General features: G+C 35.0%; 54 protein-coding genes (1 of these 54 running past the window's edge). 28 read left to right on the top strand and 26 right to left on the bottom strand.

The annotated features are described in order from the left end of the window. The 3 genes from BBI01_RS21360 to ruvX all read right to left on the bottom strand — a co-directional run. Window positions 1-63, bottom strand: partial view of a DUF5606 family protein gene (locus tag BBI01_RS21360; RefSeq protein WP_065396657.1) — the start only. Its footprint begins 498 nt before the window's first position; the window shows 63 of its 561 coding nt (coding positions 1-63); its start codon is at window positions 61-63; its stop codon lies off the left edge, out of view. 77 nt (window positions 64-140) lie between these two features. Then, window positions 141-713 carry a peptide deformylase gene (gene def, locus BBI01_RS21365; RefSeq protein ID WP_065396658.1) on the bottom strand — a complete coding sequence of 191 codons (573 nt, stop codon included), beginning with the start codon at window positions 711-713 and terminating at the stop codon, window positions 141-143. Then, the gene (ruvX, locus tag BBI01_RS21370; RefSeq protein WP_065396659.1) at window positions 710-1,126 is read right to left on the bottom strand and encodes a Holliday junction resolvase RuvX; all 417 of its coding nucleotides are present in this window, start codon (window positions 1,124-1,126) and stop codon (window positions 710-712) included. The genes def and ruvX overlap by 4 nt, the downstream gene beginning before the upstream one ends. 115 nt (window positions 1,127-1,241) lie before the next feature. On the opposite strand from ruvX, the gene BBI01_RS21375 reads away from it, so the two are divergent. Together BBI01_RS21375 and BBI01_RS21380 are read left to right on the top strand one after the other, a co-directional pair. Next, on the top strand, window positions 1,242-1,718 hold the full coding sequence (locus tag BBI01_RS21375) for a SixA phosphatase family protein (protein ID WP_065396660.1): 477 nt from the start codon (window positions 1,242-1,244) through the stop codon (window positions 1,716-1,718). Then, window positions 1,699-2,583 (top strand): archaemetzincin, encoded by an 885-nt coding sequence (locus tag BBI01_RS21380; protein ID WP_065396661.1) that lies wholly within the window; start codon window positions 1,699-1,701, stop codon window positions 2,581-2,583. Before BBI01_RS21375 ends, BBI01_RS21380 begins: the two co-directional genes overlap by 20 nt. A gap of 269 nt (window positions 2,584-2,852) precedes the next feature. Here the strand turns inward: BBI01_RS21380 and BBI01_RS21385 are convergent, their stop codons facing one another. Then, complete coding sequence (locus BBI01_RS21385) at window positions 2,853-4,397, bottom strand: serine hydrolase (protein ID WP_065396662.1); 1,545 nt, start codon at window positions 4,395-4,397, stop codon at window positions 2,853-2,855. 96 nt (window positions 4,398-4,493) lie between these two features. On the opposite strand from BBI01_RS21385, the gene BBI01_RS21390 reads away from it, so the two are divergent. The 5 genes from BBI01_RS21390 to BBI01_RS21410 all read left to right on the top strand — a co-directional run bounded on the left by BBI01_RS21390 (window position 4,494) and on the right by BBI01_RS21410 (window position 7,500). Beyond that, window positions 4,494-4,958, top strand: coding sequence for a hypothetical protein (locus BBI01_RS21390; RefSeq protein WP_065396663.1), 465 nt, complete (start codon window positions 4,494-4,496; stop codon window positions 4,956-4,958). A gap of 129 nt (window positions 4,959-5,087) precedes the next feature. Further along, window positions 5,088-5,585: a metallophosphoesterase family protein gene (locus BBI01_RS21395; RefSeq protein WP_065396714.1), complete on the top strand. Its 498-nt coding sequence runs from the start codon at window positions 5,088-5,090 to the stop codon at window positions 5,583-5,585. A 45-nt stretch (window positions 5,586-5,630) separates the two neighbouring features. After that, on the top strand, window positions 5,631-6,125 hold the full coding sequence (locus BBI01_RS21400) for a DUF8465 domain-containing protein (RefSeq protein WP_065396664.1): 495 nt from the start codon (window positions 5,631-5,633) through the stop codon (window positions 6,123-6,125). A gap of 18 nt (window positions 6,126-6,143) precedes the next feature. Further along, entirely contained in the window at window positions 6,144-6,860 is a 717-nt protein-coding gene (locus BBI01_RS21405) for a DUF3822 family protein (RefSeq protein ID WP_065396665.1), read from the top strand. A 67-nt stretch (window positions 6,861-6,927) separates the two neighbouring features. Further along, the gene (locus BBI01_RS21410; RefSeq protein WP_065396666.1) at window positions 6,928-7,500 is read left to right on the top strand and encodes an RsmD family RNA methyltransferase; all 573 of its coding nucleotides are present in this window, start codon (window positions 6,928-6,930) and stop codon (window positions 7,498-7,500) included. On the opposite strand, the gene BBI01_RS21415 is transcribed toward BBI01_RS21410, so the two are convergent. Then, window positions 7,497-7,844, bottom strand: coding sequence for a winged helix-turn-helix transcriptional regulator (locus BBI01_RS21415; protein ID WP_065396667.1), 348 nt, complete (start codon window positions 7,842-7,844; stop codon window positions 7,497-7,499). The genes BBI01_RS21410 and BBI01_RS21415 overlap by 4 nt on opposite strands. A gap of 84 nt (window positions 7,845-7,928) precedes the next feature. On the opposite strand from BBI01_RS21415, the gene BBI01_RS21420 reads away from it, so the two are divergent. After that, complete coding sequence (locus tag BBI01_RS21420; protein ID WP_065396668.1) at window positions 7,929-8,528, top strand: nitroreductase family protein; 600 nt, start codon at window positions 7,929-7,931, stop codon at window positions 8,526-8,528. Between the two features lie 183 nt (window positions 8,529-8,711). Here BBI01_RS21420 and murI read toward each other — a convergent pair whose 3' ends face one another. The 5 genes from murI to BBI01_RS21445 form a co-directional block, all read right to left on the bottom strand. Next, a complete protein-coding gene (gene murI, locus BBI01_RS21425; protein WP_065396669.1) occupies window positions 8,712-9,542 on the bottom strand; it encodes a glutamate racemase in 831 nt (276 codons plus the stop codon). Window positions 9,543-9,669: 127 nt separating this feature from the next. Beyond that, a complete protein-coding gene (gene hemW / locus BBI01_RS21430; protein ID WP_083190186.1) occupies window positions 9,670-10,794 on the bottom strand; it encodes a radical SAM family heme chaperone HemW in 1,125 nt (374 codons plus the stop codon). 51 nt (window positions 10,795-10,845) lie between these two features. Then, entirely contained in the window at window positions 10,846-11,796 is a 951-nt protein-coding gene (locus BBI01_RS21435) for a PorP/SprF family type IX secretion system membrane protein (RefSeq protein ID WP_065396671.1), read from the bottom strand. Between the two features lie 51 nt (window positions 11,797-11,847). Then, window positions 11,848-12,921 carry an RluA family pseudouridine synthase gene (locus BBI01_RS21440; RefSeq protein ID WP_185114370.1) on the bottom strand — a complete coding sequence of 358 codons (1,074 nt, stop codon included), beginning with the start codon at window positions 12,919-12,921 and terminating at the stop codon, window positions 11,848-11,850. A 72-nt stretch (window positions 12,922-12,993) separates the two neighbouring features. Further along, window positions 12,994-14,088: a PASTA domain-containing protein gene (locus tag BBI01_RS21445; RefSeq protein ID WP_065396672.1), complete on the bottom strand. Its 1,095-nt coding sequence runs from the start codon at window positions 14,086-14,088 to the stop codon at window positions 12,994-12,996. Window positions 14,089-14,244: 156 nt separating this feature from the next. On the opposite strand from BBI01_RS21445, the gene BBI01_RS21450 reads away from it, so the two are divergent. From BBI01_RS21450 to BBI01_RS21460, 3 genes are all read left to right on the top strand, one after another. After that, window positions 14,245-15,234, top strand: a complete 990-nt coding sequence (locus BBI01_RS21450) for a D-alanine--D-alanine ligase (RefSeq protein ID WP_065396716.1) — start codon at window positions 14,245-14,247, stop codon at window positions 15,232-15,234. Between the two features lie 62 nt (window positions 15,235-15,296). Then, window positions 15,297-15,761 carry a pantetheine-phosphate adenylyltransferase gene (gene coaD, locus BBI01_RS21455; RefSeq protein WP_047098871.1) on the top strand — a complete coding sequence of 155 codons (465 nt, stop codon included), beginning with the start codon at window positions 15,297-15,299 and terminating at the stop codon, window positions 15,759-15,761. Window positions 15,762-15,915: 154 nt separating this feature from the next. After that, window positions 15,916-16,548 carry a trimeric intracellular cation channel family protein gene (locus tag BBI01_RS21460; RefSeq protein WP_065396673.1) on the top strand — a complete coding sequence of 211 codons (633 nt, stop codon included), beginning with the start codon at window positions 15,916-15,918 and terminating at the stop codon, window positions 16,546-16,548. 69 nt (window positions 16,549-16,617) lie between these two features. Here BBI01_RS21460 and BBI01_RS21465 read toward each other — a convergent pair whose 3' ends face one another. Together BBI01_RS21465 and BBI01_RS21470 are read right to left on the bottom strand one after the other, a co-directional pair. Beyond that, complete coding sequence (locus BBI01_RS21465; protein WP_065396674.1) at window positions 16,618-17,187, bottom strand: hypothetical protein; 570 nt, start codon at window positions 17,185-17,187, stop codon at window positions 16,618-16,620. A 149-nt stretch (window positions 17,188-17,336) separates the two neighbouring features. Beyond that, entirely contained in the window at window positions 17,337-17,834 is a 498-nt protein-coding gene (locus BBI01_RS21470) for a dihydrofolate reductase (protein ID WP_065396675.1), read from the bottom strand. Window positions 17,835-17,909: 75 nt separating this feature from the next. Here BBI01_RS21470 and BBI01_RS21475 point away from each other — a divergent pair, with 75 nt between their 5' ends. The 5 genes from BBI01_RS21475 to BBI01_RS21495 all read left to right on the top strand — a co-directional run bounded on the left by BBI01_RS21475 (window position 17,910) and on the right by BBI01_RS21495 (window position 22,358). Continuing rightward, a complete protein-coding gene (locus tag BBI01_RS21475) occupies window positions 17,910-18,515 on the top strand; it encodes a LemA family protein (protein ID WP_065396676.1) in 606 nt (201 codons plus the stop codon). Window positions 18,516-18,517: 2 nt separating this feature from the next. Continuing rightward, window positions 18,518-18,946, top strand: a complete 429-nt coding sequence (locus BBI01_RS21480; RefSeq protein ID WP_185114371.1) for a TPM domain-containing protein — start codon at window positions 18,518-18,520, stop codon at window positions 18,944-18,946. Beyond that, a complete protein-coding gene (locus BBI01_RS21485) occupies window positions 18,927-19,748 on the top strand; it encodes a TPM domain-containing protein (RefSeq protein ID WP_065396678.1) in 822 nt (273 codons plus the stop codon). The genes BBI01_RS21480 and BBI01_RS21485 overlap by 20 nt, the downstream gene beginning before the upstream one ends. 198 nt (window positions 19,749-19,946) lie before the next feature. Further along, the gene (locus tag BBI01_RS21490) at window positions 19,947-20,468 is read left to right on the top strand and encodes an NAD(P)H-dependent oxidoreductase (RefSeq protein ID WP_065396679.1); all 522 of its coding nucleotides are present in this window, start codon (window positions 19,947-19,949) and stop codon (window positions 20,466-20,468) included. Window positions 20,469-20,471: 3 nt separating this feature from the next. Next, window positions 20,472-22,358 (top strand): monovalent cation:proton antiporter-2 (CPA2) family protein, encoded by a 1,887-nt coding sequence (locus tag BBI01_RS21495; protein WP_065396680.1) that lies wholly within the window; start codon window positions 20,472-20,474, stop codon window positions 22,356-22,358. A 1-nt stretch (window position 22,359) separates the two neighbouring features. Here the strand turns inward: BBI01_RS21495 and BBI01_RS21500 are convergent, their stop codons facing one another. Continuing rightward, window positions 22,360-23,175 (bottom strand): GIN domain-containing protein, encoded by an 816-nt coding sequence (locus BBI01_RS21500; RefSeq protein WP_065396681.1) that lies wholly within the window; start codon window positions 23,173-23,175, stop codon window positions 22,360-22,362. Window positions 23,176-23,406: 231 nt separating this feature from the next. Between BBI01_RS21500 and BBI01_RS21505 the strand changes: the two genes are divergently transcribed. The 3 genes from BBI01_RS21505 (at window position 23,407) to BBI01_RS21515 (ending at window position 26,681) form a co-directional block, all read left to right on the top strand. Further along, window positions 23,407-25,548: a M3 family metallopeptidase gene (locus tag BBI01_RS21505; RefSeq protein WP_065396682.1), complete on the top strand. Its 2,142-nt coding sequence runs from the start codon at window positions 23,407-23,409 to the stop codon at window positions 25,546-25,548. Between the two features lie 157 nt (window positions 25,549-25,705). Then, window positions 25,706-26,083 (top strand): YchJ family protein, encoded by a 378-nt coding sequence (locus BBI01_RS21510; RefSeq protein ID WP_065396683.1) that lies wholly within the window; start codon window positions 25,706-25,708, stop codon window positions 26,081-26,083. Window positions 26,084-26,087: 4 nt separating this feature from the next. Then, on the top strand, window positions 26,088-26,681 hold the full coding sequence (locus tag BBI01_RS21515; protein ID WP_065396684.1) for a hypothetical protein: 594 nt from the start codon (window positions 26,088-26,090) through the stop codon (window positions 26,679-26,681). A 134-nt stretch (window positions 26,682-26,815) separates the two neighbouring features. Here the strand turns inward: BBI01_RS21515 and BBI01_RS21520 are convergent, their stop codons facing one another. Then, window positions 26,816-27,316 (bottom strand): FKBP-type peptidyl-prolyl cis-trans isomerase, encoded by a 501-nt coding sequence (locus tag BBI01_RS21520; protein WP_065396717.1) that lies wholly within the window; start codon window positions 27,314-27,316, stop codon window positions 26,816-26,818. Between the two features lie 213 nt (window positions 27,317-27,529). Next, window positions 27,530-27,781: a VF530 family protein gene (locus BBI01_RS21525; protein ID WP_065396685.1), complete on the bottom strand. Its 252-nt coding sequence runs from the start codon at window positions 27,779-27,781 to the stop codon at window positions 27,530-27,532. Window positions 27,782-27,900: 119 nt separating this feature from the next. Between BBI01_RS21525 and BBI01_RS22965 the strand changes: the two genes are divergently transcribed. The 3 genes from BBI01_RS22965 to BBI01_RS21535 are packed head-to-tail and all read left to right on the top strand — an operon-like array spanning window position 27,901 to window position 32,355. Continuing rightward, the gene (locus tag BBI01_RS22965; RefSeq protein ID WP_165602286.1) at window positions 27,901-28,059 is read left to right on the top strand and encodes a hypothetical protein; all 159 of its coding nucleotides are present in this window, start codon (window positions 27,901-27,903) and stop codon (window positions 28,057-28,059) included. Between the two features lie 51 nt (window positions 28,060-28,110). Continuing rightward, the gene (locus tag BBI01_RS21530) at window positions 28,111-29,316 is read left to right on the top strand and encodes a metallophosphoesterase family protein (RefSeq protein WP_065396686.1); all 1,206 of its coding nucleotides are present in this window, start codon (window positions 28,111-28,113) and stop codon (window positions 29,314-29,316) included. Window positions 29,317-29,319: 3 nt separating this feature from the next. Next, entirely contained in the window at window positions 29,320-32,355 is a 3,036-nt protein-coding gene (locus tag BBI01_RS21535; protein WP_065396687.1) for an AAA family ATPase, read from the top strand. A gap of 218 nt (window positions 32,356-32,573) precedes the next feature. Here BBI01_RS21535 and BBI01_RS23130 read toward each other — a convergent pair whose 3' ends face one another. From BBI01_RS23130 to BBI01_RS21545, 3 genes are all read right to left on the bottom strand, one after another. Next, window positions 32,574-33,017 carry an LLM class flavin-dependent oxidoreductase gene (locus tag BBI01_RS23130; protein WP_228394050.1) on the bottom strand — a complete coding sequence of 148 codons (444 nt, stop codon included), beginning with the start codon at window positions 33,015-33,017 and terminating at the stop codon, window positions 32,574-32,576. Next, window positions 32,971-33,600: an LLM class flavin-dependent oxidoreductase gene (locus BBI01_RS23135; RefSeq protein WP_228394051.1), complete on the bottom strand. Its 630-nt coding sequence runs from the start codon at window positions 33,598-33,600 to the stop codon at window positions 32,971-32,973. Before BBI01_RS23135 ends, BBI01_RS23130 begins: the two co-directional genes overlap by 47 nt. 252 nt (window positions 33,601-33,852) lie before the next feature. After that, on the bottom strand, window positions 33,853-35,988 hold the full coding sequence (locus tag BBI01_RS21545) for a S9 family peptidase (RefSeq protein WP_065396688.1): 2,136 nt from the start codon (window positions 35,986-35,988) through the stop codon (window positions 33,853-33,855). Between the two features lie 344 nt (window positions 35,989-36,332). On the opposite strand from BBI01_RS21545, the gene BBI01_RS21550 reads away from it, so the two are divergent. After that, a complete protein-coding gene (locus BBI01_RS21550; protein WP_065396689.1) occupies window positions 36,333-36,845 on the top strand; it encodes a YceI family protein in 513 nt (170 codons plus the stop codon). Window positions 36,846-36,928: 83 nt separating this feature from the next. Beyond that, on the top strand, window positions 36,929-37,756 hold the full coding sequence (ygiD, locus tag BBI01_RS21555; RefSeq protein WP_065396690.1) for a 4,5-DOPA-extradiol-dioxygenase: 828 nt from the start codon (window positions 36,929-36,931) through the stop codon (window positions 37,754-37,756). 94 nt (window positions 37,757-37,850) lie between these two features. On the opposite strand, the gene BBI01_RS21560 is transcribed toward ygiD, so the two are convergent. From BBI01_RS21560 to hutH, 3 genes are all read right to left on the bottom strand, one after another. Next, on the bottom strand, window positions 37,851-39,326 hold the full coding sequence (locus BBI01_RS21560) for a S8 family peptidase (RefSeq protein WP_065396691.1): 1,476 nt from the start codon (window positions 39,324-39,326) through the stop codon (window positions 37,851-37,853). Between the two features lie 134 nt (window positions 39,327-39,460). Then, entirely contained in the window at window positions 39,461-39,910 is a 450-nt protein-coding gene (locus BBI01_RS21565) for a GNAT family N-acetyltransferase (protein WP_065396692.1), read from the bottom strand. Between the two features lie 70 nt (window positions 39,911-39,980). Beyond that, window positions 39,981-41,468 (bottom strand): histidine ammonia-lyase, encoded by a 1,488-nt coding sequence (gene hutH, locus BBI01_RS21570; RefSeq protein WP_065396693.1) that lies wholly within the window; start codon window positions 41,466-41,468, stop codon window positions 39,981-39,983. A gap of 130 nt (window positions 41,469-41,598) precedes the next feature. Here hutH and BBI01_RS21575 point away from each other — a divergent pair, with 130 nt between their 5' ends. Together BBI01_RS21575 and uvrC are read left to right on the top strand one after the other, a co-directional pair. Beyond that, entirely contained in the window at window positions 41,599-42,360 is a 762-nt protein-coding gene (locus BBI01_RS21575) for a hypothetical protein (RefSeq protein ID WP_065396694.1), read from the top strand. 85 nt (window positions 42,361-42,445) lie between these two features. Further along, on the top strand, window positions 42,446-44,242 hold the full coding sequence (gene uvrC / locus BBI01_RS21580) for an excinuclease ABC subunit UvrC (protein ID WP_065396695.1): 1,797 nt from the start codon (window positions 42,446-42,448) through the stop codon (window positions 44,240-44,242). A 426-nt stretch (window positions 44,243-44,668) separates the two neighbouring features. Here the strand turns inward: uvrC and BBI01_RS21585 are convergent, their stop codons facing one another. Genes BBI01_RS21585 through BBI01_RS21595 form a run of 3 tightly spaced genes read right to left on the bottom strand, consistent with a single transcriptional unit; the run spans window position 44,669 to window position 47,418 of the window. After that, window positions 44,669-45,433 carry a hypothetical protein gene (locus BBI01_RS21585; protein WP_065396718.1) on the bottom strand — a complete coding sequence of 255 codons (765 nt, stop codon included), beginning with the start codon at window positions 45,431-45,433 and terminating at the stop codon, window positions 44,669-44,671. Window positions 45,434-45,443: 10 nt separating this feature from the next. Continuing rightward, window positions 45,444-46,526 carry a putative type IX sorting system protein PorV2 gene (locus tag BBI01_RS21590; RefSeq protein WP_065396696.1) on the bottom strand — a complete coding sequence of 361 codons (1,083 nt, stop codon included), beginning with the start codon at window positions 46,524-46,526 and terminating at the stop codon, window positions 45,444-45,446. 16 nt (window positions 46,527-46,542) lie between these two features. Then, window positions 46,543-47,418 (bottom strand): DMT family transporter, encoded by an 876-nt coding sequence (locus BBI01_RS21595; protein ID WP_065396697.1) that lies wholly within the window; start codon window positions 47,416-47,418, stop codon window positions 46,543-46,545. Between the two features lie 195 nt (window positions 47,419-47,613). On the opposite strand from BBI01_RS21595, the gene BBI01_RS21600 reads away from it, so the two are divergent. Beyond that, window positions 47,614-48,135, top strand: a complete 522-nt coding sequence (locus BBI01_RS21600; RefSeq protein ID WP_065396698.1) for a GNAT family N-acetyltransferase — start codon at window positions 47,614-47,616, stop codon at window positions 48,133-48,135. 274 nt (window positions 48,136-48,409) lie between these two features. Beyond that, on the top strand, window positions 48,410-50,038 hold the full coding sequence (locus BBI01_RS21605; protein ID WP_065396699.1) for an acyl-CoA carboxylase subunit beta: 1,629 nt from the start codon (window positions 48,410-48,412) through the stop codon (window positions 50,036-50,038). 83 nt (window positions 50,039-50,121) lie between these two features. Here BBI01_RS21605 and BBI01_RS21610 read toward each other — a convergent pair whose 3' ends face one another. Together BBI01_RS21610 and BBI01_RS21615 are read right to left on the bottom strand one after the other, a co-directional pair. After that, window positions 50,122-51,561, bottom strand: a complete 1,440-nt coding sequence (locus BBI01_RS21610; RefSeq protein ID WP_065396700.1) for an AAA family ATPase — start codon at window positions 51,559-51,561, stop codon at window positions 50,122-50,124. A 60-nt stretch (window positions 51,562-51,621) separates the two neighbouring features. Then, window positions 51,622-52,740 carry a vWA domain-containing protein gene (locus tag BBI01_RS21615; protein WP_065396701.1) on the bottom strand — a complete coding sequence of 373 codons (1,119 nt, stop codon included), beginning with the start codon at window positions 52,738-52,740 and terminating at the stop codon, window positions 51,622-51,624. Window positions 52,741-53,598: the final 858 nt, after the last annotated feature.

Here is a 53,598-nt window from a genome sequence, read left to right on the forward strand (position 1 = left end):
TTGAGAAACTAATTTGTAAAGTCCTGGTTTTCCAGAAATTGAAATTATTTTTTCTAACAGCATAATTTTATTTTTTGTAATTTCTGCAATCGGCTCGTGGCTTATTGCGTTTTATTATTCTTTTTTAATCCTTATTTAAATTATTTTGGAAATCTCATTTTGTAACCAATGCTTACATCACCCTGAGTGATTTTCGTAAGTTTTCCTTTTACCAGCTTTTTCTTCAAAGCACTTAAGTGATCAGTGAAAAGTACTCCTTCAATGTGATCATATTCATGCTGAATTACGCGGGCTCTAATATCGGAAAAAGTTTCTGTATGTTTCACAAAATTTTCGTCATAATATTCAATAACGATTGTACCCTTTCTTTTCACGTCTTCTCTTACATCCGGAATAGAGAGGCAACCTTCATTGAACTTCCATTCTTCGCCGGATTCTTCTAAAATTCTGGCGTTGATGAATACTTTTTTGAACTCTGCAAGCTCATCTTTAATGTCTTCATAATCCTCATCTTCTGCAAGAGGAGTCACATCTATTACAAACAGACGGATATCCAAACCGATCTGAGGCGCTGCAAGACCTATTCCGTTCGCGCTGTACATCGTTTCGAACATGTTATCTATCAGTTCCTGTAATTCGGGATAGTCTTTTTCTATATCTTTCCCTACTTTTCTCAAAACAGGATCTCCAAAAGCTCTTATTGGTAATATCATCTTAATCTTTGTTCTAAAAAATTCTGCAATATGATCGTTGCACTTACTTTATCTATTAATCCTTTTTCCTGTCTTTTCTTCTTATTTTTCCCACTTTGGGAAATAAAGAATGAAGCCATTTTGGAAGTAAATCTTTCATCAAAACGATGGACAGTAATATCTGAAAATTCTTTTTTAAACTCTTCAATAAACTTTAAAATATCAGTTTCCACCTCTGAAATATTTCCTTTCAGGTCTATGGGAAGCCCAATCACTACTTCATCTACCTTATTTTCGTTGAAATATTTTTTCAAAAATTCCATCAAGTTACGGTTCTCTACAGTCTCCAATCCACTGGCGATGATCTGCATATCGTCTGTTGCAGCGATACCACAACGTGCTTTTCCGTAGTCTATTGCAAGGATTTGTCCCATAAGTCTGCAAATTTAGTAAAATTTACTGATTTTATTCATAACGCAGTTTTTTTCTCCAAATCATGTTTTATTCCATTATTTTTTTTATAATTTTAATCTTCCAAAAAACAAATATATGAAGAGACTCATCCTCGTAAGACATGCAAAAAGCGACTGGCCGGAAGAAACGGAGGACTTTGACAGACCCTTGGCAGACAAAGGACTGGAGGATGCTATGAACATGTCCAGATTCCTGAAAAATAATAATATTTCCATTGATCATTTTGTATCAAGCCCGGCAGTACGTGCTTTGAATACCTGTAAAATTTTTAATCAGACCTATCAGCTGAACTGCTCTACTGATGAAAAACTTTATAATCCTTCGGAAAGCAATTTTGAATCTGTAATCTATGACCTGGATGATAATTTGAGCTCAGTTGCTCTTTTCTCTCATAATAATGGAATTTCCAATTTTGCTAATTCTATTTCTGAGGATATTTTTCATTTTCCGACGTGTGGTGTAGCCGGTTTTGAAGTAGACTGCAATTCCTGGGCTGAATTTGACGGAGCCAGAAAAAAACTCCTTTTCTTTTATGAGCCAGGGAAAATCTAGTTTCACTACAATTATATTTTATGCTATAATTTTTACTTTCTTTTCATGTCAGAAAAAGGAAAGAACTTATTTTGAAACGATTGCACTCAATGATGTAAAACTATCCAATCCAAAACCAGGAAGCTGGAGGTATGATCATGATGAAAAATTCCAAAAGTTTGAGGACTTTCAAAAGGTAAAGAAAATAAAACCTGAAACAGGAAAAAATATAATTTACCTTCAACCCATAGGAGAGTTTAGCAATCTTCAGAAAAACGAGATCAAACTTACACAGGAATATTTAAAAATATATTTCCAGTTAGAAACGAAAATTTTACCAACGTTATCTAATAGTATTTTTCCTAAATCTATAAGAAGGATAAAAGATGAGCATGAGCAAATATTGGCTGGATATGTATTGGACAGTATTCTGATGAAAAGAAAGCCAAAAGATGCTGTCGTATTAATGGGAATTACAGAAAAAGATTTATTTCCAAGACCAGAATGGAACTATGTGTTCGGACTTGCCTCTTATGAGAATGGCGTGGGTGTAACATCTATATACCGATTTTCAAATGGTAGCTTAACTGAATCCAATTTTAATAAAAGCCTTATCAGATTAATGAAAATAGGTTCTCATGAAATTGGGCATATGTTTGGAATCAGTCATTGCCTTAATGCCAACTGCGTAATGAATGGAACCAATACCCTTCAGGAAACAGACTTTCATTATGCAAGAGCATGCTCACTCTGCCAAAGAAAACTGAATTCAAGTATTCCTTATGATAATAAAAAACGTTTACTTGAACTAAAAAGTTTTTTTGAAAAACATCACCTCAATTCTGAAATTTCACGTGCTGAACAGGATCTTAACCTCGTTCAGTAAACCAAATTTTATTTTACAAACCCATATTCCCCTCCTTCGGAGGGGTGGCAAAAAATATATTTTTTGACGGGGTGGTTCACTTCAGTTTCGGCTAAAGCCAATTGATTATAATTTTTATTTGATAACGGGCTAAATCCCGTTCCTATTGATACAATTTATATATAATTTTTTGCCATAAAATTTCTCATCATCTGTGAACATCACAAAAAAAGAACGGACTTGTGTCCGTTCTTCATAAAGTATATTTTGTTATTCCAATTTTTGCATTTTTATTTCCTTCTCAGATCCAGATCATCAAAATCAAAACTGAAATCCGTAACATCTGAAATTGCTTTCAACCTTGCAGATTGAGCTTTTCCGTTCTCATCAAAATCGAAGATAATGTAAGCATCGGCATCATAACTTCTGTCGTCCCACTTAATGATGAATGAATTATTAGAATAAGGAAGCAATTCTCCTTTTAATCTCGGTGAATTTTTACATGAAATTCTGTAAGTATTTCCCTGTTGTGCTATATCAACATCTCCAAACCAGGTATCATTGTAGGTTCCAGTAAACTGTTCAGCTTTTGGCTGAAGCCCTTTCTCTTTCTTAAATGTTTCAGATTTTGTAAATGCTTCTTTCTTTTGTTTATCATAGTCAGCATTTATTTTAGTCATTCTGTCTCCATATGTTTTCAGCCAGTTTCTATCTGCTACTCCAAGATAAGAATCTTTAACTGTATTCGTAATGGTATTGAATGCTGCTCCTGACTGTTGATTCGTTAATACCACAATCCCCAATTTAAGATCAGGAATTAAAGTAAACTGAGTAACAGTTCCTATTAATCCTCCTGTATGCTGTACTTGTTTATGTCCTTTTACATCGCTAAGGAACCAGCCTAGACCATATCCGTAGAAACTTGTATCATATGGATTTTTTGCCGCAACTCTATCCGGAATCTGCAAGCTCCAAAGCTGTTGAACATTCTTATCTGAAACTAATTTTTTGCCGTCTTTGGTTGTAAAATTATTCAACAGACATTCTGCCCAGGTTGTCATATCTTTGATATTACTCATTATTCCGCCCGCTGCATTGGCTGTTTCGTTCCAGTCGTGAGGTACAGCAATTGCTTTTCCGTCTACCGGAGCATGAGCATCAATTTTATTGGCTGCATTTTTAGCTCTGTTGTAGCTTCCAAAACTCGATGTCATTCCTACAGGCTTCATAATTTTCTGTTCGATAAATTCAGCCCAAGTCAAACCGGAAATTCTGTGGATAACTTCTCCGGCAACGATAAACATAATATTATTATAATCTAAAGTCGTTCTGAAAGGGTTTTCCGGTTTCAGATACCTTACATTGTGAACAATATCATTAACACTTAAGTTTCCGCCTTCAGGAAAAAACATAAGATCTCCTTGTCCTAATCCTAGCCCTGCCCTATGTGTAATAAGGTCCTTTACCGTTACATTTTGGGAAACATAGGGATCATACATCTGGAATTCAGGAATATATTTTGAAACTTTATCATCCCAGTTCAACTTTCCTTCATCTGCAAGAATTGCCAATGCCACACACGTAAACCCTTTTGAATTGGAAGCAATTCCCACAAGCGTATTATCATCCATTGCCTGTTTTGTAGTAAGAGAACGTACTCCAAAGCCTTTAGAATAGGTTACTTTACCATCTTTTACAATTCCTACTGACATTCCGGGAACATCAAAAGTTTTCAGAGTATTTTGGATCAATTCATCCAGTTTTTTTTCTTCAACCTGAGCATTTGCTATTCCTACGGTTAAAAGAAACATGAAAAAAGAAAGTTTCTGCTTCATTACTTTTTAATTTTCCCAAATTTAGTAAATATTGATGATCTTAATTTTGCCAATCGTAAAAGTTTACCTACATTTCCTGTCAATCGTTTATTTTCTATGAAAAAACCTATGTATGCCGTCCTGTTCTCTATTTTTTCAATCGGTTTTGTTAAAAGCCAGGACAGAACGTCTAATCCTCTTCTTCTACAAAACTGGAAACTTAATAAACTAGACACTTATATTTACACGTATGAAGTACAGGATTCGTTTGATACAAAAACTCCAGGTATAAAATTTAATAAAAACGGTAAAGTTACAGGCAATCTAAGCAAAGCCACCAGTGGATATGACATTAAAACTGATTTGCCTAGCAAAACACCCAAACCCGAACGTTATCTTGGCAGCTGGAAAAAAGTTTCAGATTCTACAATTGCAATTTCATTCTCGTCAAATACAAGTATGACCGGGACTTTTATTATTTCAAAACTGAACAGTCATGAACTGAAATTAAAGAAAGTTTTCAGTGCAGATATTGAAAAAAAACTTGATTCTATACGCAGAACGAAAGATATTTCTTACTAATTTTTTTAAAGACTTCTTCAACTTCCTTAATTGTCAAAAAATATTTTTTGTCAAAGCTTCGCTATATTTGCAATCTGAAAAGTGGCAATAAAGATTATTACCAATCAACCCAATATTACTGAAACGCTCATGACAAAAATTCTTCTCCTTTCTGATTCTCATTCTTATATTGATGAAAGAATCCTGGAATATGCTTCTCAGGCTGATGAAATCTGGCATTGTGGAGACTTTGGAAGTGTAGATGTGATTGAACAGCTTGAAAAGATTAAACCTTTAAAAGGAGTTTACGGAAATATTGATAATGCAAAAATACGTGCTGAGTTTCCGGAGGTCAACCGTTTTATTTGTGAAAACCTTGAAGTGTTGATGATTCACATCGGAGGATATCCAGGAAAATATACACCTTTAACGAAAAAGGAAATTGCTGAAAAATCTCCGAAGTTATTTATTTCCGGACATTCTCATATTTTAAAGGCTATGTATGATGAAAAAAACAGTCTGTTACACCTAAACCCCGGAGCTTGTGGAAAGCAGGGATGGCATAAAGTGAGAACGATGATGCGTTTTGTAGTGGATGGCGAGGAAATAAAGGATCTTGAGGTAATAGAATTGGGACCGAGAGTATAAATAAAGCAATATGACTGATCAATAAAAAGCATTCGTTAAAAAAATATGAAAATTGGGGATACAGTTTCTGTAGTAGATGAAGATTTAAGCGGAGTGGTAACTTCCGTGAAAGGAAATATTGTGGTTTTTAAGGACGAATACGGATTTACTCATCAATATCCGAAAGAAAAGCTGGTTCCCAAGAATGTTGATTTCTACGAAAACATAAGAATAGAAAGAAAAGCCGAGCCTAAAAAGATCATTTCAAAAAAACATCAGAAAAATCATTTGGTTTTGGATCTTCATTTTCATAATTTGGTAAAGAATCCTAATGACTATGATAGCTTTGAAAGATTATTTATTCAAAAGGAAAAACTGATTGAAGTCATTGAGTTCTGCCGAAAGAATAATCTGAAAAGGCTGGAGATCGTTCACGGAATTGGTGATGGTACGCTTCAGAGAATGGTTAGGGATGTATTGGAAAGCCAGGTCAATATTGATTTTTATAATAAGGAAATACTTCACCATCAATCGGGTGCGGTAATGGTAGAATTTCACTAAATTTGCAGGAACAGAAATATGAACGTACTTAATTTACTTTTTACCAAAGACGGATTGATCTATCAGATTGTTAAAAACAAAAGCATTCTGGAAGAGAAATCTTATTTTGTGACTGAAGAAACACCCGCTAACCTAATTGAGGAACAGCTGGATGAAGTTCTTATCAAGCAACGCTTTGATGAAATTCAGGTGATCTCCGCACTGAATCATTTTACCCTGATGCCAGAAGGTTTTTCTGAGCATGATGCCGGATTTGACTTAATTTCTTTCAATGCTCCGGCTGATAGAGAGAAAGAGGAACTGATGTTATCCATCAACAAAAAATTTAATATTCAGTTTTATTATACTTTCCCAAAAAACTATTACAAGAAGATCAAGGAACTTGCTATCCCGGTACATTTTAATTTTTCCGGAGAAAAGTTTCTGAGCTCTCTCAATAATAAAAATAATAAGGAAATTCACATTAACCTTTATCATAATCAATGTGAGTTTTTTGCCATAGACAACAAAAAGATTATTCTTTACAACAACCTGGATGTGAATTCTGAAGTTGATTTCCTTTACTTTGTGATGTTTACACTGAGCAAGATCGGTTTTGGAATCAATGAAACAAGTTTCTATGCTTATGGAGAAACTACAGAGAATGAAACATTCATTTCCGAACTTCAAAAGTTTGTAAAGAATCTAAAAATTGTTTTTGACAATATTCCTAATAAGAATTTTATACTTAATTAGATTGTAGGCTACAGCTTATCTTAATGATCTGCTTCCTATAATCTAGTCCCTAAACCCTAACAAAAATATGTTCAGAATAATATCCGGCAAATGGAAAGCCAAAAAAATTGCCGCTCCCAAAAACTTTGATGTAAGACCTACAACGGATTTTGCCAAGGAAGCTTTATTCAGTATTTTGGAAAACAAATACGATATGCAATCCATTTCAGTATTGGATCTTTTTGCAGGAATCGGTTCTATTACTTTGGAGTTTGCTTCCAGAGGATGTCAGAATATAACTTCTGTAGAGATGAATCCAAAACATACTGCTTTCATCAATTCTACAGCATCCGAATTGGATATGGCTCTTCAGATCAATGTACAGAGAGGCGATGTATTTGATTGGCTTAAAAAGTTCAGAAACAAAAAATCCTTTGAGATTGTTTTTTCTGATGCTCCTTTTGAAATGGAAGAAAAGAAATATTACGAGCTAATTTCCTTAGTTTTAAATAACAAATACTTAAAGGAAAATGGAGTTCTTATTGTAGAACATCAAAGCCGTATGAAACTTGAGCATCCAAATTTAGTAGACACCAGAAAATACGGAAACGTAAGTTTCAGTTTTTTTGAACCCAATAAAGAAGATAATCAGGAACTTTAGTTCTTGATTATTTTTTTTGAATTTGCAGGAGCTGCAATTCCCCACTGGGTAATAGCTTCCAATACCGGGAGCAATGTTTTTCCAAAATCCGTTAAAGTATATTCTACCATCAAAGGAGGTTTTTCTGTATATACTTTTCTGTCTATAATATTATCTTCTTCCAGTTGTTTAAGCTGAAGACTCAATGTCCTTTCCGTAATTGTAGGAATAACTTTCCTCAATTCATTATATCTTTTTGCACCATTGATAAGATGGTGCAAAATTACTGCCTTCCATTTTCCTCCTATGAACCTCATGGTTACACTTGTGCAGCATGGGTAAGATTTGTTGTCTATGATATACATTTTTATACTATCCTTTTTTACCGTTATTGCAAAGTTAACAAACTTAAATTAATTTTGTAACTATAAAAATGATAGTATAAAATTATGAACTTTTTAGACAAAATGAAAACAAGGTATACTGTGAAAAAGTATAACCCACAAGGAAACATCAATGAAGAACAAATTTCTCAACTGAAAGAAATTCTGAACCTTAGTCCTTCTTCCATCAATAGCCAACCATGGAATTTTATCTTTGTAAATCGTGGTGAACTGAAGGATCAGCTCGCAGAAGTTTCTTTCATCAATAAAGAGAAAGTATTGGATTGCAGCCATCTCATTATATTCCAAGTTCTTAAAAATCCTGAAGATTTTGAAAAACAAATTGAAGAAAACTTACCGGAAGGCGCTGTTAATTATTACAAAACAAGAGTAAAACCTAAAGGTAATGAGTCTGTAAAATCATGGCTTGGACATCAGGTGTATTTATCACTGGGAGTACTTCTTTCTGCTTGTGCTGACATGGGCATAGATTCTACTCCTATGGAAGGAATAGAGCCGGAACAATATGATGAAATCCTGAAAAATGACAAGTATGAAACGTTATTTGCTGTAGCAATCGGAGAGAAATTAGATTCTGATGCTAATCAACCGAAATTCAACCCAAAATCAAGATTGAAAGCTGAGAAAGTAATCTTGGAAGTATAGTTTTTTAAACACAAATTGCACGAATTCTCTCACAAATAGTCACAAATATCTATGAGATCTGTGGAAAATAAAAACTTATACCTTCTGCATAATTTGCGTGTTGATGTTTTTGAGATTGTTTAGCTTCACTCGCAATGACAAAGGAAAGAAAAAAGTCTGCCTCGATTCGAAGCAGACTTTTATTTATAATACTTTAAGTTCTAAATCTATGGTTTTACCGAAAAACTTCTTAGAGATCTTCTCAAAGTTTTTGGTAAGATCGGAAAGATAGAAATGGTAATTCGGTTTTGAATTATTGTCATTCAGAAGGTTATATTTATCCAGAATAATCTTCAGATGGTTGGCAACAATATTAGGAGAATCTATAACACGAACTCTGTTTCCATAGTACTGCTTAATTTCATCAATTAACAGCGGATAATGGGTACATCCCAAAATCAATGTTTCAATATTTTTAAGTTTATTATTACTCAAATAATTGTAAATAATAGCATGTGTTATCGGATGGTTCTTAAATCCTTCTTCAATGGCTGGAACCAGTAAAGGAGTTGCTAATTCATCCACTTTAATCCATTTATTATGCTTTCGGATGCTTTTTTTATAAAGTCCGGAATTCACTGTAGCTTTCGTAGCGATCACTCCAACATTATTATGGATTTCGTAGGAAACCTTTTCTGCCACAGGGTTGATCACGTCAATAACAGGAACTCTTCCCGCAACAGATTGCATCACTTCATTTAAAGCATTTGCAGTAGCGGTATTACAGGCAATTACAATCGCTTTACAGTTCTGCTCCAGCAGGAAATTCGTGATTTTTGTAGAATATTCTATAATCGCGTCTTTTGATTTTTCGCCATATGGAAGGTGCTTTGTATCTCCAAAATAAATCAGGTCTTCATTGGGAAGAAGTCTTTTAATCTCTTTGGCAACAGTAAGTCCTCCTACCCCACTATCAAAAATACCGATAGGCTGGCTGGGTGAAAGATGCGAATAATCTTGTTTTTTAGTTTTCAAATGAACTGAAATTTTATACAAAATTAATGAATTTACGTTGTATTTACATTGTATTATATTATTTAATACAACATTCTTAAAACTACTACAAAGTACTTACGTTAAGTTATAATATATAATATGAGAATTAAACTAAAAATAAATCAGAAGCAATTCCGTCCGCCATGAACCAATGTTTTTCAGGAATTTTTAAATGATCATTTTCAACAATCAGAATTCCGTCTGCAATTTTCTGTTTCGTTTCATTATTAAAATGCTCAAGAAATCTGTCATTAAATTTCTCTTTCAAACTTTTCATGCCTACTCCCCAAATCGTTCTTAAGCCAATCATAATCATTTCATTAAATTGGTCTTCCGGAGAAAGAATTTCTTCTTCTTTGGCTAAAAGCTTTTCATTAAGCTTTTTAATGTACTGCTGATTATTGGCAACATTCCAGCTTCTCACATCCAATCCGTTATAGGAATGTGCAGATGGACCTATTCCAAGATATTCCTGATACTTCCAATAAGCGGAATTGTGTCTGGAATAGAAACCAGGTTTGGCAAAATTTGAAACTTCATAATGCTCAAAACCATTATCTTTTAAGAAGTCTGATAAATAATAAAATTCTCTGTTCTGCTCCTCTTCTCTCGGACTTTTCACTTTTCCTTTTGAAATCCAGTTTTCTAAAGCTGTTTTAGGCTCAACCGTCAAAGCATAAGAGGAAATATGAGGCACTTCCAATGCTATCGTTTTGTGTAAGTTTTCCTTCCAGATCTCAAGATTGGATGTAGGTGAACCATAAATTAAATCAATACTCAGGTTCTCAAATCCAAAATCCTGAGCTCGCTTTATTGATCCTTCTGCTTCCGAGGCTGTATGGGCACGATTCATTAATTTCAAATCTTCTTCAAAAAAACTTTGAGTACCGATCGATAGGCGGTTTACAGGGGTTCCGGCAAGTTGTTTTAGGAAATTCTTATCCAGATCATCCGGATTCGCTTCCAAAGTAATTTCAATATCTTTTTCAAAACTAAAATGATGCAGAACTTCATCTATTAAAGAATTGATCTCGTCCACTGAAAGAATAGACGGTGTTCCGCCGCCAAAGTATAAAGATTTCAGGTTTTTATTTTGTAATTCACCTTTTCTGAGCTGTATTTCTGCTTTCATCGCGCGAAGCATTTCGTCCTTAAAATTAAGCGACGTTGAAAAGTGAAAGTTACAATAGCTGCATTTCTGCTTACAGAATGGAATGTGAATATATATCATAAAAAAAGCCCTGAAAAAATTCAGAGCTCAAATTTATTTAAATTAAATTGATTAATATCTATATCCTCTAACATTAATAAAGTTATCGAAGTTATAACCAAGACCAATCATGAAACTGTTTCCTCCATATTTCTGAATATCAGATAATCCAAGGTTGTAAGTAGCACCAATCATGAACTTGTTGAATCTTACTTTTACAATTGGAGCAATTTCCAACTGCTGGCTGTCGAATCTGTTTTGAGCAGCTCTATAGCTTACCCCAAAAGAGAATGCGTTGATATCATTAGAGAATGTAGCCATTAGGTTATAATCCATTACTCTTGTTGAGTTTGTATTCAGGTTGATCATCGCAGCCGGAGTCAACATGATGTTATCAGCAATATGCCAGTTATATCCTAAATTTAAGAAGAACTTAATCGGAGAAGGCTCGTATCCGTTTACAATAGGTTTATCGTTACCTAAAGCAATATCGTTTACGGAAACTCCTGCAAATAGGTTTCTATAAGTAGCCGCTAAACCGAAGTTTGCATATGCCATGAAAATATTACTTTCTTTTCCTACTAATAGTGGGTCATTCTGTTCTTCAGTATTGATTTTTGAGTAATCAAAATTTCTGTTGTAAAAACTTACACTGGTACCGAAAGAGAATTGATCTTTTCTGTCTCCCTCACTACTTAGTGGAATAAAGTATGAAGCACCTGCTGTAACACCGCCAGAAGATTCTGCTCCGTTACTGTCTCTGAATACTGTAAGACCGGCACCTACTCTATCGAATATATTAGCATTGATTCCCACTGATTGTACGTTCGGGGATTCGCTGAATTTTGAAAATTGCTTTTGATAAATGGCATTGAGCTGTACGTAGTCTGTTTTACCGTACTGAGCTGGGTTGAACAGGAAATCACCATCCAAAAGATACTGTTGATAATATGGTAGTGATTCTTGTGCTTTGTATGCATTTGACAAAAGAGCTAAACATACGATAGCATATAGTTTTCTCATAACAAATCTTGATTTCAATTCAACAAATATAAAAAAAATCTCAATATATTTTTAGTTTTCCAAATAATTTCTCCATTTTTTTACAGCATCCGCCATATCTTTGGGCATTGGGCTTTCAAAATATAATTCCTTTTTTGTTGTTGGGTGTATAAATCCAAGGGTATGTGCATGCAAAGCATGTCTTGGCAAAATTTCAAAGACATTTTTAATAAATTGTTTGTATTTTGGAAGATTCACTCCTCTTAAAGGAGTATGCCCTTCATACCTCTCATCATTGAATAAAGTATGCCCGATATGTTTGAAATGAGCCCTGATCTGGTGTGTTCTACCGGTTTCAAGCTTACATTCCACCCAGGTCATATATTTGAATCTTTCCAACACTTTATAGTGAGTAACGGCATGTTTTCCCTGGCTTCCATCTTCGTAAACAGACATCTGCATTCTGTTTTTAGGATGTCTTCCAATATGTCCTCTAATCGTTCCTTCTTCATCCTTAGGATTTCCCCATACAAAAGCCCAATACAGTCTTTTAGTCGTTCGGTTGAAAAACTGTTTTGCAAGAAAACTTAATGCATACTCATTTTTAGCAATCACCAGAAGACCAGAAGTATCTTTATCAATCCTGTGAACAAGTCCTACCCTGTCAAGATCTGACTTTTGTCCGTTCTTTTCAAAATGATATGCTAAAGCATTTACCAATGTACCATCCCAATTCCCGTGTCCCGGATGAACTACCATTCCCGGTTCTTTATCTACTACTACCAGATCATCATCTTCATAAACGATATTTATAGGGATATCCTGTGGAATAATCACATTTTCCCTTGGCGGACGGGTTAGCAATATAGAGATCTTATCTCCAGGTTTCACTCGGTAATTCTGCTTTACGGCAGTACCATTCACTATAACGTTTCCAGCCCTACAGGTTTGAGAAATTTTATTCCTTGAAGAATTCTGGCGATGTATTAAAAGAAATTTATCAATTCTTAATGACTCCTGTCCAGGATCTACAGTGATATTAAGATGTTCATATAAACCTTTATTTTCCTCATCAATATCGATGTTATCAATACTATTGGAATCCAATAATTCTTCGTCTAAAAAATCTTCGTTATCTTCTGACATTGTATTTATTTTTTTACACAAAAGGCTTCAACATTTGCAGTTGAAGCCAGTATTTATAATATTAATATGTTTTTATTCTACGACTACTTTCTTAGCCTTTGGTTTTTGAGCAGGCTGTTGTGTAGTGGTTGAAGCTGCAGGTTTAGCTGCGCTTCCTGCATTAGCAGAATTATTAGTAGAAGTTTTAGGCTTCTCAGTTCCTGAGTTCGAAGGCTTAGGAGTTGTTGACTGAGGTTTAGGAGTCTCAGTTTTTGGCGCTTCTACTTTTGGAGTTTCTCTTTTTGGAGCCGGTGGAGGAACCACAGGTGCTTCATACACAGGTTCGTTATGAACTTCCTCATATCGTACAGGTGGTAAGGAAGTATCTACCTTCATACGATAAATAGAGTTCAGCTGTTCTACTTTTGCTCTAAGCTCTGCTGGAGTTCTCTTACTAGCCCAAAGGTCAATCTGCATTCCTTGGTCACGAACATCTCCCGGAGCAGGATCCTGATAGTAAATGATATCAGATTCATCCTTACCTCCATCTTCGTGTTCTACCAATCCTACTTCAAACATACTCTTCGTAATGACAGCTCTGGCTTCTTTTACAGAAAGTCCCACCACATTAGGAATTGAGATATTTCTCATTGGTCCTGATCCTACCACTACATCAATAACGGAGAATCTAGGTAAACGGGCACCCGGATTTACAGCATTTCCTTTATATAAAATTCTTAAAAGGGCATCCTTTTGAATACTAGGCTCATAAATAGTGTCTCCAATTTTAAGACCTACCTGATCCAATCTCTGGAAAGCAAGACCTGAATACTTATTAATTACATCCGGAACAGCAATCTGAGCCCATGTTCTAGGGTTCACTTTAAGACGTACCGTTCTTCCATCCTTCACACGGGAACCCGGTGCCGGATAGATTTGTAAAACCTGAAATGGTCTGTATTTCGGGTCATAATTGGCGCTGTCTACTTCATATTCCAAACCTGTATCATCTAAAATTTTAACAGCATCATGCACAGATTTATTAACTACATTGGGAACAGGGATCTCCTGTCCGTGATTAGTATGGTACTCCAACCAGCGAAACGTAAGCCATACAAGACCCACGAAAACACCGACAGCCACTACTAAATTCAGTAAAACTTTCCAATTGAAAAGTGATTTAAGCATACTTAAAAATACTTTAATTACAACGGCAAATATAGCTAATAATTTTAGAATGCGCTTTTTATTTAACACAATTCATTTTTGATTTGAAAATTTCCCGATTTCCCATATTGCAATACATAAAATGTTTAAATTTGCCTCAATTGATACTATATGGTTATGAACAAAAAAAGTGTTGCTGTAGTAATGGGGGGCTATTCTGATGAATATGTTGTATCCTTAAAAAGCGGACAGTTGATCTATGATTCCTTAGACAGAAATCTGTATGACGTATATAAAGTAGTAGTCCTTAAAGATGAATGGTATTTTTTAGGAGAAAATGATAAAAAATACGAAATCAACAGAGGAGATTTTTCTGTTACGTTAGATAATGGAGATACTTTAAAATTTGATGTCTGCTTCAATATCATCCACGGAACTCCTGGTGAAAACGGAATTCTTCAGGCTTATTGGGACGCAATCGGTCAGCAATATACAGGATGCGATTTTTACCAAAGCGCTCTTACATTTAATAAAAAAGACACTCTTGCTGTCCTTTCAAAATATGGAATTCCTTCCGCAAAAAGTATTTATTTAAGACAAGGTGAAAACATTGATGTTGATACGATCGTAGAAGAGCTTGGTCTTCCATTATTTGTAAAACCAAATCAATCCGGATCTTCTTTGGGAATTTCGAAGGTAAAAGAAAAGTCTGAACTGATCGCCGCTACAGAAGTAGCTTTCAAAGAAGATAATGAAATTTTGATCGAAAGTTTCTTAAATGGAATGGAAGTTTCCGTAGGAGTTATCGATTTTAAAGGGGAAACTATTGTTCTGGGAATCACTGAAATTGTTCCTACGAATGAATTTTTCGATTATGAAGCTAAATATGAAGGAGCTTCTGAAGAAATCACCCCAGCAAGAATCGATGAAGAAACCACAAAAAGAGTGGAAGAAATCGCAAAAAGAGCTTACAACTCACTTGGAATGAGTGGATTTTCAAGAAGTGAATATATCCTGATGAACGGCATTCCTTATATGCTTGAAATGAATACCAATCCTGGATTCTCCCCGGCAAGTATTCTTCCTCAACAGGCAAAATATTACGGAATTTCTATCATGGATCTTTGTGGAAATGAAGTTGAAAAAGCATTAAATAAAAGAAAATAGATAGTAGAAGCTAAAAATTAAGTTACAAAATAATTGATAGCGTAAATTATAACTCATACAACATGAAAATTGCTGTTTTCCCAGGGTCATTTGACCCAATTACTTTAGGACATTACGATATTATAGAAAGAGCGGCTCCGCTTTTTGATAAATTAATCATTGCTATCGGGCAGAATTCCCAAAAGAAATATATGTTTCCTCTTGAAAAAAGAATGGAATTCATTCAAAACTCCGTAGCAGAATTCCCCAATGTAGAAGTAGATTCATTTGAAGGACTTACCGTAGACTATTGTTTTGAAAAGAACGCTCAATACATCATCAGAGGTCTTAGAAACCCTGCTGATTTTGAATTCGAAAAAGCAATCGCTCATACCAACAGAACTCTTGCTCATAAAAAACTGGAAACCGTATTTTTATTAACCTCATCCGGAAAATCCTTTATCAGCAGCAGCATCGTAAGGGAAATCATTACCCACGGCGGAGAATACGAACTGATGGTTCCAGACTCAGTGAGGGTTGAAAGATAGAAATAATGAGTAATAAGTAAATTTTAATTCGATAAATCAGGAAAAAAAATTACATTTAAACTAAGAATGTAAAAACCTTAATAAAGACTATAACCAACTTGAAATGGCATAATTTTTATTACTGATTGCTCATTATTCATTACCTATATAATATATGCACGAACAGTTCAATTTTGCCATAGAAGTACTGGGAACCATTGCGTTTTCCATGTCAGGAAGTTTTGCAGCAATGCAGAAACGGCTTGATCCTTTTGGCGTACTTATTATAGCCTTTGTAACTTCCGTGGGCGGAGGAACTGTAAGGGATCTCTTACTTGATATTCCTGTATTTTGGATGCATGATCTTCTGATGTGTGCCCTGATCATTGTTACCAGTGTTTTTTCCATGGTATTCAAATCGCTTGAAAAGAATTTTAAGGTTACCTTATTTATCTTCGACAGCTTTGGGCTTGGATTGTTTACCATTATCGGAATTCAGAAAGGGTTAAATGTTGGAATTCATCCATTGATTTGTATCGGATTGGGAACAATTACAGGTTGTTTCGGAGGTATTATCAGGGATATATTATTGAATAGAATTCCATTGATCTTTAGAAAAGAAATTTATGCCACGGCATGTATTGTAGGAGGTGCAGCATTTTTATTAATGACCAAGTACTCTCCTCTTTCCTATACCTTTGTACAGATCTTTACCATTTTGTTGATTGTAGCAATCAGAACACTTGCAGTGAAATACCATTGGCAGATGCCTAAGTTTTATGGTTATGACCATAATTCGGAAATGTAAATTATAATAGTAATCGACATAAAAAAAGCACCTGAATCAGGTGCTTTTTGTTTTATCTGTAGTTTCTTGCTAGAAGAATTTCCCTCTATTTCTCATATTAGGATTGTGCATATGCTTTTGCATCGTTGGCATTTTCAGTTGATCTTTCATCATTTTGATCTGATCAGTCATCATACCTGCTGTATCTAATCTTTTTGCTTCCTCCAACAGCCTTTGTCCATCTTGTTTTCTTCCTTTAGAAATAGCTGCTGCTGCAAGATTTAAAGTTGCCATTGCTCTGTCATGCTTCATATTTAATCCGTATTCCAAAGCTTTTTTCATTAGAGGCTCTACCTTTGTTGGGTGATCCTGAGCTTGAGTTAATCCTAATAAATAGTGGAAATATCCGTATTGAGTTTTATGAAGTTGTCCTTTATAGTCAGTGATTTTGGTTAACCATTCCGCAGCTTTCTCCATATTCTGTTTTCTCAATTGCCAGAAAGCCAAAAGGATATACTCATTTTTAAAGTAAAGTAAGATTGGAAATGCGGCAAGAAGAAAAACAACAATCCCCCATCCAAGATTTCTTGTGAAAATCATCATGTAAAGTCCCAGAAGGATAAGAAGTGCTGCTACTGCAATTTTAATGTTCTTATTCATTATTAAATTTTAGAAGTGCAAAGATAATAAATTTAAAGGTTAAAGTTCAAAAAGTCAATGGTGAATGGTCAATTCGCTATACTTATTAATTATTATATATGACAGCTATTCACAATTCACTTTGCAAAGCAAAAATTGACGTTTGTTCCTTATGATTCTTTTTTGATCCTTTCAAACGTCTGAAAACAGAAATCATACCCGTTCTTTTCATCTTTTTCATGGCAGACCTCATTCGTTTTTTTCCAGATTTTCCCATCGATTTTTGGAAAGAATGTATCCGCTTCAAGATCAGCTTTCACAAGAGTAACCTCTAATTTATCCACAAGATCCATTGTTTGCTCATAGATATTTCCACCTCCGATAACGAAAACTTCCTCATCTATTTTTTTGGCAAACTTTAAAGCTTCTTTAAGACTTCCCACAATAAGAATTCCTTCCTCAAACCAATCTTTTTTTCTTGAAACAACAATATTGGTACGGTTAGGAAGTGGCTTCCCGATACTCTCGTAAGTCTTTCGTCCCATAATGATCGGATGCCCTGAAGTAAGGTCCTTAAAATGTTTTAAATCTTTCGGAAGATGCCAAAGCAACTGGTTTTCAAAACCAATTTCATTTTTCTCTCCCATTGCCACCACTATTGTTGTCATTCAAATATAATTTTCTACAAAATTAGCACATAATTTGTATATTTGATTAGCACAAAAAATTAAAAAAAATAAACTATGAAAAATAAAGGATGTCTGGGCGCCGGAACTATTGGTATAGCCCTCCTTATTATTGTTGCAGTCTTATTCTTTTGGGGAAGAAGCGGATATAACAGCTTTGTAGACAAAGAACAGACCGTGAACGCAAAATGGTCTAATGTAGAGACTGTATATCAGAAAAGAGCGAATCTTATTCCTAACCTGGAAAGAACAGTAAAATCGTATTCAAAATTTGAGCAGGAAACGTTAACGCAAGTAGTGGAAGCACGTTCTAAAGCGACTTCTATTAACATTGATCCTACCAATATGACTGAAGCTGATATTGCTAAGTTCCAGGCTGCACAGGGCGAATTATCCGGGGCATTAAGCAGATTGATGGCTGTGGTAGAGTCTTATCCTAATTTAAAAGCTGACCAGCAATATATTAACTTCCAAAGAGAATATACTGCTATTGAAAACAGTATCAGAACTGAAACTGTTTATTACAACGATGCAGCGAAGGATTACAACACTTCTATCAAGACTTTCCCGAATAACATTCTGGCGAATTTCACGAACTTCAAAGAAAAACCTTATTTCAAAGCTGATGCAGGCGCACAAAAAGCTCCTGAAGTATTCAAATAATAATGGGTAATTTCCTTACAAATCAACAGATCGCTTCCCTTGTGGAAGCGATTCAGTCAGCAGAAGACCATTCTACAGGCGAAATTAGAGTTCATATTGATTCTAATACGGAAAACCGTGACGCAAAGACTGCATTCGAGGTTTTCAAAGAACTGTGTATGGATAAAACTACTGATAGAAATGCTGTACTTTTTCATGTCAATTTTGAACAGAAATATCTTACCATCATTGGAGATGTGGGCATTCATGCAAAAGTAAATCAGTCTTATTGGGATCATCTGCATGATTATATCACTGGTGAATTTGCCAAAGGAAATTATTACAGTGCTTTAAAAAGTGCTATTCTGGAAACCGGCATAGAGCTTAAAAAATATTTTCCTGTAGAAGGAGAAAATCCAAACCAACTTCCGAATGAAATTACGTTCTCTTAAAATAGTATTTTCATTTTTACTGCTTTGCTTTTACACTTTTGTATCAGCACAATACACTGTTCCTGAAAAACCGGCAATTCTATATCCTGTATTTGATGAAGCAGGACTTCTCTCCCAGCAGGAGAAAGATGAACTGAACAATAAACTGATCAAGTTTGCAGATTCCACCTCAACGGAAATAGAAGTGGTAATCATCAAGTCTACCAAAGGCGAAGATGTCAATTTTCTGGCGACAATGTTTGGTGAAAAATGGAAAATAGGAAAAAAAGGTGTCGATAATGGAGTTGTATTCCTGATCGCAACTGAAGACAGAACCATGTCTATACAGCAGGGACGAGCTGTAGAACAATACCTTACAGCATCCGTAGCAGGACAGATTCTGGACTATATTGTTACCCCTAATTTCAAAAAAGGACTTTGGTATGATGGGATCAATCGTGGTACCTCAGCCATTATGGAAGCTGTTCAGGGCAAATTCAAACCTGCTCCTACAACATCCCCTTCAGGTGATGGCAGTGCCCTTAAAGTTCTTATTATTGCCTTTGTTATCTTTATCATTATTGCCATACTCTTTGGTAACCGTGGAGGCGGACGTGGCGGAGGCGGAAATTATGATGACGATGATGATGTAATCATTACTCGAAGAGGACGCAGAAATTATCCTGGCGGTTTCTTCCCATTCCCTGGCGGATTCGGAGGTGGCGGCTTTGGTGGTGGAAGTTCCGGTGGCGGCGGAGGTGGATTCGGTGGCTTTGGCGGCGGAGGAAGCTTCGGTGGCGGGGGTGCTTCCGGAGGATGGTAATCTTACAAGAATTTATATGATATATAAAACAGATCAGGTCTCAATGACCTGATTTTTTATTTAAAAACCTAAAATAACATCATTTCTTTGATTTTAATTAATATTAAATTGACTTTCACATATTAAAAAATTAATAAATCAACATAAAAACTACCTTTTATTCAATATTTTTTCAGTATATTTACTGAAAACAGGATTATGAAGAAGACACTCGTAGTATTTGCACACCCTTACCTGGAGCACTCCAATTCGAACGTAGAGCTCATCAATTTCTACGTTCGCCATCAGCATTATACCTTACGTGATCTTTATGAAGAATATCCTGATTTTCATATCGCTGCCTTCAGAGAAAGGAAACGCTTAGCCAATTATGACCGGTTTATTTTTCAGTTCCCCTTAATATGGTTTGGAATGCCCCCTTTATTAAGATTATGGATCGATGAAGTTTTTGACCGTGATTGGCTACAACCTGGAAAATACAATCCTTTGGAGAATAAAGAAGTTTATATTCTGATAACCACAGGCGGAAAAGAAAGATCTTTCAGCAAAGAAGGAACCTATCAATATTCGGTGGATGAACTGATCAGCGGGCTGATTGTATCATTGAAAGTTTTCAAAGCAGATATCAAGCACATCAAGATCGTTTACGAAGCTAATAAATTGTCTAAAAAAGAAATTATTTTACATAAAAAAGAGTTTACAGAACTACTCAATCAATAACATATGGAGTCTAGCTTAGCGATGAACACGTTACTTTTTCTCGGTGTAGCCATTATTATGGTTCCATTAGCGAGAAAATTGGGGTTGAGTTCTGTAATCGGTTATATCTTAGGAGGAATTATCATTGGTCCGTATGTCCTCAGGCTTACCGGGAATAATGTGAATGATATTATGCACGCCAGTGAATTTGGAGTGATTATGCTTTTATTCATTGTAGGTCTGGAACTGGAGCCAAGAAAGTTCTGGGAAATGCGGAAGAAAATAATGGGTTTGGGCCTTACACAAATGCTGCTTACCATTTTACTTCTTTTTCTGGTATTTATTGGTGTAGGCTGGAGAGTAGATAAGGCGATTGCTGTAGCGATGTGTTTTGCTCTTTCTTCTACGGCTATCGTGCTGCAAACTTTACAGGAAAAGAATAATTTTAAAACAACAGCTGGAGAAGCTTCATTTTCCACGCTGTTATTTCAGGATATTTCAGTGATTCCTATTTTAGCAATACTTCCTATTATTGCTAATTATAAGGCAAAACATCATGATAATGAAATTCAAATCCTGATCCAGAAACTTCCGGAATGGCTTCAGGCAGGAACGGTAATTTTCGGGGTGGCATTATTAATATTATTGGGAAGATATGTATTTGTTCCCTTTTTAAGATATGTTTCAAAATCCGGGATGGCAGAACTCTTAACCGCCTCTTCTCTATTTCTGGTTATCGGTGTATCCGAACTGATGGTGGTCATTGGGCTTTCTCCTGCGTTGGGAGCATTCTTAGCCGGTGTAATGCTTGCCAACAGTGAATTTAGACATGAACTTGAAGCACAAATCAATCCTTTTAAAGGACTTTTGCTTGCTGTTTTCTTCGTGAGCGTAGGTTCTACGATCAATTTTAATATTATTCAGAAAGATCCACTATTTATATTCAGTACCGTGCTTGCCGTACTGCTTGTAAAATTTATTGTTTTATATTCTATTGGGAAGTTTTTCAGAATAGATACTCCACAAAGTCTTTTCTATGCTTTTGCCTTATCTCAGGTGGGGGAATTTGCTTTTGTACTTATTAATTATGCCTCAGATCTTTATCTTCTAGGTCCCGAACTCAATGCCCAGTTAATGGCTGTAACCGCAATCACCATGTGTATTACTCCTATTCTTCTTATTGTTAATGATAGATTCATCACCCCTAAATTTATTAAAGAAATCCCTGAAGAGGAACATGATTTCAATATACTGGACAGTGATGTGAGCCAAAAGAAAATCATCATTGTAGGTTTTGGACATTTTGGAAGTACGGTTGGACGTCTTTTAAAGGCAAATAAAATCTCAGCAACGGTTCTGGACAGAGATTCTGACCGTGTAAAGCTTTTAAGAAGTTATGGTTTCAAAGTATACTATGGCGATGCTACAAGAATTCCTATTTTAAGAGCTGCCGGAATTGAAGAGGCTGAAATTTTAGTGTTATGCCTTGATGATTCTGATGACAATATGTTTATCGCTGAACTTGTGCGTGAACACTATCCTAAAGTAAAAATATTTGTAAGGGCAAAAAATAGAATTGACGCTTATGAATACCTCAACAACGGGATTAATCACATTTATCGGGAAACATTAGGGACTGCTGTAGATATGGCTGTGGATGTACTTCATGAGACAGGCATGAGAAAATATGCAGCAAGACGTCTTGGGCAAAGATTTATGGCGATTGATAAAGCCTCTGTCAGAAAGCTTGCAAAAATGACAGAAGATCAGGATATTGCTTTATTCAGTACAAAAGAAATCCTCCAGCGTGAGGAGGAATTATTAGCTTATGACAATCTGAATTTTGATCATAAAAACTGGGAAGACTCCTCACCTACTGAGGAAGAAGATGAGGAAGAGTCCCAGGATTGATTTATTGGATATTTATACTTCCACCACTGCTTTCATCCTTAGTGATGTTTTTAAGATCTCCTTTTCTGGAAATGTCTACACTTCCCCCTGAAGAGGCTTCTGCTTTAACAGAAGTTACTGCACTGATCTGAATGCTTGCTCCACTGGATGCTTCTGCTTCTACATTGTCTACGACAACTTCTTTCGCTGAAATACTACTTCCGGAAGAAGAGCTGATGTCTGCATGTTTTGCTTTTCCGGAGATATCAATGCTTGATCCTGATGAAGAATCAATATCAAGATTTACAGCCCATATTTTTCCACTGAAGTTACTGCTGCTGTCTGCGCTGATATTAAAATCATTCGCTTCAAGATTTCCTGAAACACTTCCGGCACTTGATACTTCAATGCTTGTCTTTTCCTGAGTAAATTTATCTTTTACATTGATACTTGCAGCTGATTCAGCAACTAGTTTTGTAAAGTCTTTTGTATAGATTTTTGCTGTCACCTTATTAATATTCATCACTCTGATCCCTGATTTGTAGTGAATATGAAGTTTTCCGCCACTATTTTCCACAAGTATCTCATCGATAATATTTTGAGGCGCTGAAAGCACTACTTTTTCAACATCAGATTTGATAATTTCAGCTTCAATAGCTTGGGAAACCTGGATTTCATCAAAATCACCATTAAATTCTTTCTGCTGAATCGGTCCTGCTTCCTTATTGATGACCTTCTCTACCCACCCATTTTTTTCTTTGTTATTTTTCTCATGCTTTTCATTACATGAGGCTAATAACACTAAGGCTGAAAAAATAAAAAGAGTTCTTTTTTTCATGTTTATTTCTTTTATAGATTATTTTTTGGATATATAATTTAATAACAACTAAATTATGAAAAATATTACATTAGTATCAGAAAATAGCAGGTTTCTATGTAATCTAATGAAAACGTAAGGTTTAAATCATTTATTCACGCATTGTTTAAACTCCTTTTTAAATACATGAAGTGAAACATCTCCTGTGAAGTAAGTTTTTAATATCTTTATACTTTAATAACAATTATATTTATGAAGAATATTTCATCGGTATTATTAATTTCTGCCTTGGCGTTCAATCAATCTTGTACTACAATGAAACAGACCGATACTCAACAGGAACTTCCTGCTCCTGATCCATCTTTATCATCAAATCCTTTCATGAAGAAGAGTAAACTTCAATATGAAGCTCCTGAGTTTGATAAAATTAAAAACGAACATTTCAAACCTGCTTTTGAATTTGGTTTAAAACAACATGCGGCTGAAGTTGAGAAAATTGCCAATAATCCGGCAAGCCCTACTTTTGAGAATACGATTGTTGCATTGGAAAAAAGCGGTGAAGTTCTGAGAAGAGCACAAATTGTTTTTTCTAATCTTACAAGTGCAAACACCAACCCTACTTTACAGGCTTTAGATGAAGAGTATGCTCCTATTTTTGCAGCACATTCTGATAAGATCTTCCTGAATGAAAATCTTTATAAAAGAATCAAATCAATCAAAGAAGACGGGTTAGATTCTGAAAGCAAAAGACTGGTACAATATTATAAACAAAACTTTGAGATTGCAGGAGCTAATCTTTCCGCAGCAGACAAAGAAAAATTAAAGCAGATCAATCAGGAGCTTGCTTCTCTTTCTACTCAATATGCCAACAAACTATTGGAAGCTAGAAAACAAGGAGGTGTATTCTTTTCTGATGCAAAGGAACTAGACGGACTTTCTGCTGATGAAATCGCAGCGGCTGCGGCTGATGCAAAAACAGCAGGACAACCGGGAAAATATCTTCTTGCCCTACAAAACACAACACAACAACCTCTTTTACAAAACCTTAAAAACAGAGCAACCAGAGAGAAACTATTTAAAGCTTCATGGACAAGAGCTGAAAAAGGTGATGCTAATGACACTAGAGAAACTATCGAGAAACTGGCTAAGCTTAGACTGAAAAAAGCTCAGACTTTAGGTAAAAAGAATTTTGCAGAATGGAAACTTCAGGATCAAATGGCAAAAACTCCTGAAGCAGCTATTAAACTAATGAATCAGATTGCTACTCCAGCAGTGGAAACAGCAAAACGTGAAGCAAAAGATATTCAGGATCTTATTGATCAGCAAAAAGGAGGTTTCAAGGTAGAGCCTTGGGACTGGAATTTCTATGCTGAACAGGTAAGAAAAGCTAAGTATGATCTTGATGAAAGTGAAATAAAACCTTATTTTGAGATTACTACTGTTCTAGAAAAAGGAGTATTCTTTGCTGCTGAAAAATTCTATGGTTTAACATTCAAAAAGAGAACTGATCTTCCTGTTTATCATCCTGATGTAGTTACGTATGAAGTTTTTGATCATGACGGAAAGTCTATCGCGATCTATTACCTAGATTTCTATACCAGAGACTCTAAAAACGGAGGAGCCTGGATGAGCAACTTCGTTGAGCAGTCTTACTTAATGGGAACAAAACCTGTGATTGTTAACTGCTATAATTATCAGAAACCAGCTCCTGGAAAACCTTCATTAATTAGTTTTGATGATGTTTCAACAATCTTCCATGAGTTTGGACACTCTATCCACGGAATGTTTGCAAGCCAGAAATATCCTTCTTTATCAGGAACTAACGTCCCTAGAGACTTTGTAGAATTCCCTTCACAGATCAATGAGCACTGGGCATTAGATCCTGTCGTTTTGAAAAACTACGCTGTTCATTATGAAACAAAACAGCCTATTCCACAAACTTTAGTAGAAAAGATCAAAAAAGCAGCTACTTTCAACCAAGGGTATATGACATCTGAGTTGGTTTCTGCAGCAGCTGTAGATATGGACTGGCATACAGTAGCTAATGAAGGACAGTTTATTCCTGTTTTAGATTTCGAAAAGCAATCTTTAACAAATCATGGATTCACTTTAGCAACTGTTCCGCCTAGATATCATACCCCTTATTTTGCTCACATTTGGGGAGGTGGATATTCAGCAGGATATTATGCTTATTTATGGTCTGAAACATTGGATAATGATGCATGGGAATGGATAAAAAACAATGGTGGGTTAACCAGAGAAAACGGTGACCGTTTCAGAAAATATATTCTTTCTGTAGGAAATTCTGTAGACTTAAACCAGGCATTCAGAGATTTCACAGGACATGATCCGGATATCAAGCCTTTATTAAGAAACAGAGGATTTATAAAATAATATAATGGAAGCATTCTTTTAAGAGTGCTTCTTTTTTGATTGAAATCTGAAAAATAAATTTTAACTAAAGCCAATGGACTGATTCTATTATTTTAGAACATTCCAAAGCCTATTCCTATGGATATTTATTCTATTTTTGCAACTCAAAATTTAAAACATGAATTGTCCCTGCTGTTCAGGAAAAGCCTACGAAGAATGCTGTAAGCCTTATCATACAGGAGAAAAGCACACTCCTACTGCTGAAGCTTTAATGCGTTCAAGATTTTCAGCGTTTGCCATTCCGAATGGAGAATATCTGATGGAAACTACCCTTCCCGGAAAACGAAAGTATCACAATAAACAAGACCTTCAGGAATGGGGGGAGATTAATAAATGGACAAAATTGGAAATCATTCAGACTCCAGCCTTAAATCATGTAGAATTTAAAGCTTATTATACTGATGAAGACGGATATCCACAGATCCACCATGAGTTTTCTGTTTTTCAGAAGATGCATGAGCGTTGGTATTATGTTTCAGGCGAATTTTTAGATTAATAATATGAAGAAGAATTTTATTTACACTCTGCTATTTTTATTTTGCAGTTTCAGTGTTTTCTATGCACAGACTCAAGAAGATAAAAAGGAGGTTTCTATAGCTGTAACCGATATTTTAAAAGGGTTCCAAACCAAAGACAGAGAACTTATGAATAAATATGTAAACCCAACTTATGGCGTTGGTATCCTTTTCAAAAGTACTGGTGATCTTGGATTTGTTTTAAATGATGAGATTGATTTCACTAGATCTTTAGGCTATATTCAAAAGGCATGGAATATCAGAAATCAGTTTCCTATACAGTTTAATACTACTTATGAATATGATGTAAAAAACCTAAAGTGGAAAAAAGAGGGATTATCTGTTCAGTTTAATTCTAATACAGTGAATGCTTATGCTGATCAGTTTTTACCACAATATTCTGTAAAAGATCAGGAAATTTTTAAGATTAATTCTAATGCTAAAAATGTGGTTTTTGTTACACTTGCTGAAAACAGTAAGGAAAAAGCGCCTATCAACGGATTCAGATTTGTGATGACAAAAATTGAAGGGAAATGGTTCTTAACGTTTATTGATGTGACAGAGTATGATGCAGAATAATAATCAAGCGTCGTACTAAACTAGATACCTTATAAAAAAGTAAACCACAGAAAACAATTTGTTCTGTGGTTTATTTTTTATACAATATTAGAATTGCAAAAAATGTCCGACTTTTCGGGCATTTGTATTATTTTTTAGTGTCCTTCAGTTCCGTCAATCCCGTGAGCGTGACCGTGAGATAATTCTTCTTCTGTTGCAGGACGCGTACTTAAAACTTCAACCTGGAAATCTAAAACTTTACCAGCCATTGGGTGGTTAAGGTCTGCGATCACAGCTTCTGGTGTTACCTCAACTACAAAACCTTGGAAGTTGTTTCCCTGGTTATCAGATAATGGTAAAATAGCTCCAACAGGAGGAGTTCCTGATTCATTGAACATTTCAATCGGTAACTGAGCAATAGCGTCTGGCTGTCTTTCTCCATAAGCTTCTTCCGGTTGGATTACAAAGTCAGCTTTATCTCCAGCTTTTAATCCAAGGATGTTTTGTTCAAATTTTGGAATCATCATTCCTACACCATACAAAAATGTAAGTGGATTTTCTGTTGTTGTTTCTTCTACAAGAACTTTACTTCCATCTGCTTCGATTGTATGAAGTATATACTTTACAGCTACAACGTGGTTGTTTTCAATTGTCATATTTTCTTTTTTTTGTCGTGAGTTTTGATTCACGATTGATAGTACAAATATACTATTTTTGAAATGATTTGATAGTTTAGGAAACCTGAAGCCTGAAGAAGGAAGCTATGAGAGACATAAAGAACAATTACACCTCTTTTTCATTCAAAAAAACAGATTCATATTGTGAACTAGCAGAAACTTCCAGCATCACTCTTCCAATTTCAAATCTTTTTATTTTTTATTTCTGGCTTCATCACGTTTCTTCTGCCTCAATACAAACAGATACAAACTCTCCACTTTCGTCCTCGCCCAAGGTGTTTTTCTTAAAAATTTCAATGACGAGCTGATACTTGGATTATCTGTAAAACATTTTATATTGATCTGCTCACCCAATTTCTCAAATCCTTCGTAGTATTCTACCAATTCTTCAAGAATCGCATCGAGTCTTTTCCCGTGTAAAGGATCTTTTGATTTTTCTTCCATAACGCAGTAAAATTAAAACATTTTATCAGACTTACCGACTAAAATTGTCTGAACTCTTAATCTTTAGTATTTTTGAAGAGGCTATTTTTTACCTATAAAAATTATTAGCCACAAAAAAGATGAGCAAGAACAACGACGAAAACAGGAAAAAAAATAAAAAGAAAATCGATCAGAAAAAACGTAAAATACAAAATGCAGAAGCAGAAAGAAAAGCACGTTTAAAACAAATCCGTGAAGATTTCAAAGCGAAAGAAGCTGATAATAATCCAGAACAATAGTTCATTATCAAGCCGGACTGCTTTTAATTATATAATATCGATAAACTTTTTATGAAAATTCTACACACCGCCGATTGGCATTTAGGAAAAAAACTGGATCGCTTCTCCCGACTGGAAGAGCAAATCTCAGTAATGGAGGAGATTATTGCCATCGCTGATGAAGAACAGGTAGATCTCGTTCTCGTTGCCGGTGATCTTTTTGATAATTTTAATCCTGCCGTTGAAGCCGTTGAACTCTTTTATAAAACATTGAAACGGTTATCACAAAATGGCAAGCTACCTATCATTGCTATTTCGGGAAATCACGATTCTCCGAACCTGATCAATGCGCCTGATCCGCTGGCAAGAGAGTGCGGAATTATTTTAATAGGGCATCCAAAGGCTGAAATTACTCCTTTCAGTACCGAGCATTTCAATATTTCAAAATCATCAGAAGGTTTCATAGAAATGAACATCAATACTATAGGTTTTCCGGTGAGAATTTTACATACACCTTACGCGAACGAGATACGTTTAAAGGAGTATTTTGGTGAAAATAAAGAAGAAGAAATCAATAAAGTACTTTCTCAGACCTGGAAAGAACTTGCAGATCAATACTGTGACGAGACGGGAATCAACCTGTTAACAGCTCATTTGTATATGAATAAAAAAGGAAGTGTCATTTTGGAGGAACCGGAAGGCGAAAAACCCATCAAAATCGGAAATGCTGATCTTATCTACTCGGATAGCATTCCAGAACAGATTCAGTATACTGCTTTAGGTCACCTGCATGGCTTTCAGAATATCGGAACAAAGGAAAAACCTGTAATTTATTCATCTTCTCCTTTATGCTATAGCTTTAGTGAAGCCGGGCAGACAAAATATGTTTCTATCATCCATGCTGAACCGGGACAGGCAGTTTCTTATGAAAAGAAAGCATTGAAAAGTGGAAGAACATTAGTAAGAAAAACGTTTTCATTCGTTGAAGAAACCGTTCAGTGGTTAAAAGAAAATCCATATACCTTTATTGAATTAACATTAGAAAGCGAAACCTTTTTAACCGCTGATGAGCGAAGGCTGATCTATCAGTCCCATACTGGAATTGTTCATCTTATTCCTAAAGTAAAAAACCGTGAGCTCAATGAAGAGCAGAGTCATGAAATTAATTTAAATCAAAATATTGAAACTTTGTTCAAGGATTATTTTAAATCAAAAAACGGCGGTCAGGAAGCCAATGAAGAGTTAATGAAGTTGTTTAATGAAATTTTAAATCCCTAAGCCATGATTCCAGTTCAATTGACAATAGAAGGTCTGTATTCTTATCAGGAACGTCAGATCATTGATTTTAAAAACCTTACGGATGCAGGGCTATTCGGTATATTTGGTGCGGTAGGTTCCGGAAAATCCTCAGTGCTTGAGGCGATTTCATTTGCTTTATATGGTGAAACGGAACGCTTGAATATGCGCGATAAAAGAGCATATAATATGATGAACTTAAAATCAAACAGCTCTTATATTGAGTTTGATTTTATTAACTACGAAAATAAACTTTTCCGTGCCACCAGAGATTTCAGAAGGAATTCTAAAAAGTTCGAAGATGTAAAGCCTTATTCAGTTACATTCTATGAAAATATTGAGGGCAAGTGGATTCCTCTCGATCATTCGAATGCAGAAATGATCATTGGTTTAAGCTACTCCAACTTTAAGAGAACCATCATTATTCCTCAGGGACAGTTTAAAGAGTTTCTTGAACTGGGAGCTGCTGACAGAACCAATATGATGAAGGAAATTTTCAACCTTCAACAGTATGATCTTCAAAATAATGTTTCAACTCTTAATGCCAAGAACAGGTCTGAGCTTGATCAGCTTGAAGGGCAGTTAAGAGGTTTTGAAGAAGTAAGTGAAGAAAAAATTCAGCTTCAGAAAGATATTTTGGCTGAGGAACAAAAAAAATTAATCCAATCGAACGAAAAGTTTGAACTGATTTCACAGACTTATCAACAATTAAAAAACTTAAAAACTGATTTTGAAAGTTTAAAACAAAACCAAGAAAACTTCGGTCTTCTTTCTGAACAGAAGCCTAAAATGGACGCTCTGGAAGCACAAACAGAATTGTATGAACGTACTTTCAGAGTTTTTAACCCTTTGATTATTGAAAAGAACAGACTTTCCAAAGGCATTATTGAGAAAAGAAAGGAAAAGGATGATCAGATTAAAATTGTACAGGAAACAGAAATTGCTTTCGGTAAGGTAAAAGAGCAGCTGGTTACTTTGGAGCCTAAATTCAAGGCATTGGAGCAATCCAGAATACAGGAAAACGATCTGAACCTTATTGTAAAGATTCTTAGATTTTATGACGAAATAAAAGTTCTCAACGAAAGAACTCAAAAAGGGTATGAAAAAGTAGCTGAAGTAGAAATACAAAAGGAAGCAATTCAAAAAAAGATCACTGAACTTTCTAAAAATATTGATGTTTTAAAGGAACAAAAACTTGATGCAGCATTACTTTCAAATGTTGGCAACTGGTTTATTCAACAGAAGAATTTCAAAAAAGCACAAAAGGATCAGCTTGAAAAAATTGAGAAACATCAAAAGCAAATTGAGCTAATTTCCGAGGAACTTAAACCTTTTGCTCTCCATGAAAATTTCAAGGCTGACTTTAAGGCTAAGAAGGAAGCTTTGGAAATCAGTAAAAAGGAGCTTTCTCAAAAACTGGATCATTTAAAGATTCAAAAACAACTTTCCCGCTTTGCCAGTGAACTTCATGATGGAGAAGCCTGCCCGCTTTGTGGTTCTCAGGAGCATCCACATATTGTAGAATTTCATGATGTAAATGTTGAATTACAGGAAATTCAGGAGAAAATCACGGCTAATGAACTGGAAATTCAAAAACTTCAACAACAGGAAACTGAAATTGAAAAAATCCTTGACCGAAAGAAAATATTTGGTGAACAACTAGTCTCCGAACAGAAAGTTTCAGATCAGATTCTAAAAGATATTGAAAGCCATATTCAACAATTCACATGGAAACAATTCAACCCTGAACACGAAGATGATTTTGAAAGAAAACGTTTGGATTCTTTTGCCGTAGAAAAGAAAATTGAAGAAACAGATAAAAGTATTGCTCTGGAACGCGAAACTCTGGAAAAAGAAAATAAAGTTCTTGAGAAATATAAACATGCGTTAGAAACCTTTAAACTGGAAGAAGCGACGAAGCAGGAACAGATCAATATCAGTCGTTCTAGTCTGAAGATTCTTGAATGGGATGATTATAAAGAAAAAACGGTAACTGAAATTGAAGAGTTATACGAAAAGCTTTCTCAATCTAATAATGAAACCGAGCAGCAATATCAAAAGGCATCCCAACAGGAAAAAGATCTGGCACCGAAATTAGCGGAACAAAAGGCAATTGTTTCTCAATCCGAAAAGCAGATTTCAGCCATTGAAAAAGAAATTTCCGGGAATCTGGAGGCGATTAATTTTTCTTTAAAGGAACAGAATTTCACTGTTTTTCAAGATGTTGAAAATATTCTTCTTCAGAAAATAAATGTTCAGGAAGCAAAGGCAAAGATCCAACAGTTTACAATTGATTTTGAAACGTTTAAAAAAGTTATTGAGGGACTTGAAACTAAGCTTAAAGGGCTTTCATTTGATGACAATCAATTTTCTATCATTGAGAAACAGTTTAATGAATCACAGATTGAATTGAAACAAATCAATGACTCTGTAGTCACGATGAGTGCTGAAAAAGAACGATTAGAAAAGGAATACAGGAAAAAAGAAGACCTTTTGAAAGAGCTGGTAAAACTTCAAAAGCGTTCCGAAAACCTGAAACTGATGATGAATCTTTTCAAAGGTGCCGGCTTTGTACAGTATGTTTCGTCTATTTATCTGAGACAGCTTTGTGATCATGCCAATACCCGATTTCATAGAATGACAAGGAATCAGCTAAGTCTAAAGCTTAATGAAAATAATGATTTTGAAATCATCGATTACCTCAACGAAGGGAGAAGCAGAAGTGTAAAGACTCTTTCGGGAGGACAAGCATTTCAGGTTTCTTTAAGTCTTGCTCTGGCATTGGCAGAAAGTGTTCAGGCAAACGCTCAGGCTGATAAAAACTTTTTCTTTATTGATGAAGGTTTCGGAACCCAGGACACTGAGTCTGTTAATATTGTATTCGAAACACTGACCAATTTGATGAAAGAGAACAGAATTGTGGGAATTATTTCTCACGTGGAAGAGCTTAAAGAGAAAATTCCTACAGCGCTTAACATTATTAAGGATGAGGAAAGGGGAAGCTTGATTCAGGTTATATAATATTTTTAAACCACAAAAGTCACAAAAGCTTTATTTTTAAATACTTTAGTTCATGTAAGTAAGCTGACAATCATACTGCTGATAAAGATCACATAAGTTTAAAATCAAAGATTTTCATAAAAACTTAAGTGTACTTACTATACGCAAAGTTTGTCTCTTAAAAATAACTAAAATGTAAAAAAACTTTTGTGACTTTGGTGGTTAAATACTATCTGTAATTACAGGTTCTGCACCACAGGTTTTACTTCTTTTCCAAATAATTCAATGGATTTCATCATGATATCATGAGCGGGATCACCAATATCCATATGTCCGATAAATCTGGTAATTCCAAAAATTTCTTTCATATAAGCAATTTTATCTGCTACCTCAGCCGGACTTCCAATGAATAAAGCGCCATCTTTACTTCTTCCTCCATCATACTGCATTTTAGTATAAGGAGCCCAACCTCTGGATGCCCCTATCCTATCCATCTGAGATTTATAATTGTGGAAATATCCGTCTACGACATTCTGATCATCACTTACAAAAGTATGCGAGTGAATAGCAATCTGCATTTTAGACATATCATGTCCAGCGTTCTGATATTCCTGTTTGTAGAATTCAATCAGGTTTTTAAACTGGATTGGCATTCCTCCGATAATTGCCACTACTAATGGCATTCCCAATTGAGCCGCATTTAAAACCGGTTTGTGGCGTTCCTCCTACCGCTCTCCAGATCGAAAGTTTTCCATCATTTTTAGCTCTCGGATAAACAGTTTGATTTTGCATCGGTGCACGAAGTTTCCCTGACCAGCTTACGTTTTCTTCAGAATTAATTTTTAATAGTAATTCTAATTTTTCATCAAAAAGCTGCTCATAATCATTCAAAGAATAACCATACAAAGGAAATGATTCAATGAAACTTCCACGTCCCACGAATATTTCTGCTCTACCATTCGAGATCAAATCTAACGTTGAGAAATCCTCATATACTTTTACTGGCTCTGATGAACTTAAAACCGTAACTCCACTTGCCAGTTTTATATTTTTTGTAATGCTTGCTGCCGCTGCCAACACTATTTCCGGTGAAGAAACAGCATAATCCGGACGGTGATGTTCTCCCATCGCAAAAACATCTATTCCCACCTCATCCATGAACTTTACCTGTTCCAATATTTCATGAATCTTGGTTCCTGCATCTCTATATTTTCCGGTTGATTGGTCAAATGCCAAATCTCCGAACATTCCTATTCCTAATTCCATATTGTTGATTTTAGTTACACAAAAATACGGCTATAAAATGTCAGATGCATTGATGTGTGGTAAGAAGAAAAATCTGCTTTAACGAATGCTAAATTTTTAATGATGTTGGAAATCGTAAGGACGTAAGGATCTTATCTGAGATAAAATAATTGCGTCTTAAAAACAAAACCATATTAAATTTTCTTTACGTCCTTGCCATTTCCAACCAATACATCAACAAAAAAATCCAACCGTAATGGCTGGATTTTAGTATTATTTTTTCAGATATTGATCAAAATAATCTGTGATTTTCTGCATCAGGTGAACTCTGTCTTTTCCGATCACATTATGCGGATGTCCCGGATAAGCAAAGTAATCCAACTGAACTCCATTATCAACCGCTGATTTGATGAACTTAATGGAATGCTGCCATACCACAACATCATCCTGTGCACCGTGAATCATCAATAGTTTTCCTTTCAGATTCTGAACTTTATCCAAAAGATTTGCTGCCGCATATCCTTGTGGATTTTCCTGCGGTGTATCCATATATCTTTCTCCATACATGATTTCGTACATATTCCAGTCGATTACCGGTCCTCCTGCTACACCAACTTTGAATACATCAGGCTTACGAAGCATGAAACTTGTCGTCATGAATCCACCAAAGCTCCATCCGTGAATACCCATTCTTTCTCCATCTACATATGGAAGAGATTTCAGATATTCTACTCCTTTCATCTGGTCATTCATTTCTGTAGTTCCAAGGTTTCTGAAAACAGCCTGTTCAAACTTCATTCCGCGGTTTGCAGAACCTCTTCCGTCCATAGTGAAAATTACGTATCCATTCTGAGCCATATACTCGTACCAAAGGTTTCCTGAAGCAGGAAAACTGTTTGTGATCAACTGTAAGTGCGGTCCGTTATATAGATAAACGATAGTCGGGTACTTTTTGTTGGGGTCAAAATTTGTTGGAAGAATGATCTTTCCGTATAATGGAGTTCCGTCATCGGCTTTCAATTCTACATTCTTAATTTCCGGTCTCTGGTAATTCTTTAATGTATTTTCAGAAGTAAGAATATTGGTAGATTTTAAATTTGATGTATTGATAATGTTTGCAACTCTTGGCGAATTGGCATTACTATACACATCATATAAGTGATTTCCATCATTGCTTAAAACTCCGGTATGAACTCCTTCAGCATTATCAAGTCTCTGCATTTTGAAATTCGTCCAATTGATTTTATATAAATGTTTTTCTAAAGGAGTTTCTTTGGTAGAAGTAAAGAAAATTTCTTTTTTCTTTTCATTGAATCCAAGAATATCAGTTACCAACCAGTCTCCTTTTGTAATCTGAGCAACCAATCCTTTATCTAAACTATAATGAAACAAGTGATTGTATCCTGTTCTCTGACTTTGCCAGATAAAATCCGTATTAGAGTTCGGGAAGAAAGTAAGCGGATGTTGTGGTTCTACATATTTACTATCTGTTTCTTCAAATAAAGTCTTCACCAATGTTCCTGTAGCCGCATCATACTGATTCATTTTCATATGATTCTGTCCTCTGTTCAATACAGCCACAAAGATATATTTTGAATCCGGACTCCATGTAACAGCTGTCAGATACTGATCTTTTTCGCCATCAATTTTCAGGAAAGTTGTTGCTTGGGTTTTAATATTAAATACTCCTAATGTTACCTGGTGAGAAGCTTGCCCAGCCATTGGATACTTAATGTTATGATTAACGGCTGGAGTTACTGACCAGTCAATGATCGGGTAATCAGCTACCATGGTCTGATCCATTCTATAGAAAGCTATACTTTCAGAATTTGGAGCTGGGAAAACTCCTGTATCAATTCCGAATTCATTTCTGTGAACAGACTGTCCATTGATGATATTTTCATTAGCATCATTGGTTACCGCAATGGTTTTTCCGTTTTTATTTACAAATAAATTATTCTTTGCTGTAAACGCAAAAGTCTGTCCGTCTCCAAACATTTTTACATTCGCTGCATCCTGATCTACGGCTACAGAGCTTTTTACTTTCCAATCATTACCAGATTTTTCGATCCAGAACATTTTACCGGATGTATTGAAATATCCGGATGTACCCGTAAATTTAATAGCTGGTACAGATTTCAATTTATCACTGGTGAACTGTCTGTTCAGTTGTGTCAAAGATATCAGAGTATCCTGTTTGTTGGTTTTTAAATCTGTTGTCAGATATCCGCCTTTTACAGCCTGGATATAAGATTTACCGTCTGCCGACCATGCAAACTGTGAAATATTTTTCACGGCAAGGTTCGTTCTCATTCCATTTACAGCCTCCGCCATTGTAAATTTCTGCGTCTGGGCAAACACTGAACCGCCCACAACAAGCATCAATAAAGAAAATTTATGTAATTTCATTGTATAAAATTGAATCCATCAAAAATAAGAAATAAAAACCATCCGTTAAGAAACGTTAAAATAAAACATTCATAAAATAGAATTAATGAATAGATTAAAATTAATTCTTAACTTAATAGTAGATTTTTCAGGAAATACAGAAACTCAAATTTTGTTTAAAAAAGTATGCTTTAAGGCGAAAGGATTTTTATTAATGGAGAATTTAAAGGTTGAAAAGGGATAAACCAATATGAAAATTTATCATTCAAATAAGATTATTGTATTTCTTATCCTATATCAATGACTTGTATATGTTCCCTGATCTAAATTTGCATCATTAATAATAACAAAAAATACAAAATACAATGGCAACAAAATGGATCTTAGACCCGACGCATAGTGAAATTACTTTCAAAGTAAAACACATGATGATTTCAAACGTAAAAGGAAGCTTCAGAACTTTCAACGCTGAAATTGAATCTGAAGATGAATTCTTTGCAAATGCAAAAACTACAGCAACTATCCAGACGGATTCTGTGTTCACAAACAATACGGACAGAGACAATCACCTAAAGTCTGCTGAGTTCTTCAACGCTGAAGTACACCCAACGATCACTTTCGAATCTCAGAAATTAAATAATGAAGTAGTTGGAAACCTTACGATCAACGGAATTACTAAACCTGTAACATTGGATGTAGATTTCGGAGGTATCAATGTAGACCCATGGGGAAATACAAAAGCTGGATTCTCTTTTGAAGGAAAAATCAGCAGAAAAGATTTCGGACTTAACTGGAATGCGGCTCTTGAAGCTGGAGGTGTAATGGTAAGTGATGATGTAAAAATCGCTGGAGAATTACAGTTTGTAAAACAAGCTTAATTGATAACATATTTTATAGAGGGTTCAGGGATTTTTACTAAAAAGCTCTGAACCTTTTATTTTTTTATTAATATTCAATATTTATGAATCTTAATGACCTGCAAAACATAAGTAATAGTTTCAGAAATACGCAAAGAATGCCGGTATTATTTCTGGGACATGGTTCTCCAATGAATGCTATTGAAGAAAATCAGTTTGTACAGGGATTCCGTAAAGCAGCCAATGAAATACCAAAACCGAATGCCATTTTATGTATTTCTGCCCATTGGTATACTCCTGGAACTTTTGTTACGGCAATGGAAATGCCTAAAACCATTCATGATTTTTACGGTTTTCCGAAAGAGCTGTTTGATGTACAATATCCCGCTCCCGGAAGTCCTGAACTGGCAAAAGAAACTGCTGAACTTTTACTTCCAATTGATGTAGAGGAAGATCACAACTGGGGGCTTGATCACGGAGCCTGGTCTGTTATCAGGCATATGTATCCTGATGCTGATATCCCTGTGATCCAGCTAAGCATTGATTATACAAAACCTACGCAATATCATTATGACCTTGCTAAAAGACTGAATAAACTTCGTGAAAAAGGAATTCTGATCATCGGCAGCGGAAATATTGTTCATAATCTACGTATGATCGACTGGAAAAACATCAATACCGTAGGAGCCGGCTGGGATTGGGCTGTGGAAGCACGTGAAAAGACCAACAACTGGCTTTTGGATGGTAATTTCCAAAATATTATTGATTACCAGAAACAAGGAACGGCTTTACAATATGCGATTCCTACTCCGGATCATTACCTTCCTCTTATTTATACTTTGGGACTGAAAGACCATGCTGAAGAATTATCTTTATTCAATGATCAGCTTATTGGCGGTTCGTTGAGTATGACGAGTGTTAGAATCGGATAATATGATGGTCGAGGATTGAAAATAAAGTTTATCATTATAAATAAAAGCAGATTACCTCAACTGAGATAACCTGCTTATTTTTTTGTATTATATTTTACTGCACAGCTTTTAAAACATTGATGTTTCCATAGCCGTAGTCTGAATTTACATTTGGATAATAGGTTGCTGATTGTCTCATTTTATTAAGAACCTGTTCTCTTGTCCATGATGGATTTTTAGCCCATACCAAAGCTGCAATTCCCGCTGTAGCTGCTGTAGCCACTGAAGAACCGCCTACGTAATCTGACTGATTATTATAATAACTCAATACCGGAACTGTGCTTCCTGACGATCTTTCCATCTGGAAAGTAAAATCAATCTGGCTTCCTGAGTGACAAACATTACATTTCTGATTGGAAGTATTTTCTTTAACCCCTGTAATAGCTTGTGTTTCCGACATTGATGCCGGGAAAATAACTCCTACAAAATTCGTAAAGCTGGTAGAAGTTCCTCCTGCACAGAAAATCAGTTTTCCTCTTGCATAAGCATATTTCACTCCATCTTCAATTTTCCCTACGGAGAAAATGTGTCCCATAGACATTGAAATAATCTTTACGTTAGCATTATTACCCAATTCTGTAAATGCGGTTTTTACTCCGTTCTGTTCGCTTGAAGTTTCCAATACAACGTTTGCAGCTGCACGGTAAGCAATCAGATTTGCATTATAAGCAACTCCTACAGGAAATCCTGAGTTATTTCTAGGTGCTGCCATTACTGAAGCCATTTTAGTTCCGTGCCCGCATTGATCTGCGGCACCGTCAGAATTATAAGCTCCAACCTTAGTGATTGTTCTTCCTGACGAAGCTCCATTGTTAAAATTGCTTCCAAGTAATGTCTGTTCAGATGAAACTCCGGTATCAATAAGTCCGATGGTTACTCCGGCTCCTGTACTGTAGCTCCATGCATCAGGAATATTATGTTTTGTAAATGCCCAAGGAATTTTTGCACTTGGAGTGGTTGATGTATAATCTACTGCGCTTAATGTTGCTGATGAAAAGCCACATCCGGAAGATCCGCTACTTGAAGATCTTGAACTGAACTGGGCTTCATTTTCAAAATAATGATAATCTGCAGGCTCTACATATCTGATGGTTTTCATTTGACGAAGAGCTGTAAGTGTTTCTTCATTATTGATAATTACATCCATCTGATTAAGATACTTATCCGAAGTAAGCAGGAACCTTGGTGATTCCAGACCTTCATATTTACTGATTACCGATAAAATTTCATTCTCCATTTCTTTATTATTAGGAGATTTACTTCTGTCAAAATCATCTTTGGAAGAACCAAACCCGATAGATAGCATTTTATTTCCGCGGAAAACAGCACTCCAGATAAAATGATCTGATTCATTTTTCCAGTTGAAAGTTCCATTTGTTTTGATGGACTGATTGATTCTCTCGTTGATCTGTTTCCCTGTCAACGGATCACTCTGAACCATCTCAAGTTTAGGGTTTTCATTTTGAAGTTCCTCTGTGGTACAGGAATTCAGGGCAAGGAATAATGCCAGGAAAAATACACTTTTTTTCATATGTTATAATTTTGATTGGAATCACAATATAACACTTTAATGGGAATTAGAATTGTAAAAAAAATGAATTTACCATTATATGAATATTAATTACCTGTTAGCAATCAAAACTTTACTTATAACAGATCAAAACTTTATCTTAATATTTTTTCGTAGCATACACTGTCATCTACGTCAATATATTGCCCATAATTAGGAATTCTGTGAAACCCACTTTTTTCATATACGGAAATAGCGTTTTTCAGTTCTCGTGACGTTTCCAATATGGCTTTTTTATAGCCTAATTCAGTTGCCCAGATTTGCAATTCATGGACAATAGCTGTTCCTAACCCTTTTTTTCTGAATACCGGATTGGTAAACATTCTTTTGATTTCAACAGTATCTTTTGAATATTCTTTGAATGCTCCACATGCCGCCGGAATTTCATCGATATAAACGACAATACAGTTCTTAATTAAATCAATTTTATTAAACTGATCAAAGAAAGCATGGTCATCACCATTATGTTCTGCAAGAGTAGCATCGAGATGTTTTACAAGGGTCTGAAAATCTATATGGATAGAATCAAGTCTTTTTATTTTCATTTTTAACAAGAATTAAATCATTTTATAAAAGAAAAAGCTCCCTTTCGGAAGCCTTTCATTTTTATTTTGATTAGTTTACAACAAACTTTCTTTCATTGATCAACTCAGCGATAGCAAGCATGTCTTTACCGATCAGCCTGTCGTCTTCAAGCTTAGCCACTTTAGAACGAAGGATGGTAAAGTTTTCTTCAATCACTTTATTACATTTGGATGGTCTTCTGAATTCCAGTCCCTGAGCAGCAAACATAAGTTCTACAGATAAAATATTCACCAAGTTTCCAAGAACCTGATTGAATTTTCTTCCTGAAATACTTCCCATAGAAACATGGTCTTCCTGTCCTAAACTTGTAGGAATAGAGTCTGCTGATGCAGGGAAACATAATGTTTTGTTTTCCGTTACCAATGCAGCAGAAGTATACTGAGGAATCATAAATCCTGAATTCAATCCAGAGCTTTCCGTCAATAATCTTGGAAGCCCATATTTTCCTTCCAGTAATAAATAACTTCTTCTGTCCGAAATATTTCCTAATTCTGCAGCTGCCAACGTTGCATAATCTAATGGTAATGCCATTAATTGCCCATGGAAGTTTCCTCCAGAAATAGATTCTTCAGCGCTTAATACAATTGGGTTATCGGTAACAGAGTTCAATTCTGTTTCAGCCATGCTTTTAAGATGTTCGAAAGCATTTCTGCTTGCACCGTGAACCTGTGGTACACATCTCATAGAATAAGGATCCTGTACTCTTTCACAATCTTCGTGAGCCTGCATATTCTCGGAACCTTTTAAGAATTTAAGCATTCTTGCCGCTACTTTTTTGCTTCCTTCGAATGGTCTGATCTCGTGAAGCTCTTTTTTAAACGGACTTGCAGAGCCTCTATACGCTTCAATACTCATAGCAGCCGTCACATCTGCAAGGTCTAAAAGATATTCAAATTTTTCTAATCCTTTAATTGCATGGGCTAAAATGAACTGTGTTCCGTTAATTAATCCCAAACCTTCTTTTGGTCCCAATGCCAATGGTTCAAGATCGTGTTTCTCCAATACTTCCATGGTTTCGAAAACCTGGTCTCCTTCCCAAACCTGTCCTAATCCTAATAAAGGCAATACAAGGTGAGCTAAAGGTGCTAAGTCTCCCGAAGCACCTACAGATCCCTGCTCAGGAACTACAGGAATAATGTCTTTTTCAAGCATCAGGATCATCCTTTCAATAACTTCCAGGGAAACTCCTGAAAATCCTTTTGATAAAGCATGAACTTTCGCGATCATCATAATTTTGGAAAGTTCCTTGTCAATGGGCTTTCCTACTCCTACTGCATGAGAGATAATAAGGTTATACTGTAATTGAGCTGTTTCATCAGCAGATATTTTAGTATCGCACAGCGGACCGAAACCTGTATTGATTCCATATACACATCTATCGGATTCTACAATTTGCTGTACGTTTTTCTGAGATTTTAAAATTTGTTCTTTTGCTGCTTTATTCAGCTTGGCTTTATTAGGTTTTTTACATATTTCCAGAACATCATGGAAAGTAAAAACATCTACTCCGTATATCATTTCTAAAAAATTTTCTTAAAATTACGCATTTAACAATAATTGGAGAAACTAAATTTCATCGTTCTATCTTTTTATATGAAGAAGTGAATTAATTTATTATTTTTACTTCCGAAATTAAAAACTATAATACATGAGACTGAAAACTTTACTGCTTGCATTATGCGTTGCAGGAACAACTTCCTTTGCACAGAAAATAAAATACTCAAAGGAAGACATCAAAAAAATGGAGACTTACCTTTTTAATGAAGGTTTTAATACTCCTTCTCCCAAGAAAACATCAACTATTATTTTAAAAGACGGTACTTCCCACAAAGGATTCTGCAACAAAATTGAAACCAAGAAAGGGCAAATCTATGAAGTAGCCATCAAGGACAGTATTACGAAGAAAGCAGCGAATTTCAATGCTGATCAGATCAGTGAAATGTATGTTTACCCAAGTAATGCGGAAAAAATAATGAAGGTTTCGAGGTATATGGGCAACATTAGAAACTATAGTACCAAAAAACTGACGAAAAGAACCAATAATGACAGAATATATTTTGTGAACCAAACTGTCTCTCTCAAAAATAAAAAGGATGATAAAGAATTCCTGATGCAAGTTATCAATCCGGACTTTGACGATATTATTTCTGTATATCATGATCCAAGAGCGAAAGAAACAACTGGTTTTTCTGTAATGGGAAGTCCTCAGCTTGGTGGTGGGGTTATCAAATCCTATTATGTAAAGAAAGGAGACAAAGTAATGTGGCTTCATAAAGATGATTTTGAGGATAATTATGACTTCCTTTTTGGAGATAATAAGGAATTCATGAAGCTCTATCCTAAAAATTCTGTTGAGTGGGATTATTTCAGTTTTCTGGTAAATGCTTATACTGAAATGAGTAACGGATAAAAGTATTCAAACATAAATTTTAAAACCTGTAGTGCATTCTGCAGGTTTTTTCTTTTTAAATAGAAAGATTCCTTAATTTTGTTACATGAATCCTTCTTTAGAATTACAGCTTAAAACTTTACCATCAGAACCCGGCGTTTATCGTTATTATGATAAAAACGATCAGTTATTATATGTAGGAAAAGCTAAAAATTTAAAGAAAAGGGTTCTCTCCTATTTCAATAAAAATCTTTCAGGATACAGGATCAAAATCATGGTGAGTAAAATCCAACGTCTGGAAACAACCATTGTCAATAGTGAGTATGATGCTCTTTTACTGGAAAACAATCTGATCAAGGAACATCAGCCGTTCTACAATGTCATGTTGAAAGATGACAAAACATATCCTTGGATCTGTATTAAAAATGAAGATTTTCCAAGAATATTTCTCACCAGAAATAAAATTAAAGACGGTTCCGAATATTATGGTCCTTATGCAAAAGTACGTCCGGCAAAAATTCTGTTGGATACCATCAAACATATTTATAAGCTAAGAACCTGCAATCTGAACCTTGCACCTAACAAAATTGCGGAAGGAAAGTACAAAGTCTGTCTTGAGTATCATATCAAAAATTGCGAAGGACCTTGTGAGGATCTTGAAAGTAAAGAAGAATATGATGAAAAAATAGACGCTATCCGTGGCATCATCAAAGGAGACTTCCGTAAAGCTAAAGATTATCTGGTAAATCAGATGATGAAACTTGCCTCGAATCTTAAGTTTGAAGAAGCACAGATTATCAAAGAAAGACTGGATATATTGGAGGATTATCAGGCTAAAAACACCGTTGTAAATCCAAATATTGATGATGTAGATGTCTTTGGAATGATCAGTGATGAAACAGCGGCTTATGTGAATTTCTTTAAAATCAGAAACGGAAATATCATTCAGAGTTTTACAACTGAGATCAAAAAAATCCTTGAAGAAACGGATGAGGATATTATGGAAGAAGCTTTAATTGAGATCAGACAGAAATTTGGTTCCGATTCAAAAGAGGTTCTTCTACCTTTTCATTTGACTGTTGAAATTCCGAATGTAAAACTTATCGTCCCTAAAGTTGGAGATAAAAAGAGAATTGTGGAGCTTTCAGAAAAGAATGCTAAAGAATATCGTCTGGAAAAATTAAAACAGGTACAGATTGTTGATCCGGAAAGACATACCAACCGAATCATGGCTGAAATGCAAAAGCTTCTCAGAATGCCTGTGGAACCAAGACATATTGAAGGTTTTGATAACTCGAATATCCAGGGAACCAATCCTGTTTCGGCTTGTGTAGTTTTTAAAGATGGTAAACCAAGTAAAGCAGACTATAGAATTTTTCATCCCAAAACAGTAGAAGGTCCGAATGACTTTGCAACGATGGAAGAAGTAATCTATCGCCGTTACAAAAGAATGCTGGATGAAGGAGATAATCTTCCACAACTGATCCTTATCGATGGTGGTAAAGGTCAATTATCTTCCGCTGTAAAAAGTTTGAGACTATTAGGATTGTATGGCAAAATAACCATTGTCGGAATCGCTAAAAGACTGGAGGAAATTTTCTTTCCTGAAGATCCGATTCCATTATACCTTGATAAAAAATCTGAAACGTTAAAAATCCTTCAAAGAGTACGTGATGAAGCTCACCGTTTTGGGGTAAAACATCACAGAACAAGAAGAAAAAATTCTACAATAAAATCTGAGCTGGAAGAAATTCCGGGTGTTGGAGGAAAAACCATTGAGTTATTATTATCCAAACTGAAATCTGTTAAACGAATCAAAGAAGCAAATCAGGAAACACTGGAAGAGATTTTAGGAAAAAGTAAAGCGAAAGTTATTTGGGAATATTTCAATGGTAATGCCTAATTACAAACTTTATCCCATTTGTTTTTTCACAATTAAATGAACTTTTTTATAGAATATTTATCCCTGATTTCATTTTCTCAATAAGAGACAAAAACATCAACACCCTACTTTATACATAGTTATTAAACAATAAAAACAATATATTATTAAAATATTTTATAAATAATAGTATTATTTATATTTTTTTCATAAATTAGTATTGTTAATTAATAACAACAATACCATGAAAAAAATTCTCATTTTGTAAATAACATTACAGAATTACTATTTCCATCGGTATTTAGTGTTATTCTTTTTCAAAAACAGAAACTTAGTAGAAAAACTCTAAGTTCATTTAAACGAAAGGAAAAAACACATCAACATATTAAAAACGAATAAGCTCTTTTTCAAGAGCTTATTTTTATTTTCATTAAAGATATTAATCTATTATTTTCCTATAAAAACATCTTTGGTAAATTTACCGTCAGCCTGCGGAATATCAATTACAATATTTCCGTTTTCAAAGTAACCGGTTGTCATATTACCATCGGCTAATTTTACCATAAACACATCTTTCCTTGACGTAGCCTTAAAGACTGCAAATGGAACTGAACTTCCTGCTTGTGCTAAAATAAACTGACTGTCGTCAATCTGTATTTTCTGAACGACAATTTTACCATTGGTATAATTTCCCGCTGTTGGTACAACTGAAGAAGTAGTGGTTGTTTCAGGAGTAGAAACCTGAGTATTATTTGTTGCTACACTAGAAACCTGTGTCTGAACTGCAGGCAGCATTGCTACCGGATTAGAAGCGCCAACTATCATTAATGCCTGCTTCAACGCATCAGGGAAACCTTCTTCAAATTCTTTAATATCAGAACGTCCTTTAGATTCTAAAACAACTTTATTTTTACAGTCTTTGAACTGTAATATCACTTTATTGGTAAATAAACTTTTGTCATTCAGGATATTTGCATTAAGAACATTACAGGAATTGTCTTTAGCTTCTGATGGCCATTGGTCTATACTTTTTGGTAAAACCACATAGCTTTTGCTCTTTAATGCTTTCTCAAGATATTCTCCCAAGCCGTAGCTGTTGTTTTTAAACGTCTCAAACTTCTCTGGAATTAAAATATATTTATAATCTGAAACTTTTTGTCCGAAAGCTAAGGCTGAACAAATCGCCAACGCAAATACTGATATCTTTTTCATTTTTTTCAATTTAGTCATTTCTGAATTCTCCCATATCCAATTTAAGCGAGAAGAAATTGGAGAAGAAATTTGAACCTCCTATTCCGGAATTTGTAATTGCATAATCCAGGGTAAGTCCTCTATATCTGATCCCAATACCTGCACTTGGCTGGAAAGAAACTTTTCTTTTTAAATCCTCTATATCTGTAATAGACTGAAATCTATTGATCCCTAATCTTACAAAAATCATTTTCTGATAACCTAATTCTGCTCCTGCATATGGGCTGATACTTGCAAAATCTGTAGAGATCAATGATGCTGTTTTAGCAAAATCTACATTGATACCAGCTTCAGGTAATACATAAACACTGCTGTTAATTTCAAACAGTTTACTTGCTCCGACATTTAATTTCGGCATCGTAAGTTCCATTTTATCTTTCGGTGCCGGGTTAAATTCCTCACCATTTACAACAGTTGATAATTCCTTTTGATTGATGCTCCAGAAGTTAACTGTAGTGGTAATATCTCTCACCATTCCCCCGAATTTCCATCCGTTTTCTCCTTTATAAATAGCTCCTACATCAAAACCAAAACCATAACCGTTAGCAAATTTACCTACATTTCTGTAAACAATCTTCGCATTCACCCCAACATCAAGATTTGGATTACCTCCAGGACGAAATGCATAGGAAAGTATTGCAGCATAATCGGATTGAGAGAATTTCGTGATTTTATCATAATCAATATTCCCTTCAGAATCGATCATTTGAGTCGTATTCAAAATATTATCTACTCCAAGTCTCACTACAGATACTCCAAAAACACCTTCTTCCAATACTTTTGCGTACGCCAGGTAATCATATTTCGCAATAGATTCAAAATATTCTGCGTGCATTGCTGCTCCCTGCCAGTCTCTGTCTATAGACATTAATCCTGCCGGGTTCCACATAGGAGAATATACATCATTCTGATTGGAAATGACAGCTCCTCCCATTGCCAATCCTCTTGCACCTGCTCCAATATTTAAGAATTCATTGGAATATTTCCTGATAATCTGAGACTGAGATATCCCAAAAAGCAATGAAAATGCAAGTAAAAAATATTTTTTCATCATATAAAATTGATGCTAGTTAAAGTTTTTTTGTTTTCCTGGCTTTAATTAATCCATTCGCAATGATTGCCAGTATCATAACGGCTGAAGCAATATAAAATATAGGACTCATATGTTCTGATTCCCCAAAGATAAAAAAAGCTAGTATAATTCCGTAAACAGGTTCCAAATTAACTGTTAAAATTAGAGTAAAAGGCGATATATACTTCATTAATTTCACAGATTCCAGCATAGGAAAAGCGGTGAAAACACTTGCTAACAAGCATATTAACGCTAAATCTCTATAGTTTATTTCATTCATCGTAAAAATTTGCCCTGAGAACAAGTAAAATAACATTAAAATAAACCAACCAGAGAATATTTCGTAAAAAATAATATTTCCAGAACTTGTCTTACCAAACATTTTACCATTGAAAACAGAAAATATAGTTCCGAAAATAGCACAGAGAACTCCATAAATGATGCCCTCTTTATATTGAAATTCTGTTTTAAAGATTAATAAAATACATGCAACAATTACTACACCCATCACGACTTCTGAAACATCAATTTTTCTCTTAAAAATGACGGGTTCCAGAATTGAAGCAAAAAGTGTGGATAATGAAAGACAGCTTAATGCTATAGAAACATTGGAAACTTTAATAGAGTAAAAGAAACAGTACCAGTGAAGCGCCATGGCAAAACCAATTGCGGCAAGCTGAAAAAATATCTTTTTGGAGACCTTTATACTCTCCTTTTTATATATTCTGATAAACACAAAAAGAAATATTGCTGCAAACAGCATCCTGTAAAATACCAGAATCTGTGCATTAGCATGAATCAGTTTTCCTAAAATTGCAGTGAATCCCCATAAAAATACTATTAAATGCAACCTGAAAAGCGCTAATTTATGCATAACCTAACCTCTTTGAAATTTTAACAGGCAAATTTACAAATAGGCTTTTATAAATCTTATAAAAAATCTAAATTTATATTAGTAAAAAAATGAAAAATAAAGTTTTTAATCGTTTTCCTTTCTAATATAGGAACTGTTTTATTCACTTTTTTAAAAATATTGACGTAAATAAGAAATTTTATTTCTTCTAAGAATATGGAATTACATTCAGATATTATAATCAAAACAGAAAATCTCACCTTAAAAACTGTAGATTCTACATATGTAGATGACATTTTAAAACATTTTACTAAGGAAGTTACGCGGTATATGCCTTTTAATCCGGAAGGTAATAAAAAAGAGATTAGTGACTTTGTAGAAAACTCAGAAAGAACTTTATTGCTAAATACAGACCTGGTGATGGTCGTTTTAGATTCGAATAAAGAATTTATAGGATGTTGTGGCATTCATAATATTACAAAGGAATCAATTGAGCTAGGATTATGGCTAAAAAGTAGCTCCCAGGGAAAAGGATTAGGAACTGAAATTGTAACAGCTCTTATCAGATTTCTGGAAGATCATTTTACATTTAAATATATTTTATATCCGGTAGACGAAGAAAATATAGCAAGCAGAAAAATTCCTGAAAAAATAGGATTTGTTCCTTTTATTACATATAAAAAAAATAAAAATAACCTCTATGATCTCAATATTGTAGAGTATAGAAAATATTATTAATCTATCATAAAAAAAACCCTGAAAATTGGTTGAACTTTCAGGGCCTTCAAATAATAAACTATTAAAAAAATAAACTAGGAACTGAGTATTTTTCAGAGGATTTCACCCTCTGTTACTCTGATGTAAAGTTAGAAAAAATATAAATTATTTAAAAATATTTTTTTGTTAAAAATTTCACAATTTACTAGTAACCAAATAATTAAACATCTGTTTTACATCCAATTCATATTCCTCATAAAAATAGTATCTTTAAGCGTAAAAAATTGAAAATTCTATGGACATCGAATTCAACAAACGAGAAGATCAGAACAGATTAAAATTATCAGAGATAAATCGCTTGCTTGCCGAGATCAAAAAAGGAGGTGGCGAAAAGAGACTTCAAAAGCTTCGTGACGAAGGAAAAATGACTGCAAGGGAAAGAATAGAATATCTTCTTGATAAAGGTTCAGATTCCATAGAAGTAGGTGCTTTCGCCGGTTATGAAATGTATGAAGAGCATGGAGGCTGCCCTAGCGGTGGTGTTGTAGTGGTTATTGGCTATGTTTCCGGAAGACAATGTATCGTTGTAGCAAATGATGCATCAGTAAAGGCTGGAGCATGGTTTCCTATCACTGGAAAGAAAAATCTGAGAGCTCAGGAGATTGCAATGGAAAACAGACTTCCAATCATTTATCTTGTAGATTCTGCAGGGGTTTACTTACCTATGCAGGATGAAATTTTCCCGGATAAAGAAATGTTCGGTAGAATATTCAGAAATAATGCTAAAATGAGTGCTTCAGGAATTATTCAAATCTCAGCTGTTATGGGAAGCTGTGTAGCTGGTGGTGCTTATCTTCCGATTATGAGTGATGAAGCTATGATTGTAGATAAAACAGGTTCTATTTTCCTTGCCGGAAGCTACCTTGTAAAGGCTGCCATAGGAGAAAGCATCGATAATGAAACATTAGGAGGAGCTACTACTCATTGTTCTATTTCAGGAGTTACGGATTATAAAGCGAAAGATGATAAAGATGCTTTAGACAGAATCAAAAATATCATGAAATCTATTGGAAGTACGGAAAAAGCAGGCTTTGACAGAATAGAAAGTTTCCCACCAAAAGAAAACCCTGATAATATCTTCGGAATCATGCCTGTTTCAAGAGCTGAACAATATGATACATACGAAATTATCAAATGCATCGTAGATAACTCTGAATATGAAGAATATAAGCCAGACTACGGTAAAAGCATTATTTGTGCTACAGCAAGAGTGGATGGATGGTCTGTAGGAATTGTTGCTAATCAAAGAAAATTGGTTAAAAGCGGTAAAGGTGAAATGCAGTTTGGAGGAGTAATTTATTCTGATTCTGCAGATAAAGCGACAAGATTCATTGCAAATTGTAACCAAAGAAAAATTCCTTTAATCTTCTTACAGGACGTTACCGGATTTATGGTAGGTTCGAAATCAGAGCATGGAGGAATCATTAAAGATGGTGCTAAAATGGTAAATGCAGTTTCTAATTCTGTAGTTCCTAAATTCACAATTATTACAGGAAACTCTTATGGAGCAGGAAACTATGCCATGTGTGGAAAAGCTTATGATCCAAGACTTATTGTTGCGTGGCCTTGGGCAGATCTAGCCGTGATGGGAGGAGCACAAGCAGCAAAAGTTCTAGCTCAGATTCAGGAATCAACATTGAAAAAGCAAGGAAAACAGATATCAGAAGAAGAACATAACGAAATTCTTGATACAATTTCTAAAAAATACCAAAAGCAAACAGAATCCACTTACGCAGCAGCCAGATTATGGACAGATGCTATTATCAATCCTACAGATACAAGAAAATGGATCTCTATGGGGATTGAAGCAGCAAATAACTCTCCTATTACCGAAAAATTCAATTTAGGAGTTATTCAGGTTTGATAATTCTCCCGATTAAAAATAAAAAAAGATGTGGAATTGATCTCCACATCTTTTTGCTTTATATACTTGAAATTTTAGAAAATTTAAGAAAAGAAAACTCCTGTTCTGAATCTTTCTCTATTCAGTTTTTTATTCACAGCCAATCCCCAAAGAATAAACTCTTTTAAGAATAAAATATCTTCAGATTGAGTATCTGATTGGTATTTTTCAATAATCTGATCAAGAGGGTAAATCTTATTAAGAGATTTCGCATAAGATTCATCCGAAGATTCATCTGTAATTTCTAAGAATCCATCATCTTCCAAAAACCAATCCGTAATCTGGCTAAAGGGTCCGTCAATGCTCTTTTTTTCTAGTTTTTCCACTTTTGGAAAATAGGAAGTGAATAAAGTTCTGATTGCATTATCAATCAATAATTGAGCAACCGCTTCTGCTCCTTCCTGTTCTCCTTCATAAACAAGTTCTACTTTTCCAGTGATCGCAGGAATTACCCCCACAAAATCACTTAATCTTACAGAAGTTGCTTCATCACCTGTTAGTAAAGATCTACGCTCCGCCGTACTCAATAGATTTTCGAAAGCTGTAATACTCATACGGGCACTCACTCCACTTTTTGAGTCTACATATTCACTTTCACGAGCTTCAAAACCAATCTGTTCCAAAAGGTCTTTTGCTAAAGAAGGAACATATACTCCATCTTTCTGACGGCTGTCTAAACTTGATTCATAATTCGTAATTTCTCTTGCAACATTGATATTTTCAGGATAATGAGTCAAAATTTGTGATCCTATACGATCTTTCAATGGAGTCACAATACTACCTCTGTTGGTATAATCCTCAGGATTCGCAGTGAAAACAAACTGTATATCTAAAGGCATTCTCACCTTAAATCCTCGAATCTGTACATCTCCTTCCTGCAAAATATTAAACAAAGAAACCTGAATTCTCGCCTGAAGATCCGGCAATTCATTAATTACAAAAATACAACGGTTTGCTCTAGGGATCATTCCAAAATGAATCACACGGTCATCTGCATAAGAAAGTTTAAGATTAGCTGCTTTAATAGGATCCACATCGCCAATCAGGTCCGCAACAGTCACATCCGGAGTAGCCAATTTTTCGAAAAACCTTTCATCACGGTGAAGCCATTCTATTGGGGTATTATCTCCTTCCTTTTCAATTAACTCTTTAGCATAACGGGAAATCGGATGAAATGGATCATCATTGATTTCGCTTCCTGCCACAAGAGGAATCCACTCATCTAATAAAGATGTCATCATCCTTGCCAGTCTGGTTTTCGCCTGACCTCTCAACCCTAATAAATTAATATTATGTCTACTTAGAATAGCATGCTCTAATTGAGGAATCACTGTATTTTCATACCCGAAAATTCCTTTAAATACAGACTCTTTATTACGAATTTTAATTTTTAAATTATCTCTTAACTCGTCTTTTATATTTTTTGATATATATCCTGATGCTCTCAATGAACCCAGTGTCTTTATGTTTGGCTTCTCAGTCATTTTATTTAAAATCTGTTTTTATAACTTTTGAAAAAAATATTTTTAATGAATAATCATTCTTTAACGGATTCTTTTCTTACGATTGGTCTCATAATCCTCAAAAATCATATGCCCTAGACCATTAAGCCCCGTGTAAAAAGCTTTACCTTGATTCTCTTCTGTAAATTCACTCACGAAACGCTGTAAATAAGGATCCTGTGCAATCATGAAAGTAGTAATGGGAATATGCAGCCTCCTAGCCTGAGATGCCATATTATAACATTTCTGAACAACATATTCATCTAAGCCGTAAGAATTCATGTAATAACTACCATCAGCCTGACGAACACAACTTGGTTTTCCGTCAGTAATCATAAAAATCTGCTTATTGGTATTTCTTTTTCTTCGTAAAATATCCATTGCCAATTGAAGTCCGGCAACCGTATTGGTATGATAAGGACCAACCTGCAGATAAGGCAATTCCTGAATTTTAACAGGCCACGCATCGTCTCCGAAAACAATAATATCCAGAGTATCTTTCGGGTAACGGGTTGTAATTAGTTCGGCAAGTGCCATTGCTACTTTTTTCGCTGGAGTGATGCGGTCTTCACCATACAATATCATGCTATGGCTAATATCAATCATCAAGACAGTACTCATCTGTGATTGATGAATGCTGTCTTCTACAATTAAATCATCTTCAGTAAGATAAAAGTCCCCTATACCGTTATTGACCTGAGCATTTTTAAGACTTTCCGTAATAGAAATTTTTTCTACCGGATCACCAAAATTGTAATTACGAAATTCTCCTGTCGTATCATCTCCTGTTCCACTCTTATTGGTTTTATGATTACCGTTACCACTTTTTCCAAGGTTTCCGAATATTTGATTAAGTGCTTGTTTACGAATATTCTGTTCCATTTTTGCACTCAAACGAATTCCGTTCCCTCCATTAGAATCAATTTCTTCACGGATATATCCTTTCTTTTTAAGGTCCTCTATAAAATCGTCAATAGTGTATTCCGGAGTAGTAAGCTGATATTCTTCATCCAGCATTCGAAGCCAGTCGATTGCTTCATCAAAATCTCCTGAGGTGTGGGTCAGCAAATCGGTAAAAATTTCAAGCAAACGATCAAATACAGATAGTTCGGGTGCTTTGTAAGTATCAAATCTGAACCCTCTCACAATATGCTCTTTCATGAAATAAAGTTACAACATAAATAAAAAATCTTTAAGAGATTTAATCTATTGTAGTCTTTATGAATAGAAATAATATAGGTTTAATTTCAGAATATAATTTTTAGGAGCTATTTCCTGCTATCCACTTATACTCCTCGCACCTTACTTTCCAACACCCAAAGCATCCAGCTATCCAATGCAGCTGCGGGGTAGCCGTTACTATCAGGGCTAGGGAGGAGATTGTATTAATGATTAGTGATAAAAGAGGATTATTTGCCTATAAAATAAATTCCAACCACTTTATGATGAGTAACCTACAATGGGTAATTAGTGATGAATAATAAATGATGAATATTTGTATGATACTTTGATTTGTAAGTAATTATCATTCTCTTTGTCATCCCGTAGGGATCTAGACAGTTGAAAGGCTACTCGATAGCTATCAAACTCTCTGGTATTATTCTACCCAATAAAAAGTTTCAATAGCCCTAGTTAAAGATCCTTACAGGATGACAAAAGTGGTGGGAAAAATGATACCAGGAATAAAAAGGTTGAATGAAAAAAACTTATAGTTATATTATATACAGATTAAGTATTCAATAGAAGTGGGCTTTAGCCCGCTTTATCATAAAGAATAATTCCAATGGCTTTAGCCAAAACGTAAGAAAATAAATTGTAATAAGTCTTTTTTTGAGAACGCCCTGCATTATTCATTATTCATTATTCATTACTCATTACTCATTACTTATTATCCATGTTCTTTTGGGTATTATTGTATTATCGTAAGAGCTATTAGGATTAGGTATAGTTCAAAAAAAAAGTCTCATACATTACTGTATGAGACTTTTAAAAATAAAATAAAAACTGGCGGCGACCTAC

The organism is Chryseobacterium artocarpi, from assembly GCF_001684975.1.
Taxonomy (GTDB): Bacteria; Bacteroidota; Bacteroidia; order Flavobacteriales; family Weeksellaceae; genus Chryseobacterium; species Chryseobacterium artocarpi.

Coding starts and splice junctions, on each gene's coding strand:
- BBI01_RS21560 (WP_065396691.1), bottom strand. CDS start 39,326: ATGAAAAAAAGTGTATTTTTCCTGGCATTATTCCTTGCCCTGAATTCC.
- BBI01_RS21435 (WP_065396671.1), bottom strand. CDS start 11,796: ATGAGAAAACTATATGCTATCGTATGTTTAGCTCTTTTGTCAAATGCA.
- BBI01_RS21610 (WP_065396700.1), bottom strand. CDS start 51,561: ATGACTGAGAAGCCAAACATAAAGACACTGGGTTCATTGAGAGCATCA.
- BBI01_RS21465 (WP_065396674.1), bottom strand. CDS start 17,187: ATGAATAAGAACATTAAAATTGCAGTAGCAGCACTTCTTATCCTTCTG.
- BBI01_RS21575 (WP_065396694.1), top strand. CDS start 41,599: ATGAGACTGAAAACTTTACTGCTTGCATTATGCGTTGCAGGAACAACT.
- BBI01_RS21470 (WP_065396675.1), bottom strand. CDS start 17,834: ATGACAACAATAGTGGTGGCAATGGGAGAGAAAAATGAAATTGGTTTT.
- BBI01_RS21615 (WP_065396701.1), bottom strand. CDS start 52,740: ATGAAAGAGCATATTGTGAGAGGGTTCAGATTTGATACTTACAAAGCA.
- BBI01_RS21535 (WP_065396687.1), top strand. CDS start 29,320: ATGATTCCAGTTCAATTGACAATAGAAGGTCTGTATTCTTATCAGGAA.
- BBI01_RS23130 (WP_228394050.1), bottom strand. CDS start 33,017: ATGCCATTAGTAGTGGCAATTATCGGAGGAATGCCAATCCAGTTTAAA.
- BBI01_RS21390 (WP_065396663.1), top strand. CDS start 4,494: ATGAAAAAACCTATGTATGCCGTCCTGTTCTCTATTTTTTCAATCGGT.
- uvrC (WP_065396695.1), top strand. CDS start 42,446: ATGAATCCTTCTTTAGAATTACAGCTTAAAACTTTACCATCAGAACCC.
- BBI01_RS21600 (WP_065396698.1), top strand. CDS start 47,614: ATGGAATTACATTCAGATATTATAATCAAAACAGAAAATCTCACCTTA.
- hutH (WP_065396693.1), bottom strand. CDS start 41,468: ATGATATACGGAGTAGATGTTTTTACTTTCCATGATGTTCTGGAAATA.
- BBI01_RS21480 (WP_185114371.1), top strand. CDS start 18,518: ATGGGTAATTTCCTTACAAATCAACAGATCGCTTCCCTTGTGGAAGCG.
- ygiD (WP_065396690.1), top strand. CDS start 36,929: ATGAATCTTAATGACCTGCAAAACATAAGTAATAGTTTCAGAAATACG.
- BBI01_RS21545 (WP_065396688.1), bottom strand. CDS start 35,988: ATGAAATTACATAAATTTTCTTTATTGATGCTTGTTGTGGGCGGTTCA.
- def (WP_065396658.1), bottom strand. CDS start 713: ATGATATTACCAATAAGAGCTTTTGGAGATCCTGTTTTGAGAAAAGTA.
- BBI01_RS21410 (WP_065396666.1), top strand. CDS start 6,928: ATGTTCAGAATAATATCCGGCAAATGGAAAGCCAAAAAAATTGCCGCT.
- BBI01_RS21595 (WP_065396697.1), bottom strand. CDS start 47,418: ATGCATAAATTAGCGCTTTTCAGGTTGCATTTAATAGTATTTTTATGG.
- BBI01_RS21520 (WP_065396717.1), bottom strand. CDS start 27,316: ATGACAATTGAAAACAACCACGTTGTAGCTGTAAAGTATATACTTCAT.
- BBI01_RS21550 (WP_065396689.1), top strand. CDS start 36,333: ATGGCAACAAAATGGATCTTAGACCCGACGCATAGTGAAATTACTTTC.
- BBI01_RS21380 (WP_065396661.1), top strand. CDS start 1,699: ATGAGCCAGGGAAAATCTAGTTTCACTACAATTATATTTTATGCTATA.
- BBI01_RS21585 (WP_065396718.1), bottom strand. CDS start 45,433: ATGAAAAAGATATCAGTATTTGCGTTGGCGATTTGTTCAGCCTTAGCT.
- BBI01_RS23135 (WP_228394051.1), bottom strand. CDS start 33,600: ATGGAATTAGGAATAGGAATGTTCGGAGATTTGGCATTTGACCAATCA.
- BBI01_RS21415 (WP_065396667.1), bottom strand. CDS start 7,844: ATGTATATCATAGACAACAAATCTTACCCATGCTGCACAAGTGTAACC.
- ruvX (WP_065396659.1), bottom strand. CDS start 1,126: ATGGGACAAATCCTTGCAATAGACTACGGAAAAGCACGTTGTGGTATC.
- BBI01_RS21400 (WP_065396664.1), top strand. CDS start 5,631: ATGAAAATTGGGGATACAGTTTCTGTAGTAGATGAAGATTTAAGCGGA.
- BBI01_RS21440 (WP_185114370.1), bottom strand. CDS start 12,921: ATGTCAGAAGATAACGAAGATTTTTTAGACGAAGAATTATTGGATTCC.
- coaD (WP_047098871.1), top strand. CDS start 15,297: ATGAAAATTGCTGTTTTCCCAGGGTCATTTGACCCAATTACTTTAGGA.
- BBI01_RS21450 (WP_065396716.1), top strand. CDS start 14,245: ATGAACAAAAAAAGTGTTGCTGTAGTAATGGGGGGCTATTCTGATGAA.
- BBI01_RS21490 (WP_065396679.1), top strand. CDS start 19,947: ATGAAGAAGACACTCGTAGTATTTGCACACCCTTACCTGGAGCACTCC.
- BBI01_RS21495 (WP_065396680.1), top strand. CDS start 20,472: ATGGAGTCTAGCTTAGCGATGAACACGTTACTTTTTCTCGGTGTAGCC.
- BBI01_RS21515 (WP_065396684.1), top strand. CDS start 26,088: ATGAAGAAGAATTTTATTTACACTCTGCTATTTTTATTTTGCAGTTTC.
- BBI01_RS21500 (WP_065396681.1), bottom strand. CDS start 23,175: ATGAAAAAAAGAACTCTTTTTATTTTTTCAGCCTTAGTGTTATTAGCC.
- BBI01_RS21590 (WP_065396696.1), bottom strand. CDS start 46,526: ATGATGAAAAAATATTTTTTACTTGCATTTTCATTGCTTTTTGGGATA.
- BBI01_RS21385 (WP_065396662.1), bottom strand. CDS start 4,397: ATGAAGCAGAAACTTTCTTTTTTCATGTTTCTTTTAACCGTAGGAATA.
- BBI01_RS21565 (WP_065396692.1), bottom strand. CDS start 39,910: ATGAAAATAAAAAGACTTGATTCTATCCATATAGATTTTCAGACCCTT.
- BBI01_RS21505 (WP_065396682.1), top strand. CDS start 23,407: ATGAAGAATATTTCATCGGTATTATTAATTTCTGCCTTGGCGTTCAAT.
- BBI01_RS21485 (WP_065396678.1), top strand. CDS start 18,927: ATGAAATTACGTTCTCTTAAAATAGTATTTTCATTTTTACTGCTTTGC.
- BBI01_RS21405 (WP_065396665.1), top strand. CDS start 6,144: ATGAACGTACTTAATTTACTTTTTACCAAAGACGGATTGATCTATCAG.
- BBI01_RS21510 (WP_065396683.1), top strand. CDS start 25,706: ATGAATTGTCCCTGCTGTTCAGGAAAAGCCTACGAAGAATGCTGTAAG.
- BBI01_RS21475 (WP_065396676.1), top strand. CDS start 17,910: ATGAAAAATAAAGGATGTCTGGGCGCCGGAACTATTGGTATAGCCCTC.
- BBI01_RS21525 (WP_065396685.1), bottom strand. CDS start 27,781: ATGGAAGAAAAATCAAAAGATCCTTTACACGGGAAAAGACTCGATGCG.
- hemW (WP_083190186.1), bottom strand. CDS start 10,794: ATGATATATATTCACATTCCATTCTGTAAGCAGAAATGCAGCTATTGT.
- BBI01_RS21375 (WP_065396660.1), top strand. CDS start 1,242: ATGAAGAGACTCATCCTCGTAAGACATGCAAAAAGCGACTGGCCGGAA.
- BBI01_RS21395 (WP_065396714.1), top strand. CDS start 5,088: ATGACAAAAATTCTTCTCCTTTCTGATTCTCATTCTTATATTGATGAA.
- BBI01_RS21460 (WP_065396673.1), top strand. CDS start 15,916: ATGCACGAACAGTTCAATTTTGCCATAGAAGTACTGGGAACCATTGCG.
- BBI01_RS21530 (WP_065396686.1), top strand. CDS start 28,111: ATGAAAATTCTACACACCGCCGATTGGCATTTAGGAAAAAAACTGGAT.
- BBI01_RS21605 (WP_065396699.1), top strand. CDS start 48,410: ATGGACATCGAATTCAACAAACGAGAAGATCAGAACAGATTAAAATTA.
- BBI01_RS22965 (WP_165602286.1), top strand. CDS start 27,901: ATGAGCAAGAACAACGACGAAAACAGGAAAAAAAATAAAAAGAAAATC.
- BBI01_RS21445 (WP_065396672.1), bottom strand. CDS start 14,088: ATGCTTAAATCACTTTTCAATTGGAAAGTTTTACTGAATTTAGTAGTG.
- BBI01_RS21420 (WP_065396668.1), top strand. CDS start 7,929: ATGAACTTTTTAGACAAAATGAAAACAAGGTATACTGTGAAAAAGTAT.